Origin of the sequence: Streptacidiphilus sp. MAP12-16 (genome assembly GCF_041262165.1) — a bacterium.
Classification (GTDB): Bacteria; Actinomycetota; Actinomycetes; order Streptomycetales; family Streptomycetaceae; genus Streptacidiphilus.
In genome coordinates, this window is record NZ_JBGCBY010000045.1 from 1 (window position 1) to 46,686 (window position 46,686).

Annotated in this window: 39 protein-coding genes and 1 pseudogene; 10 read left to right on the top strand and 30 right to left on the bottom strand. The window is 71.2% G+C overall.

The genetic code is table 11. The features are described 5' to 3' along the window. Positions 1 to 90: 90 nt before the first annotated feature. The 8 genes from ABIA33_RS36030 to ABIA33_RS36065 all read right to left on the bottom strand — a co-directional run bounded on the left by ABIA33_RS36030 (position 91) and on the right by ABIA33_RS36065 (position 9,495). Positions 91 to 762, bottom strand: coding sequence for a 1-hydroxy-2-methyl-2-butenyl 4-diphosphate reductase (locus ABIA33_RS36030; RefSeq protein ID WP_370088042.1), 672 nt, complete (start codon positions 760 to 762; stop codon positions 91 to 93). A 7-nt stretch (positions 763 to 769) separates the two neighbouring features. Beyond that, positions 770 to 2,965 (bottom strand): squalene--hopene cyclase, encoded by a 2,196-nt coding sequence (gene shc / locus ABIA33_RS36035; RefSeq protein ID WP_370088044.1) that lies wholly within the window; start codon positions 2,963 to 2,965, stop codon positions 770 to 772. 4 nt (positions 2,966 to 2,969) lie between these two features. Next, complete coding sequence (locus tag ABIA33_RS36040) at positions 2,970 to 4,106, bottom strand: polyprenyl synthetase family protein (RefSeq protein WP_370088046.1); 1,137 nt, start codon at positions 4,104 to 4,106, stop codon at positions 2,970 to 2,972. A gap of 27 nt (positions 4,107 to 4,133) precedes the next feature. After that, positions 4,134 to 5,504 (bottom strand): hydroxysqualene dehydroxylase HpnE, encoded by a 1,371-nt coding sequence (hpnE, locus tag ABIA33_RS36045; protein ID WP_370088048.1) that lies wholly within the window; start codon positions 5,502 to 5,504, stop codon positions 4,134 to 4,136. A 119-nt stretch (positions 5,505 to 5,623) separates the two neighbouring features. Beyond that, positions 5,624 to 6,514 carry a presqualene diphosphate synthase HpnD gene (gene hpnD / locus ABIA33_RS36050; protein ID WP_370088050.1) on the bottom strand — a complete coding sequence of 297 codons (891 nt, stop codon included), beginning with the start codon at positions 6,512 to 6,514 and terminating at the stop codon, positions 5,624 to 5,626. An 8-nt stretch (positions 6,515 to 6,522) separates the two neighbouring features. Further along, entirely contained in the window at positions 6,523 to 7,491 is a 969-nt protein-coding gene (hpnC, locus tag ABIA33_RS36055) for a squalene synthase HpnC (protein WP_370088052.1), read from the bottom strand. 239 nt (positions 7,492 to 7,730) lie between these two features. Next, a complete protein-coding gene (locus tag ABIA33_RS36060; RefSeq protein ID WP_370088054.1) occupies positions 7,731 to 8,591 on the bottom strand; it encodes an ABC transporter ATP-binding protein in 861 nt (286 codons plus the stop codon). After that, on the bottom strand, positions 8,584 to 9,495 hold the full coding sequence (locus tag ABIA33_RS36065; protein WP_370088115.1) for an ABC transporter permease: 912 nt from the start codon (positions 9,493 to 9,495) through the stop codon (positions 8,584 to 8,586). The genes ABIA33_RS36060 and ABIA33_RS36065 overlap by 8 nt, the downstream gene beginning before the upstream one ends. A gap of 133 nt (positions 9,496 to 9,628) precedes the next feature. On the opposite strand from ABIA33_RS36065, the gene ABIA33_RS36070 reads away from it, so the two are divergent. From ABIA33_RS36070 to ABIA33_RS36080, 3 genes and pseudogenes are all read left to right on the top strand, one after another. Continuing rightward, positions 9,629 to 10,273 (top strand): TetR/AcrR family transcriptional regulator, encoded by a 645-nt coding sequence (locus ABIA33_RS36070; RefSeq protein ID WP_370088056.1) that lies wholly within the window; start codon positions 9,629 to 9,631, stop codon positions 10,271 to 10,273. A 141-nt stretch (positions 10,274 to 10,414) separates the two neighbouring features. Then, positions 10,415 to 11,164 carry a pyridoxal 5'-phosphate synthase gene (locus tag ABIA33_RS36075; protein WP_370088058.1) on the top strand — a complete coding sequence of 250 codons (750 nt, stop codon included), beginning with the start codon at positions 10,415 to 10,417 and terminating at the stop codon, positions 11,162 to 11,164. 63 nt (positions 11,165 to 11,227) lie between these two features. Further along, positions 11,228 to 11,456, top strand: a pseudogene (locus ABIA33_RS36080) (CocE/NonD family hydrolase C-terminal non-catalytic domain-containing protein); the annotation flags it as partial. Positions 11,457 to 11,468: 12 nt separating this feature from the next. Here the strand turns inward: ABIA33_RS36080 and ABIA33_RS36085 are convergent. The 13 genes from ABIA33_RS36085 to ABIA33_RS36145 all read right to left on the bottom strand — a co-directional run bounded on the left by ABIA33_RS36085 (position 11,469) and on the right by ABIA33_RS36145 (position 28,016). Further along, positions 11,469 to 12,878, bottom strand: coding sequence for a glutamate decarboxylase (locus ABIA33_RS36085; RefSeq protein ID WP_370088060.1), 1,410 nt, complete (start codon positions 12,876 to 12,878; stop codon positions 11,469 to 11,471). A 70-nt stretch (positions 12,879 to 12,948) separates the two neighbouring features. Further along, positions 12,949 to 13,461: a hypothetical protein gene (locus ABIA33_RS36090; RefSeq protein WP_370088062.1), complete on the bottom strand. Its 513-nt coding sequence runs from the start codon at positions 13,459 to 13,461 to the stop codon at positions 12,949 to 12,951. 125 nt (positions 13,462 to 13,586) lie between these two features. After that, on the bottom strand, positions 13,587 to 14,813 hold the full coding sequence (glgC, locus tag ABIA33_RS36095) for a glucose-1-phosphate adenylyltransferase (RefSeq protein WP_370088064.1): 1,227 nt from the start codon (positions 14,811 to 14,813) through the stop codon (positions 13,587 to 13,589). Between the two features lie 84 nt (positions 14,814 to 14,897). Beyond that, a complete protein-coding gene (gene glgA / locus ABIA33_RS36100; RefSeq protein WP_370088066.1) occupies positions 14,898 to 16,094 on the bottom strand; it encodes a glycogen synthase in 1,197 nt (398 codons plus the stop codon). Between the two features lie 237 nt (positions 16,095 to 16,331). Further along, on the bottom strand, positions 16,332 to 16,604 hold the full coding sequence (locus tag ABIA33_RS36105; RefSeq protein WP_370088068.1) for a hypothetical protein: 273 nt from the start codon (positions 16,602 to 16,604) through the stop codon (positions 16,332 to 16,334). Between the two features lie 288 nt (positions 16,605 to 16,892). After that, positions 16,893 to 18,110, bottom strand: a complete 1,218-nt coding sequence (locus tag ABIA33_RS36110; RefSeq protein ID WP_370088070.1) for a DNA glycosylase AlkZ-like family protein — start codon at positions 18,108 to 18,110, stop codon at positions 16,893 to 16,895. Between the two features lie 76 nt (positions 18,111 to 18,186). Continuing rightward, complete coding sequence (locus ABIA33_RS36115; protein ID WP_370088073.1) at positions 18,187 to 20,520, bottom strand: molybdopterin-dependent oxidoreductase; 2,334 nt, start codon at positions 20,518 to 20,520, stop codon at positions 18,187 to 18,189. A 403-nt stretch (positions 20,521 to 20,923) separates the two neighbouring features. After that, the gene (locus ABIA33_RS36120) at positions 20,924 to 21,757 is read right to left on the bottom strand and encodes an ABC transporter ATP-binding protein (RefSeq protein WP_370088075.1); all 834 of its coding nucleotides are present in this window, start codon (positions 21,755 to 21,757) and stop codon (positions 20,924 to 20,926) included. Then, positions 21,754 to 22,770 (bottom strand): ABC transporter ATP-binding protein, encoded by a 1,017-nt coding sequence (locus ABIA33_RS36125; RefSeq protein ID WP_370088077.1) that lies wholly within the window; start codon positions 22,768 to 22,770, stop codon positions 21,754 to 21,756. The genes ABIA33_RS36120 and ABIA33_RS36125 overlap by 4 nt, the downstream gene beginning before the upstream one ends. Next, on the bottom strand, positions 22,767 to 23,714 hold the full coding sequence (locus ABIA33_RS36130) for an ABC transporter permease (protein ID WP_370088079.1): 948 nt from the start codon (positions 23,712 to 23,714) through the stop codon (positions 22,767 to 22,769). The genes ABIA33_RS36125 and ABIA33_RS36130 overlap by 4 nt, the downstream gene beginning before the upstream one ends. Then, positions 23,711 to 24,658, bottom strand: coding sequence for an ABC transporter permease (locus ABIA33_RS36135; protein WP_370088081.1), 948 nt, complete (start codon positions 24,656 to 24,658; stop codon positions 23,711 to 23,713). Before ABIA33_RS36135 ends, ABIA33_RS36130 begins: the two co-directional genes overlap by 4 nt. Continuing rightward, positions 24,658 to 26,322, bottom strand: a complete 1,665-nt coding sequence (locus ABIA33_RS36140; RefSeq protein ID WP_370088083.1) for an ABC transporter substrate-binding protein — start codon at positions 26,320 to 26,322, stop codon at positions 24,658 to 24,660. The genes ABIA33_RS36135 and ABIA33_RS36140 overlap by 1 nt, the downstream gene beginning before the upstream one ends. Positions 26,323 to 26,348: 26 nt before the next feature. Beyond that, a complete protein-coding gene (locus tag ABIA33_RS36145; protein WP_370088085.1) occupies positions 26,349 to 28,016 on the bottom strand; it encodes an amidohydrolase in 1,668 nt (555 codons plus the stop codon). A 227-nt stretch (positions 28,017 to 28,243) separates the two neighbouring features. Between ABIA33_RS36145 and ABIA33_RS36150 the strand changes: the two genes are divergently transcribed. Then, positions 28,244 to 28,951: a TetR/AcrR family transcriptional regulator gene (locus tag ABIA33_RS36150; protein WP_370088087.1), complete on the top strand. Its 708-nt coding sequence runs from the start codon at positions 28,244 to 28,246 to the stop codon at positions 28,949 to 28,951. A gap of 7 nt (positions 28,952 to 28,958) precedes the next feature. On the opposite strand, the gene ABIA33_RS36155 is transcribed toward ABIA33_RS36150, so the two are convergent. Then, entirely contained in the window at positions 28,959 to 29,678 is a 720-nt protein-coding gene (locus tag ABIA33_RS36155; protein ID WP_370088089.1) for a cytochrome b/b6 domain-containing protein, read from the bottom strand. Next, positions 29,620 to 30,342, bottom strand: coding sequence for a molybdopterin-dependent oxidoreductase (locus ABIA33_RS36160; RefSeq protein WP_370088091.1), 723 nt, complete (start codon positions 30,340 to 30,342; stop codon positions 29,620 to 29,622). Before ABIA33_RS36160 ends, ABIA33_RS36155 begins: the two co-directional genes overlap by 59 nt. A 134-nt stretch (positions 30,343 to 30,476) precedes the next feature. On the opposite strand from ABIA33_RS36160, the gene ABIA33_RS36165 reads away from it, so the two are divergent. Then, positions 30,477 to 31,259 carry an SDR family oxidoreductase gene (locus ABIA33_RS36165; RefSeq protein WP_370088093.1) on the top strand — a complete coding sequence of 261 codons (783 nt, stop codon included), beginning with the start codon at positions 30,477 to 30,479 and terminating at the stop codon, positions 31,257 to 31,259. A gap of 73 nt (positions 31,260 to 31,332) precedes the next feature. Here the strand turns inward: ABIA33_RS36165 and ABIA33_RS36170 are convergent, their stop codons facing one another. Further along, positions 31,333 to 33,165, bottom strand: a complete 1,833-nt coding sequence (locus tag ABIA33_RS36170; protein WP_370088095.1) for a bifunctional UDP-sugar hydrolase/5'-nucleotidase — start codon at positions 33,163 to 33,165, stop codon at positions 31,333 to 31,335. A gap of 308 nt (positions 33,166 to 33,473) precedes the next feature. Between ABIA33_RS36170 and ABIA33_RS36175 the strand changes: the two genes are divergently transcribed. Beyond that, positions 33,474 to 35,987 (top strand): DEAD/DEAH box helicase, encoded by a 2,514-nt coding sequence (locus tag ABIA33_RS36175; RefSeq protein WP_370088097.1) that lies wholly within the window; start codon positions 33,474 to 33,476, stop codon positions 35,985 to 35,987. Positions 35,988 to 36,058: 71 nt separating this feature from the next. Here ABIA33_RS36175 and ABIA33_RS36180 read toward each other — a convergent pair whose 3' ends face one another. After that, complete coding sequence (locus ABIA33_RS36180) at positions 36,059 to 38,110, bottom strand: beta-galactosidase (RefSeq protein WP_370088099.1); 2,052 nt, start codon at positions 38,108 to 38,110, stop codon at positions 36,059 to 36,061. A 285-nt stretch (positions 38,111 to 38,395) separates the two neighbouring features. Between ABIA33_RS36180 and ABIA33_RS36185 the strand changes: the two genes are divergently transcribed. Together ABIA33_RS36185 and ABIA33_RS36190 are read left to right on the top strand one after the other, a co-directional pair. Further along, entirely contained in the window at positions 38,396 to 39,073 is a 678-nt protein-coding gene (locus ABIA33_RS36185) for a response regulator (RefSeq protein ID WP_370088102.1), read from the top strand. Beyond that, entirely contained in the window at positions 39,070 to 40,314 is a 1,245-nt protein-coding gene (locus ABIA33_RS36190; protein WP_370088104.1) for a sensor histidine kinase, read from the top strand. Before ABIA33_RS36185 ends, ABIA33_RS36190 begins: the two co-directional genes overlap by 4 nt. Positions 40,315 to 40,380: 66 nt before the next feature. On the opposite strand, the gene ABIA33_RS36195 is transcribed toward ABIA33_RS36190, so the two are convergent. Then, positions 40,381 to 42,153 (bottom strand): phosphatidylglycerol lysyltransferase domain-containing protein, encoded by a 1,773-nt coding sequence (locus ABIA33_RS36195; RefSeq protein WP_370088106.1) that lies wholly within the window; start codon positions 42,151 to 42,153, stop codon positions 40,381 to 40,383. A 301-nt stretch (positions 42,154 to 42,454) separates the two neighbouring features. Between ABIA33_RS36195 and ABIA33_RS36200 the strand changes: the two genes are divergently transcribed. Then, the gene (locus ABIA33_RS36200; RefSeq protein ID WP_370088108.1) at positions 42,455 to 43,045 is read left to right on the top strand and encodes a hypothetical protein; all 591 of its coding nucleotides are present in this window, start codon (positions 42,455 to 42,457) and stop codon (positions 43,043 to 43,045) included. 55 nt (positions 43,046 to 43,100) lie between these two features. On the opposite strand, the gene ABIA33_RS36205 is transcribed toward ABIA33_RS36200, so the two are convergent. After that, positions 43,101 to 44,402 carry a hypothetical protein gene (locus tag ABIA33_RS36205; RefSeq protein ID WP_370088117.1) on the bottom strand — a complete coding sequence of 434 codons (1,302 nt, stop codon included), beginning with the start codon at positions 44,400 to 44,402 and terminating at the stop codon, positions 43,101 to 43,103. Positions 44,403 to 44,716: 314 nt separating this feature from the next. Between ABIA33_RS36205 and ABIA33_RS36210 the strand changes: the two genes are divergently transcribed. Next, positions 44,717 to 45,355 (top strand): hypothetical protein, encoded by a 639-nt coding sequence (locus ABIA33_RS36210; protein WP_370088110.1) that lies wholly within the window; start codon positions 44,717 to 44,719, stop codon positions 45,353 to 45,355. A gap of 28 nt (positions 45,356 to 45,383) precedes the next feature. On the opposite strand, the gene ABIA33_RS36215 is transcribed toward ABIA33_RS36210, so the two are convergent. From ABIA33_RS36215 to ABIA33_RS36225, 3 genes are all read right to left on the bottom strand, one after another. Further along, positions 45,384 to 45,764, bottom strand: a complete 381-nt coding sequence (locus tag ABIA33_RS36215; RefSeq protein WP_370088112.1) for a hypothetical protein — start codon at positions 45,762 to 45,764, stop codon at positions 45,384 to 45,386. Further along, positions 45,761 to 45,979: a toxin-antitoxin system HicB family antitoxin gene (locus ABIA33_RS36220; protein ID WP_123494149.1), complete on the bottom strand. Its 219-nt coding sequence runs from the start codon at positions 45,977 to 45,979 to the stop codon at positions 45,761 to 45,763. Before ABIA33_RS36220 ends, ABIA33_RS36215 begins: the two co-directional genes overlap by 4 nt. Positions 45,980 to 46,081: 102 nt before the next feature. After that, positions 46,082 to 46,441: a tetratricopeptide repeat protein gene (locus ABIA33_RS36225; RefSeq protein ID WP_370088119.1), complete on the bottom strand. Its 360-nt coding sequence runs from the start codon at positions 46,439 to 46,441 to the stop codon at positions 46,082 to 46,084. Positions 46,442 to 46,686: the final 245 nt, after the last annotated feature.

Genomic DNA, 46,686 nt, shown 5'->3' on the forward strand with positions numbered 1-46,686 from the left:
CCGCCACACTGCCGACCATGATCTGACGACTCTTCCGCCGCACAGCAAGCGGCTTCAACGGCGTGGACGGCATTCCGAGCGAGATCGCGGTCATCGTGGATACCGGGCCTTTCTGGAGTACGGCGTACTACTGGGCGGGTTGTCGCCGGTCCTGGACGGCTGCCAGGCGGCGAGGACGGGGGCGGTCGCCCGCAGGACGCGCCAGGCGCGCAGCCCGTGGACGAGGGTGCCGGGGCGGAGCAGTTCCTGGTCGGGGGTGTCGACGACGACCCGGACCGCGCCGGCCGGAAGCCCGGCGGGCAGGGCGCGCAGTGCGGCGGCGGTCTCCATGTCGACGCCGAGGACGCCCGCGGCGTGCAGTTCGGCGCGCTGGGCACCGCGTACCACCCGGTCGGCGCTGAACAGCGGCCCGGTGTGAACGGTCAGTCCCGCTCGGCGCAGTGACTCCGCGAGACCGCCGGCCAGTGGCAGCCCCGTCGACCCTCCCTCGACATCGCGCACCTCAGTCGCAACCAGCACATCCCCGGGACATATTCCTGGTCCCACGGCGGCACCGAAGCCCGCGAAGAGGAACGCGCCGGGCGCGCGCTCCCCTTGCGCCAGCGCACTGCTGACGGAACGCCCGGCCCGTTGCCCGCCCATACCTGTAAGAAGCAGCCGCGCCCCTGGTCGGTTCCCGCGCAGCGCCCACAGCTCGGCGCGCAGGGCGCAGGCGAGGAGGGTCACCCCAGCCGCCTGCGGTCCCTGCGTCGCCGAGCTCATCGCAGCCTCATCTCAGCCGCCTCCCGGTCAGGGAGGGCAGCAGCCTTCCGGACACGGGGGTGGGAGCGGGTGGGGGGAACCCGGCGGCGATCCGGGTGGTGAACGACTTCGCGGAGCCCGCGGGTTGCGCGCCCAGCTCGGGGGTGCCGTGGAGGTAGCGGCCGAGGGCCGTGACCGGGAAGACCAGCCGGTAGAGGTTGTAGTTGATGGAGAAGTCCCAGGGGAAGCCCGTGCCGGTGAACTCCGGCTCGTCCCAGGTCCCTTCGGGCAGTTGGGTGGCGGCCAGCCAGCGCACGCCCCGGTCGGTGACCGAGCCACTCTCCCCGGCGGCGAGCAGCGCCATCAGGGCCCAGGCGGTCTGCGAGGCGGTCGAGGTACCGCGCCCGGCCCAGCTGCGGTCGCTGTAGGAGCGCATGTCCTCACCCCAGCCACCGTCCGCGTTCTGGTGCTCCTCCAGCCACCGGACGGCGCGGCGCACCGAGCTGTGCGAGGCCGGGATCCCGGCGGCGACCAGCGCGGGCACGACCGAACCCACCCCGTAGATGTAGTTGGTGCCCCAGCGGCCGAACCAGGACCCGTCCTCCTCCTGCTCGCGCAGCAGCCAGTCGATGCCGCGGCGGACCCTGTGGTCCGCCGCCTGCCCGTTGGCGGCGAGCATCTCCACCACATGGGCGGTGACATCGGCGGAGGGCGGGTCGACCACCTCGCCGAAGTCGCAGAACGGCAGCTTGTTGGGCAGGGTGCTGGTGTTGTCGACGTCGAAGGCGGCCCAGGCGCCGTTCTTGGACTGCATGCCCAGGGTCCACTCGACCCCGCGCTCGACGGCGGCGTCGATCCGTGCCGGATCGGGGTGTACGACCCGGCGCAGGGCGAGCACGACCTCGGCCGTGTCGTCGATGTCGGGGTAGTTGTCGTTTTCGAACTCGAAGGCCCAGCCGCCCGGCTGGAGCTGCGGACGCTGCACGGACCAGTCGCCGCGCCGGGTGATCTCCTCGCTCAGCATCCAGTCGACGGCGGTGACCAGTGCCGGGTGGTCCTTGGGCAGTCCGGCGTCGGAGAGCGCGACGACGGCCAGGCAGGTGTCCCAGACCGGCGACTGGCAGGCCTCGATCCAGCGGTGGCCCTCGTCGGTGTGCACGGTGAACCGGTCGAAGGCGGCGAGTCCCGCCTCCATCACCGGGTGGTCCAGCGGGTAGCCGAGGAGGTGCAGGGCGATCAGCGAGTACACCGCGGGGGGCTGGATCCCGCCCCAGCAACCGTCGGCCTCCTGACGGTCCACGATCCAGCGGGCGGCGTGCTGCAGGGCGAGCCGCCGCACCGGCTTCACCGGCATCCGGTGGTAGAGGTGCAGCACCCGGTCCAGCCGCTCGAAGAAGCCGTCCCAGGTGTTCGGGGCGGCGAACGGCCGGACCGGGTACGGGTCGGCCGGGTCGGTGTGCAGCTCGTCCAGAGCGAACGGGGCCTCGCGGACCGGGCGGTGCGCGGAGACCACGGTCAGCGGGACGATGGTCTGCCGGGCCCAGCAGCCGAACGAGTAGATGTTCAGCGGGAAGCTCCGCGGCAGGAAGATGACCTCGGGCGGAAGCTCCGGCAGCCGCTCCCAGGGCCACCAGCCGAACAGGGCCAGCCAGATTCGGGTGAACACCCGGGCCGCGGCGATGCCCCCCCGCTCACGGACGTACGCGGACGCCCGGCGCATGTGCGGGGCCTCGGGGTCGTCGCCGGCGAGCTTGAGGGCGACGTAGGCCTCGATGGTGGTGGACAGCTCGGCGGGGCCCCCGTAGAAGGTCGCCCAGGTGCCGTCCGGCTGCTGCTGGGAGCGGATCCAGTCCGCGGTGGCGTGGGTCTGCTCCTCGGTCCTGATGCCCAGGAACTGGCGCAGCAGCAGATCCTCGGCGTCCATGGTGACGTTGGTCTCCAGGTTGCCCTTCCACCAGCCGGCCTGGTCCTGCAGGCCGAGCAGGTGGGCGGTGGCACGCTCCAGGGTCTCGGCCGCCAGCGTGCGAACGTCAGGGGCCGGCATGTCCGCTGCCGCCACCTCCTGGGCCGGCACTTCCTGGGCCGGCACCTCCCGGGCTGAGGCGGGGGTGTCGGACTCGTCCCCCGTTCCGCTGTCCGATGCTGCTGCCTCTGTGCTGGCGCTCTCCGCGACCGGCTCTGCTTCGTACTGTGGGTCGAGCCGGCCGTCCGCGGTTGCTGTCATAACGTCACCTCTCCCTGACCACGACGAATTCGGCGAGCGAGGCGAACTGCTCGCGAACGTTGGCGGGCATGGACACCTCGTCGAGGGCCGCGAGGGCGGTCAGGTGTTGCCTGCGCGCCTCGTCGGCGGTCCACGCGCGACCGCCCGCCTCCTCGATCAAAGCCGCGCGGACCGCGAGTTGTTCCTCGTCCTCGTGTCCGCGTCCCTCCGGATCGGCGAGCAGCTCGGCCAGCCGGACCGACGCGGGGCCGCCCTCGGCCAGTGCGGCGGACACCGGAAGGGACTTCTTGCGCTGGCGCAGGTCGCCGAAGTTGGGCTTCCCGGTGACCTCGGTGGCTCCCCAGATCCCCAACAGGTCGTCCACGGCTTGGAAGGCAAGTCCGAGATGGTAGCCGTAGCGCTCCAGGGCGTCGGCGGCCTTGTCGTCGATCCCGGCGAGGACCGCGCCGACGGAGGCGGACGCGGCGAGCAGCGCGCCGGTCTTGTTGCCCTCCATCTCCAGGCACTCGGCGACGCTGACCCGGTCGCGGTGCTCGAAGGACAGGTCCTGGGCCTGACCGTCGATCAGCTTGCGGGTGGCCAGAGTGAGCCGCTGCACCGCGCGCCCCGCGTCGACGCCGGTGGCGCCGCCCCTGTCGGCCGCCTCCAGCAGCACCTCGTTGGCGAGGGCGAACATGGCGTCGCCGACCAGGATGGCCTGGGCCGGGCCGAAGACGGTCCAGACCGTGGCGCGGTGGCGGCGCTGCTCGTCGCCGTCCATCAGGTCGTCGTGCAGCAGCGAGAAATTGTGCACCAGTTCGACAGCGACGCCACCGGGGATGCCGACCTCGGCGGGGACGCCCGCCGCCTGCGCCGAGAGCAGGGCGAGGGCCGGGCGGACCGCCTTGCCGCCGTCCCCCTCGGTGGGGCGGCCCTCGGCATCGGTCCAACCGAAGTGGTAGGCGGAGACCCGGTCCATGGGCGGTGCCAGTCGTCCGATGGCCTCCCGCAGCACGGGAGTGCACAGGGTTCTGCCTCGTTCGAGCAGGGACTGCACATCCACCGGTCGCGCCGGGCGAGTCTCTTCATGGCTCGAAACCACTCTTGGTCCCTCTCCGTTCTCGTGCTGACTGTTCGCTTGCCGGGCTGCTGTCGCTGTCATAACCAACCTGTCTGCGCGTCCGTCACGTCATGAGCCGGCCACCGGGACGGTGGCCAGGGCCGCCCTCGCGGCGGCGGTGCCGCTGCGGACGGCGCCCTCCATGGTCGCGGGCCACCCGGTGGCGGTCCACGCCCCGGCCAGGTAGACGCCCGGGGTGAGCGTGCGGGCAGGCGGCCGCAGGCGCGCGGAGCCCGGAGCGGGCGCGAAGGTCGCGGTGCGCTCCCTGGTCACGAAGAACTCCGTGACCTGGGCCCCCTTCGCGGCCGGAAGCAGCCGCTCCAGCTCCGGCAGGTAGCGCCGTCTCAACTCGGCCACCGGCAGCTCGATCTCGGCCTGCGCCGCCGACTGCGACAGCGCCAGGTACTGCCCGGGACCGCGCAGCCCCGAGTGCGAGGTGCGGTCGAAGACCCACTGCACCGGAGAGCCCAGCGCGGCCAGGAAGGGCCGGTCCAGGACCTTGCGGTCGTAGACCACATGGATGTTGAGGATCGGGGCGTACTCCAGCTCCAGCAGGCGCTGGGGCTCCTTCAGGCTGCCGGGCGGCAGGAGTTCGTGTGCGACGTCCTGCGGGACCGCCAGGACCAGCGAGTCCACTCCGTGGATCCGCTCGGCACCGCCGTCGATCCGCTCGCCCTCCAGCAGGACGCTGTGCCGACCCGGCTCTTCCGCCGGCTTGACGTCGGTGACGCGCGCCCGCAGGAGCACCCGCACACCGGCGCGTTCCAGCGCCGCACGCGCCGCGTCGTCGTGCAGCGCGCCCAGCGGGACCTTGGCAAAGCCGATGTCGGACGCGCCGGGGTCGCTGAGCAGTCCGGTCTTGAACACCATCGCCGCGAGCGCCAGCGAGGACTGCTCGGCCGTGGCGTTGAGCGTGGCCACCCCGACCAGGTCCCACAGTGCCTCCACGGCCCGGTCCGACTGGCCGTGCCGACGCAGCCACTCGCCGAAGGACTCCTGGTCCAGCGCCGGGTCGTCCAGGTCGAGGCCGCGCAGGGCCAGCGCGGCCCGTCCGGTGGCCAGCCGCTCGCCCGTGCTCATGTGCGGGTACAGCGCCAGGCTCTTGGCCAGGTGCAGCGGCACGGGCAGCCCGGCCCGGCGCAGCGACCCGGTCCGCCCGGTGGCGACGTCGTGCACCGGGACGTCCAGACGCTGCTGGATCTCGACCTGGTCGGTCACGCCGAGGCGCTGCAGCAGCCCTCGGTAGGCGACGCAGCAGCGCAGGAACACATGCTGGCCGTTGTCGACCCACAGGTCCCCGCGCCGGAACGAGAAAGCCAGGCCGCCCAGCCGTGGGCGCGCCTCGACCAGGGTGACCGCTGACCCCGCGTCAGCCAGGCGCAGCGCGGCAGTGATTCCCGCAAGCCCCCCGCCGACGACCACCGCCGTCCGCCCGTTCATGTTCCTCTCCCTGATCGTGCCCGCAGTGCCTGCCTGTACAGGGAACAGACCCTCAGTGGTTCCCCGGCGACTCTGCGTGACAAACGTGAGACGCGAGGCCGCCCCTGGCGGACGGGCCCTCAAGAAGCACGCCCTCCGGCCAGCCCGGACACCGCCACGTACGCCTTCTCCCATGCGGGCAGGGAGACGCGGCCGCGCAGCACGGCCTCCGGTTCGCGAATGATGCGCTCCAGCAGCCGGTGGTAGATCCCGGACATCGCAGCGACGCAGGCGCGGCTGCGCCGGTCGAGCATCGGCAGCAGCAGCAGCCCCTCGTCGAAGTACGCCTGGGCCCGCTGGGCCTCGAAGCGCACCAGTCCGGTGAAGTCCGCGCCGACGACGGGACGAACCGCGAAGCCCTGCTCGCAGCCGAAGCGGGCGAGGTCCTCGGAAGGGAGGTAGGTACGGCCGTTGACGGCGTCCTCGCGGACGTCGCGGAGGATGTTGGTGAGCTGGAGTCCGAGGCCCAGGGTGTCGGCGAACTCCGCGCCGCGCTTGGGGTCGGTGCAGCCGAAGACGCCCAGCGAGAGGCGGCCGATGGTGCCCGCGACGCAGCGGCAGTACACCCGCAGCTGCTCGAACGTCTGGTACTCGGCGCCGCGGACGTCCATCTCCACGCCGTCGATGAGCTCGTCGAAGGCATCCAGCGGGATCGGGAAGCGGGCGGCGGCGTCGGCGAGGGCGACCTTGACCGGATCGGTGTCCTCGGGCTCGACCGAGCCCTCGCGGATCTCGTCGAGCAGCTCCCTGGTCCGGGCCAGGTGCACCGCCTTGCGCTCGTCGGACCAGTCGCCGTCACCGATGTCGTCGATCCGGCGGGCCAGGGCGTAGATCGCGGACATGGCCTGTCGCTTGGACGCGGGCAGCAGCCTGATGCCGTAGGAGAAGTTGCGGGCCTGAGCCCCCGTCACCGCCTCGCAGTATCGATACGCCGCGATGACCTGTGGGGATACCTGTGGAGACCCCTCCATTCGCCGACTCACCTTCCTCTCACCAGCGTCACCGCCACCTCGCGCAGGAGGCGGGCCTTCCGGGGCTTGGGCGCCCCGGCGAGCACATCGTTGTCAGCCGCCGCGACGGCCTCGAGCGCGGCGTAGCCGCCGGCGGCGAAGCCGGCCAGCAGCAGGCGCAGCCGGCCGGCGACGCTGCCGACGAGTGGAGCGCCCTCGTCCAGCAGATCCCGTGCGAACGCGGCCTCGTGGGCGACCAGGGCCCGCAGGGCCGGGCTCGCATGGGGGGCGTCGAGGTCGGTCTCGGCGACGCCGAAGCGGGCGAGGTCCTCGGTGGGGAGGTAGATCCGGCCACGGGCCCGGTCCTCGGCGACGTCCTGGAGGTGCTCGACGATCTGCAGGGCGCTGCAGATCGCGTCGGAGCGCCGGATCCGCTCGGGCGTGGCGAGCCCGGCGAGCTGCAGCACGAGCAGTCCGACCGGATTGGCGGAGAGCTCGCAGTAACCCATCAGGTCGTCGATGGTGGCGTAGCGGGTGGTGACCTGGTCGACCCGGTTGGCCTGGATCAGGGCGCGGAACGGTTCGGGCGTCAGACCGTGGGCGTCGACCACCGGGCAGAGCGCGGCCATCAGCGGATGGCGCGGAGGCTCGGCGCCCGGCGAGGAGAGAACGGTCTCGAAGACCCGGTCGAGGTCCGCCTCGAGCGCGTCCAGCAGCGCCAGCCGGAACCCGGTCTCCTGGTCCGTCCCCTTGCCGACCTCGAATGCCCCGTCGCCGACCTCGGACGGAAGCGCGGCACCGGGCAGGCCGAGGAGCTCCGCGGTGGCCTGCGGGTCCTCCAGATCGCCGTCCCCGGCGTCGTCGATGAGCCGGGCGAAGCCGTAGACGGCCATCAACCCGCTCCGCATCGCGGGGGGCATGAAGAAGGGGGCGACGGGGAAGTTCTCCCGGTCCGCCTTGTCCAGTACAGCGCTGGGCTCCTGCCGACGCACTGTCATGACCGCCACCCCCCCGTTCTACACCGATCTTCACGGCCTGCCCACAGCGGACACGCCCGGGCGACGCCAGCCTCCCAAGCGAGATCCCAGCGAGATCCCAGCGAGATCTCAGGGACAGCCCGCGGATCTTGCTCCTAGCTTAGGACTCGGGTGTGACAACCCGTCGCCGGGGGTGGCGGCAACGAGCTGTCACGGCGTCACGCGCGGTTCCCCGCAGCGACTCTCCGTATCCACTCGGGCTACTTGCGGCCCTTCATGTAGTCCTCGTACATCTTGACGATCTCGTCGGTCGGGCCGTCCGCGTTGATCACTCCGGACTCCAGCCAGATGGTGCGGTCGCAGGTGTCGCGGATCGAGTTGTTGTTGTGCGAGACCAGGAACACCGTCCCGGCCTCCTTGCGCAACTCCCGGATCCGGTCCTCACTGCGCTTCTGGAACGCGGTGTCCCCGGTCGCCAGTGCCTCGTCGATCAACAGCACGTCATGCGTCTTGGCCGCCGCGATCGAGAACCGCAACCGCGCCGCCATACCCGAGGAATACGTCCGCATCGGCAACGAGATGAAGTCCCCCCGCTCGTTGATCCCCGAGAAGTCCACAATGCCCTGGTACTTCTCCCGCACCTCCGCATGCGACATGCCCATCGCCAGACACCCCAGCACCACGTTCCGCTCACCGGTCAGATCGTTCATCATCGCCGCGTTCACCCCCAGCAACGACGGCTGCCCATCGGTGTAGATCGACCCCGACGCCGTCGGCAGCAACCCCGCCACCGCAGACAACGTCGTCGACTTACCCGACCCGTTCGAGCCGATCAACCCGATCGCCTCACCCTTGTACGCGGTGAAACTGATCCCCTTGACCGCATGCACCTCCGACAACGCCGGAGACGCCTTGCGCTTCACGATCCGCGACAACGCCGACGTCGCCGAACCCCGCCCCGCACCCGCCCCATAAATCTTGTAGATGATATGGACATCGTCCACGATCACCGTCGGAACCCGCCCGGGGCGCCCCGCCGACGCACCGGACGGCTTCGCTGCCGGCTCCGCGGTCGCAGGCGCGGCCGCCACGTTCACATCACTCGTCGAGGTGTCAGCCACGGCCGTACTCCTCCTCCGCCTTCCAGAAGAACATGTATCCGCCGGCGCCGATGACCACGGCCCAGGCCAGCGTGACCAGCCAGACGTGGTGGGGCAGGCTGCTCGCCGGCACCGAGGTCATCAGCGAGTACCGCATCAGGTCGTTGAAGATCAGCGCGGGGTTGTTCTCGAGGATCAACGCGACCCAGTGCGGAGCCTTGTGGGTGAAGGTGTTGACGCTCCAGAACACGCCCGAGGTGTACATCCAGGTGCGGATGATGAAGGGCATCAGCTGCGCCATGTCGGTGGTCTTCGCCCCGATCCTGGCCATGAACATCGCCAGACCCGCGTTGAACATCGACTGCAGCAGCAGAATCGGCACCAGCAGCAGCCAGCGCAGCGTCACCGGCTCCCCAGTGACCAGGATGATCACACCCAGCACGCCCATCGAGAACATCAGCTGCTGCAGCTGGATCACTGTGAACGCGATCGGCAGGCACGCCCGCGGGAAGTGCAGCGCCCGGATCAGCCCCAGGTTGTCCGCGATCGACCGCGTCCCTGACAGCACCGCCGACTGCGTGAACTGAAACACGAACACGCCGACACAGAGATAGGAAACGAAGTTGGGGATCCCGTTCCTGGTCCCCAGCAGCACACCGAAGATCAGGTAGTAGACGGCCGCGTTCAGCAGCGGCGTCATCACCTGCCAGATCTGCCCCAGCTTCGCTGCCGTGTACATCGCGGTCAACCGCGCGGTAGCGTACGCCACGATAAAGTGCCGCCGCGACCACAACTGCCGGGTGTATGCCCCCAGCGACGGCCGCTTTCCGCTGACCGAGAGTCCGTACTTGGCCGCCAAATCGGCGGGGCTCAGCCCCGCGTCCTGATCCAGTAGGGCGGCACCTGCCACCCGCTGCTCGTACACCGTGGACACGCTACTCCCAAGCCTTCGCCCCCGACCGACACGACGGAACGGTATCGTCTCGTCGTAGTAATGGTGAAACTAGGGGGTGCGACGTGAGAACGCAACCGTTTCGTCGTGACGCTACAATCCTCACATGCTGACAGGGGACTCAAGGAGAGCAGCGAGGCCGGACACCTTCAGGCGCGCCCCCGCGGGAGCTGCCGTTCTGCGCGACGACGTGACCGAGGCGATCCGCGGCGCGGTGTTCGAGGAGCTGGCCGCGACCGGCTACGGCAGGCTCTCGATCGAGGCCGTCGCCCGCCGCGCCGGAGTCGGCAAGACCGCCGTCTACCGCCGCTGGCGCTCCAAACTCCCCATGGTCATCGAGGTCGTCTCCGAAGTCGCCGCCCTCGGACTTGTCCTCCCCGACACCGGATCGCTCCGGAACGACCTGCGGATGTTCGTGCACGTCGTCGCCCGGGTCCTGCGCCACCCGCTGGCCGCACAGATCGTCCCCGACCTGCTGGCCGAGGCCGCCCGCAACCCCGAGATCGCCGAGACCCTGGCCGTGGCCCTGCGCGAGGCCCAGCGGCAGAGCAGTGCGGCGCTGGTCCGCAAGGCCGTCGGACGCGGCGAGTTGCCCGCGGACACCGACCCCGACCTCGCCCTGGACCTCATCGCGGGCCCGCTGTACTGGCGCCTCGCCGTGGTGCGAACCCCCCTCCCACAGGACTACCTCGACCGGCTGGCGAGCTCGATCGCCGCCGCGCTCGGCGCGAACGGCGCGCACGCCGGCTGACTGCCCGCCACTGACCGCCCGTCACTCGAAGGACCGTTACGATGTCCGCCTGTCCCGGGCAGGAACCCTTCGCGACGCGCCGGCGCGACGAACCACGCGACGACCACGCGACGACCACGCGACGAACCAGAGGGAGCAGCGATGGACCGGAGTGACCCAGGGCTCTCGAAGGTTCGCGAGCTGCTCTTCGGTGTCCCCATGCTCAGCGGACCGCTCCCCGGATTCGAGCCGCAGCAGGCCCCTGAGGAACCGTTTCCGCTGTTCCTCGCCTGGCTGGCGCAGGCCGTCGCCGACGGCGTGAGCGAACCCCACGCGATGACCCTCGCCACCGTCGACGACGCGGGGTGCCCGGACCTGCGCGTCGTCGCCCTGCGTGACGCGGGGCCCGACGGCTGGAGCTTCGCCACCTGCGCGGACAGCCCGAAGTCCCGCCAGCTGGCGGCTCGGCCGCAGGCCGCGCTCGGCTTCCACTGGCGCGAGCAGGGACGGCAGATCCGGCTGCGCGGTCCCGTCGTCCGCGCCGGCGCGGAGGTGGCCGCCGCCGACTTCCTGTCCCGGCTGCCGGGCTCCCGGGCGGCCACGCTCGTAGGGCGGCAGAGCCGGCCGCTGGCCGACCCGGCCCTGCTTTCGCGCGCCTTCGCCGAAGCCCACGCGCGCATCGCCGCCGACCCGGGACTCGTCGACCCCGGACACGCGCTGTTCATGCTGCGCCCCACCGCCGTCGAGTTCTGGCAGGGCGACCCGGCCCGCGGCCACATCCGGCTCCGCTACCGGCTCGACGCCCCGGCCGCGGCGGTATCGGATCCGACATCGGACCTGGCCTCGGAGCTGGCGTCGGCATCGGCGTCGGACCCGCACCCGAGCTGGACACGCGAGCTACTCTGGCCCTGAGCGCGGGCACCGCCCGATTCGTCCCGCTGACAAGGCATCACATCGACCGCCGCCAGAGGCAGCATCGGCAGGCTGGTCACCCAGGCCCCCTACGGTTTCGAGGGCCAGAGCCGCCGTCAGCGCCGACTTCCGGCTGCAGGCGACGGCCTACGACGTCCCCCCGGGCCATCATCTGACCCTGCTGGTGAGCGCCGTCGACCCCCTGTACATCAGCCACAACCCGAGCGGCGCGCGGCTCACCTTCGGCTCCCCGGCCGGTGACCCCTCCTCTGTCACCGTGCCGGTGGACTAGTGACCGTCGAGTTCAGTGGTGGAAGCCGGTCGAGGCCTCGGGTCGGTGCAACGGGCCCGGCTGCGCCTGGAGTTCGGGGAGCAGCCGGGTCAGGTCGGCGATCAGCAGGTCGGCCAGGTCCTCGGAGAACCCGTTGCGGCAGACGATACGCAGCGCGGCCAGGTCCCTGAGGTGGTCGGGGAAGGTGTAGGCGGGGACGAGCCAGCCGCGCTCCCGCAGCCGGCGCGACACGTCGAAGACGTTGAAGGCGGTGACCTCGTCCTTGGTGGTGAAGGCGAACACCGGTAGCTCGTCGCCCTTGCTCAGCAGCCGGAACGGACCGAGGTCCGCGATCCGCCGGGCCAGCGACATGGCGACGTCGCGGCTGGCCTGTTGGACGGCGCGGTAGCCCTCCCGGCCGAGCCGGAGGAAGGTGTAGTACTGGGCGATGACCTCAGCGCCGGGGCGGGAGAAGTTCAGCGCGAAGGTCGGCATCTCGCCGCCCAGGTAGTTGACCCGGAACACCAGTTCCTCGGGCAGTGCCTCCCGGTCGCGCCACAGGGCCCAGCCGACGCCCGGGTACACGAGGCCGTACTTGTGACCCGAGGTGTTGATGGAGGCCACCCGGGGCTGACGGAAGTCCCAGCTCAGCTCGGCGTCGAGGAAGGGCGCGACCATGGCGCCCGACGCTCCGTCGACATGCACCGGGATGTCGAGGCCAGTGCGCTCCTGGAACTCGTCGAGGGCGGCGCAGATGTCCCACACCGGCTCGTAGGAGCCGTCGAAGGTCGAGCCGAGGATGGCGACGATACCTATGGTGTCCTCGTCGCAGAGCGCGACGGCGGAGGCGGCGTCCAGGTGGTAGCGCTCGCCTTCCATGGGGACGGTTCGCGGCTCCACCTCCCAGAAGTTGCAGAACTTGTCCCAGCAGACCTGGACGTTGACGCCCATCACCAGGTTCGGCCGGTGGCCGGCGGCGTAGCGCTCGGGGTTGCGGCGCATCCAGCGGCGCTTGAGGGCCATGCCGGCGAGCATGCACGCCTCGCTGGAGCCGGTGGTGGAGCAGCCGATCGCGTTTTCGGGGTCGGGGGCGTGCCACAGGTCGGCGAGCATGGCGACGCAGCGGCGCTCCAGCTCGGCGGTCTGCGGGTACTCGTCCTTGTCGATCATGTTCTTGTCGACGGACTCGGCCATCAACGCGATGGCGTGGGGTTCCATCCAGGTGGTGACGAAGGTCGCCAGGTTGAGCCGGGCGTTGCCGTCGAGCATCAGCTCGTCGTGCACGACCTGGTACGCCGTGTCCGCTGCCATCGGCCCGTCCGGCAACCGGTTCTTGGGCGGCGCGAAGTCCATGCCCGGTACGGGGTTGGCCGCTCCCAGGAACGGGTTCACCGCAACCAGGTTCTCGCCCTTGTCGTCCTGCTGACCGCTGTGCAGTGCCATCGGCTTCGCTCTCCTCGGCTCGGTCCTCGTACCCGCCGGTCCGTCGCCTTCCCTGGGAACGCAGTCGGGACTACTTCTTGGTCCAGCGGTCCCGGCCGTCCGAACCGGCCTTGCACACGAGGGCGGTGTTGCTGCTTCCCGTCGCACTGGAGCCGACCGTAGCGCAGAAGGCTCCGGCGTTGGCGTTGGTGCCGGAAACGGCGACGGACTTCCAACGGTTCTTCCCACTGCTGTCCGCGGTACAGGTCACCGCCAGGCCCTGACCGGTCTCCCCGGCGGCTCCGGCGGCGGAGCAGAACGCGCCGACGGTGACGCTCTTCGCGACGGCGGTGGACACCGCGGTCGGGATCGCGGTCGAGGTCGCGGATGCCGTCGCCGAGACCAGAGCCGAGGCGGAGGCCTTGATTCCGGAGGCGGCGCTCGACACCTTGTCCTTGGCGGCGGAGGCGGCCACACCGGCCGCGCTGCTGACCGCACTGGCGGCCTTGCTCTTGGCGCTGCTGGAGCAGCCGGCGGTGGTGGTCAGAGCGAGCGCCGCGAGCCCAGCGGCGGCGACGGCAAGGGACCGGCGCGTGGTGCTCATGGGTGACGCCCTCTCATGACGGGGATGCCCGTTGTGCGGGCGGAACCATCACGAACGTATGGCCGCCCCCGCATCCCCGCCCGGCGCACTACTCCAGGCCGGTGAACCGATCCCAGGTCCGGGGCTCAGCGCACCCGCCGCCCCTTGCCGAGCGCGACCACTCCGCCGGCCGAGATCGTGTAGAGCTCGCGATCACGCACGGGGTCGACGCCGATGACGGCGCCCGGCGGCACGGTCACGTTCTTGTCGAGGATCGCCTTGCGCACCACCGCGCCGCGACCCACCCGCACCCCGTCCATCAGCACCGACTCCTGGACCACGGCGCCCGACTCGACGACCACGCCAGGGCCCAGCACGGATCCGGTGACCTGGCCGCTGATGATGCACCCGGTGCTCACCATCGACTCGGCGGCCATCCCGCCCGCGACGAACTTCGCCGGCGGCCGCTGCGCGGGATGCGTGAAGATCGGCCAGAGCCGGTTGTAGAGGTTGAACACCGGCTGGACCGAGATCAGATCGGTGTGCGCGTCGTAGTACGCGTCCAGGGTGCCCACGTCGCGCCAGTAGCCGTGGTCGCGCTCGGTCTCGCCGGGGACCCGGTTGTCGTCGAAGTCGTACACCTCGGCCTGACCGTTCTCGGTGAGCATCGGGAGGATGCTGCCGCCCATGTCGTGGACCGAGCCCTCGTCCTCGGCGTCCCGCTGCAGCGCGTCCAGCAGCACCTTGGTGGTGAAGATGTAGTTGCCCATGGAGGCGAAGATCCGGTCGGGGTCGCCGGGCAGTCCCGGCGGCGACGCGGGCTTCTCCAGGAAGCCCTCGACGCGGCGGCCGTCGCCCGCCGTGGTGATGACGCCGAACTCGGACGCCTGGCTGCGCGGGACCTTGATCCCGGCGACCGTCACCCCCGCGCCCGACTCGATGTGGCGCTCCAGCATCTGCTGCGGGTCCATCCGGTACACGTGGTCCGCGCCGAAGACCACGATGTAGTCCGGCTGCTCGTCGTGGACCAGGTTCAGCGACTGGTAGATGGCGTCGGCGCTGCCGAGGTACCAGCGCGGGCCGAGCCGCTGCTGCGCGGGGACCGGGGTGACGTAGTCGCCGCGGATGCCGGTCATCCGCCAGGTCTGCGTGATGTGCCGGTCCAGGCTGTGGCTCTTGTACTGGGTGAGTACGCAGATCCGGTGGATGCCGCCGTTCACCAGGTTGGACAGCACGAAGTCGATCAGGCGGTAGGCCCCGCCGAAGGGAACCGCCGGCTTGGCCCGGTCGGCGGTCAGCGGCATCAGCCGCTTGCCCTCCCCGCCTGCGAGGACGATGCCCAGTACCGACGGCCCACCTGATATCACAACCATGGACACTCCCCTGCGACCCTCGACGCCTGCTGTGGACTTGCCCTGCTGTCCTGCGGTTCCGACATCGCCCTGGCCCAGCGGGCGTCAATGCTTCCGGTCCAGCGCGGCCCGGTAGACCTCGACGGTTCGCTGGGCGATGGCGTCCCAGCCGAACTCGGCCACGGCACGGGCCCTCCCGGCCGCCCCGAAGCGCGCCGCGCGCTCGGGGTCGAGGGCGAGACCGTTGACGGCTTCGGCGAACGCCTTCTCGAACTGCTCCGGCTGCTGCTCGTCGTAGGGGACCAGCAGACCGGTGTGCCCGTCAGCGACGACCTCGGGGATGCCGCCGACGGCCGAAGCGACGACGGCGGTGCCACAGGCCATGGCTTCGAGGTTGACGATGCCCAGTGGCTCGTAGACCGAGGGGCAGACGAACACGTCGGCGTGCGAGAGCAGTTGCACCACCTCGGGGCGGGGCAGCATCTCCGGGATCCAGTGGACGTGCTCCCGGGACGCGCCCAACTCCGCGAAGAGGGACCGGAACTCGCGGTCCACCTGCTCGGTGTCGGGAGCGCCGGCGCACAGCACCAGCTGGATCGACGGGTCGAACTGCCGTGCCGCACGCAGCAGATGCGGCACGCCTTTCTGCCGGGTGATCCGTCCGACGAAGACCGCGGTGGGCCTGGACGGGTCGATGCCGTGCCGCCGCAGCGCCTCCGTCCCCGGATCGGGGCGGTAGAGCGCGGTGTCGATCCCGTTGTGGACCACGTGCACGCGCTCCGGGCTAAGGGCCGGGTAGCAGGCGAGCAGGTCGCGGCGCATCCCGGCGGAAACGGCGATCACCGCGTCGGCCGCCTCCGCCGCGGTGCGCTCGATCCAGCTGGACACGGCGTAGCCACCGCCCAACTGCTCGGCCTTCCACGGGCGCAGGGGCTCCAGGGAGTGGGCGGTCAGCACATGCGGGATGCCGTAGAGGAGCTTGGCGAGATGCCCGGCCAGGTTCGCGTACCAGGTGTGGGAGTGGACCAGGTCGCGGTCCGCGACGGCGGCCGCAACGGCCAGATCGACGGAGAGGGTGCGCAGCGCGGGGTTGGCGTCCTCCAGCCCGGGCGCCGCCGGATGCCGCCGCACCCCCGCCCCCTCTGCCGCCCCCGCCGCCTCGCCGGGCAGCCCCGGGCCGGCCCAGCTGTGCACGGCCAGATCGACCAGACCGGTCAACTCCCGCGCCAGGAACTCCGCATGGACCCCGGCCCCACCGTAGACGTCCGGCGGGAACTCCCGCGTGACGAGCCCTACCTTCACGTGCACCTCCGCCAGCTCGTACACACTCTTGGAGGTAACCCTTCCCGCCCGACGAGTGTTCGACCCTGAAAGCCCCGATGATCCATAACTACCGGCTACCGGCCGGTAGATCGTGGCTGTTCACATGCCTTTCATTCGCGCGACTCACGGCGCTTATGCAGGCCGATCATGGAGATCGGAACGAGAGCACGCCAAACCCGGCCGTGACCATGGAGTCACGACCGGGCTGGCGGCGACCTACTTGCGGCCGCCGAAGAGCGAGCGGGTGAGGCGCTTGAGCGGTGCGAGCAGCACCATACGGGCGCCCCGATTGGGGCGAGCCGCCGGAGAGCTGACCCCACGGGGCGTCAGCTCCCTTATCAGGCCGACCGCTTCCGCCACGTCCACCTGCGGGAGCGCAGGTGCGCCGAGCACGGCGAGGTGACGGTCGAGCCGCCGGCTCGCCGTACCTGTGCCGCACTGGACCGCGGGAACCCGCGGCCTGCTGCGCACATGCTGCATTTGATTCATTTCCCACCCCTTGGAAGGCACCAGGGCCGTGGAGCGAAGACTATCCGCCTGGAGAGGTCGGTGTGCAACTGTCCGTCCAGGAGGACACCGTACTCCGCCGGACCGGCACCCGTACGAGCAGGTCCCCACACCACGGTTCTTGACCTCGGCGACGACCTGGAAACCTTCCCTGGTGGGAGCGTGGGAGGCGATGAGGGGCGCGCGCTCGACTGCTCCGCACCTCCGTAGGTCACGCCGGACGCGTTTGCGTCCCGGTGGCTCGCGACCACGGACCAGGCAGGCTGCTGCCTACCCCGCGCGCATCGCGGCGATCTTCGGGGCGCGGCTCTTCGGCGAGTCCAGACTGAACCCGCGCGCATCACCGAGCTGGTCCCTGACGAACGCCTCGGTGCGCGCGATGGCGTGCTTCAGTGCGGCGTCCTGGGGGACGAACAGCTGGCGGACGATCTCCTGCTGTTCGGTGTCGTACTCCCAGAAGCCGACGATCCGGCCCCGGTCGACGACGAGATGGCAGGGTGAGTCAGTCTCTCCCCCGAGCACCCGCCCCGCCTTCGCACCGGGGACGGGACGCCCCGCGTCGGCGGGGTCGATCAGCCGGGACAGGTCGCGGTGCAGCAGGTGCAGCCCGTCGATCCCGGCGAGCAGCGCGTACGCGGGCTCGGCCGGGCGGCGGTAGCCGGTGAAGGCGTCGGCCAGTCCGGGCGGCATCAGCAGGTCGGTGCCGGCGACCGGCAGCAGGCCGATCGGCTCCACCGCCGCCCTGGCCGAGGCAGCGGTGAAGCCCGAGAGCCACCGAAAGTGCGCCAGCGACGCGGGCGCGGCCCAGTCGAAGTAGCGCCGGGCGAGGTCCTGCCTGGCCTGCTGGTCCGTCAGTACGGTGGTGCCGAGCGGAGCGGGTTCCCAGCGGACGTATGCGTAGCGCTGCTGGTCGAGCCTGCCGTTCACCGGGACGCGCCGGATCAGACCACGCGCCTGGAGCAGCCCCAGGGCGAGCGGCAGCGTCGTGGACAGCCCTCGCTTCTTCCCAGCGTCACCGAGGCTCCTGGCGGCGTCGCCGACGGCTGCGCGGATCGCTGCCGGGTCCAGCGGCCGTTCCGATCCCGCCAGGGCCTCGACGACCGCCGCGCTCAGGGCCGCGATCTCCGCGTCGGTCACGCCGAGGTGCTTCTCGGCGGCGGCCAGCTCGCCTGCGGGAGCGCCCGCGCCGACGGTCAGCCCCAGGGCGAAGTCGGCGCGGGGCAGCACATAGGTGCAGCCACGGGCCGAGGGCAGCTCGTGCACGTCGAGCCGGGCCACGGCGGCGTCCACCGCCTCGCGGTCGAGCCCGGCCCGGGCGAAAAGCCCGAGGTAGGGACCGGAGCCGCCGACCGAGCGGGCCCATCCCGCCCGGACCAGGACCCTCTCCGCGGAGCCCCCCGCCAGCGCGCCGTCGAGCCCCTGCCGGTGCGCCCACCAGGCGCGGAGCCGCTCGGCGGAGAGGTCGGCGCTGACCTCGCGAGGTGTCATGGGAGCAGTATCCGCCTCGGCACCGACCGGAGACGGTCGGGCCGGGCCAGCCGGGTGACGCATCGGGCCGGCCGCCTCAGGCGGGAACCGGAACGACCGGCAGCACCGGCCGGACCTCGACCGGAATCCCGTTGAGGACAGCCGTACCTGACAGTGGGTCAAGCGGAGCCTCGTCCGTCAGCACGTTGCTGTTCACACCCGGTTCACGCGCCGCCAGTAGGGTCCGTGCCGCCGGGTCGTCGTGTCCCCAGCCGTGCGGCAGGCTGACCACTCCCGGCATCACGCCCTCCGTCACCTCGGCGTCGGCCTCCAGTTCGCCCACCCGTGAACGGACCGTCACCCGCTGCCCGTCCACGATCTCCAGGCGCTCGGCGTCCGCCGGGTGCAGCTGCAGGGTGCAGCGGTTGCTGCCGCCCGCGAGCAGCGGGACGTTGTGCATCCAGGAGTTGTTGGAGCGCAGCTGGCGGCGGCCGATCAGCAGCAGGCCGCCGTCGGGCGACCCGGTCAGCTCGGCGAGGTGCTCGGCCAGGCGCCGGGCTTCGGCGACCAGCTGCGGTGGCGCGAGCTCGACCATGCCGCTGGGGGTGCGCAGCACGCCGGGCAGGCGCGGTTGCAGCGGTCCCAGGTCCAGGCCGTGCGGGGCGGCCTCCAGGGCGTCCAGGCTGAGGCCCTCGGGCTTGGCACCGAAGCCGTCACCGTAGGGGCCGCCGCGCAGCATCAGGTCGAGCAGGCGCTCCTGGCGGGTTCGGTGGGCGACGGCGGCGAGGAGCTCCAAGGGGTCGCGGCCGAAGGCCGGAGACGAGGGGTCGGCGCAGAGGCGCCGGGCGGTGTCGGCGGCGGTGAGATCGTCGAGCTCGTCCGCGCTGAGACCTCCGCCGAGCGCGGCGGACGCGAGCCGAAGCAGCACCTCGGACTCGTCCAGCTCGCCCGGCCCGCGCGGCACGCTGGCCGGCGAGTAGTCGGCGACGTTGCGGATCGAGAAGGAGCTGAACACCAGGTCGTAGTGGCTGCGGGCGAGCGGCGAGACGGCGGGCAGCACCACGTGGGCGTGCCGGGTCGTCTCGTTGAGGTAGGCGTCGACGCTGACCATGGCGTCGAGCGAGGCGAGCGCCGCGCCGAGGCGGGCGCTGTTGGGCGTGGAGAGGACGGGGTTGCCGGCGATGGTGACCAGGCCGCGCAGGCGTGTCCCGCCCGCCGCAGCGGTGTTGACCTCCGGGCCGTCGACCTCCGGGGTGTCGATCTCCTCGGCGAGCGCGCCCGCCGGGAACTCGCCGAAGACGCTGGGAAGCTGCCGGACCCGGGTGCGCCGTGACCCGGGAACGCGAACACCGCGTCCGCGTCCTGGCTCGCCGGTCGTGGTGGGCGAGCCGGCCGCCGGTTCGGGCCACAGCACGCCGCCGGGCCGGTCCAGGTTGCCGGTCAGGGTGTTGACGACGTCGACGAGCCAGCTGGCAGCGGTGCCGAAGGCGGTCGTCGTGGTGCCGATCCGGCCGTAGACGGCGGCGCTGGGGGCGGCGGCGAGCTCGCGGGCGAGGCGGCGGACGGTGTCGGCGGGCACCTGCGTGGCGACCGCGACCGCGTCGGGGGTGAACGGCCGCAGCACGTCCTCGAGTTCGGCCAGTCCGTTCAGATGCGGGGTGGCCTGGCCGGGATCGGCGAGGCCCTCTTCCAGCAGGGCGTGGGCGATTCCGGCGAGGAGCAGCGCGTCGGTTCCGGGCCGGATCGTGAGGTGCTCGTCGGCGATCTCGGCGGTGCGGGTGCGACGCGGGTCGACGACGACCAGCCGACCGCCGCGCCGGCGCAGGGCGCGCAGCCGTCCGGGCAGGTCGGGGGCGGTGAGCAGGCTGCCGTTGGACACCATCGGGTTGGCGCCGAGGACCAGCAGGTAGTCGGTGCGGTCGATGTCGGGGATGGCGATGGACAGCTCGGTCCCGTACATGAGGCCGGAGGCGACCTGCTTGGGCATCTGGTCGACGGTGCTGGCACTGAAGCGGTAGCCGGTGCCGAGGGCCTGGACGAGCACCCGGCTGTAGAGGCTGAGCGCGTGGTTGTGCACGACCGGGTTGCCGAGGTAGACGGCGACGCTGTCCCGCCCGTGCTCCCGGATCAGCGGCGCGAGCAGCCGCCCGGCCTCGGCGAACGCCTCGTCCCAGCCGACCTCGGTCCAGCTGGTGCCGCGCCGGATCAGCGGGGCGCGCAGCCGGTCGGGGTCGGCGTGGAGCTGCCCAAGGGCGACGCCCTTGGGACAGATGTAGCCGCGGCTGAACGGGTCGTTCTCGTCCCCTCGCACGGCTATGTCACCCGGGCCGGGCCCGATCGTGACGGTCAGCCCGCAGGTCGCCTCGCAGAGCGGGCAGGTGCGGTGGGTGGTGGCGGTGGCGTCCGCCTTACCGGTCGGTAGCGCGGTCATGCCCGCGAGCGTAGCCCGACGCGCGCCGTAGCCGGAAGCCCCCGGTTCCGGTTGCCGAGGACGGCCGCCTCCCGGCCACCCGCCGACCGTCTGCCCCGGCGACCGGCCCGACCGCCTGCCCTGGCGACCTGCCCGATCCGGAGGCCCCGGACGAAGACCCGAACCGTAAGCCCCAACCGTAGGCCCGGACCGGCGGCGCAGACCGGAGGCCCGGAACGGCGGCTCAGACCGAAGGCCCCAACCGGAGGCCTCGGCCGCAGGGCCGGACCGTAAGCCCCACCCGTAGGCCCCGACCGAAGGCCCCAACCGAAGACCCGGACCAAAGGCCCCGCCCGGAGACCTCGGCCGCCCCCCGGGCCGGCGGCCCCGGCCGCCGGCCCGGGGGGCGCAGGCTCGAAGCCGTTCAGCCGACGGCGGGGGCGTGGCCGGGCTGCCAGCCGGGCACCGGCACCGCGGCCCGCAGCGCCCGGGTGTAATCCGCGGCGGGTGCGTCGAGCACCCGATCGCAGGGCCCCTGCTCGACCACCCGGCCGCGCCGCAGCACCAGGACGGTGTCGCAGAGCTGCCGCACCACAGCCAGGTCGTGCGAGATCAGCAGGTAGGCGATGCCGGTAGCAGCGCGGATGTCCGCGAGCAGGTTGAGGATCTGCGCCTGGATGGACACGTCCAGCGCGGAGACGGCCTCGTCCAGGATCAGCACCCCGGGCTCGGCGGCGAGCGCGCGGGCGATGGCGACGCGCTGGCGCTGGCCACCGGACAGGTCGCGCGGGCGCGCGTTTGCCTGACGCTCCGTCAGGCCGACCTGGTCCATCAGCTCGGACAGTCGCGCGGAGCGCTGCTCGCCGGTCGTCCTGCCGTGGTGCCGCAGCACCTCGTCGACGGCGGAGCGGGCGCTCTGGCTGGGATCGAGCGAGGTGTAGGGGTCCTGGAAGACGATCTGCAGCTCCCGCGCCCGGCGGTCGCGTTCGGCGGAGCGCCGGGCGGGCGCGGTACGGTCCCGGCCGAGGATCGCGATGCTGCCACTGCTGGGGCGTTCCAGGCCGACCAGCATCCGGGCGATGGTGGTCTTCCCCGAGCCCGACTCCCCGACGATGCCCAGGGAGCCCCCGGCTGCGACGGTGAAGCCGACGTCGTCGACGGCGGTGTGGCGGGTGTGGCCGCCCTTGCCGTCCGGAACGCGGAAGACCTTGCCGAGGGCGGCGACCGACACCGCGGCCGGGGCTGCGTCGTGGTTCATGCCGTGGCCTCCTGAAGGCTGATCTCGGCGACCCGGTGGCAGCGCACCAGTCCGCCCCGGAAGGGTTCGAGCTCGGGGCGCACCTCCCGGCAGACCGCCTGGGCGTGGGCGCAGCGGGCCGCGAAGGCGCAGCCAGGACCGGCCTCGAAGGCCGAGACCGGTCGTCCGGGGATGGCGTTCAACCGCTCGGCCCGGGCGTCGATGGAGGGGCGCGAGCCGAGCAGACCCAGCGTGTAGGGGTGGGCCGCGCGCTGGTGCAGTTCCTCGGCCGCGCGGATCTCCACGATCCTGCCCGCGTACATCACGGCCACCCGGCGGCAGACCGCGAGGGCGAGGTCCAGGTCGTGGGTGATGAAGGCCATGCCCATGCCGCGTTCGCGGCGCAGCCGGTCGAGGATGCCGACCACCTCGGCCTGGATGGTGACGTCCAGGGCGGTGGTGGGTTCGTCGGCGAGGACCAGCCGAGGCTCGGCGAGCAGCACCGAGGCGATCATGACGCGTTGCAGCATGCCGCCGGACAGCTCGTGCGGGTACTGCCGGAGCCGACGGACCGGGTCGTCGATGCCGACCTCGGCGAGCACCGCGGCGGCGCGGTCCTCGGCCTCCCGGCGGGAGAGTCCCCGGTTGCGGGTGAGCGCCTCGGTGAGGAACGCGCCGACGCGCCGGGTCGGGTTGATGTGAGCCCGTGGGTCCTGGAAGATCATCCCGACCCCGTGGTCGCGGTAGCCGCGCAGCTCGGCGGCGTCCATCGCGGCCACGTCCCGGCCTTCGAAGCGGATGCTCCCTGCGAAGGCGGCGCCCTGCGGCAGCAGCCGGGTGACGGCCCGTACGGTCATGGACTTGCCCGAGCCGGACTCGCCGACCAGACCGAGGGCCTCGCCGGGGGCGAGGGTGAGGTCGACGCCGTCGAGCACCGGTCTGGAGTCGCCGCCCACGCCGAGGCGGACGGTGAGCCCGGAGATCTCCAGCAGGGGCTGGGACTGGGACGGGGGAGGCGTTTCGGGCGTCGTCATGAGCTGGCTCCAGTACGGCGGCTGCCGCGTAGGCGCAGGTAGGGCTGCGGGCGCTCGCCGCTGATGCGCGCGCCGAGGACGGTCAGCGACAGCACGCAGAGCACGATCAGCACGCCGGGTGCGATCACCGGTAGCCAGTAGCCCTTCATCAGAGCGTCGCTGTCACTGACCATGACGCCCCAGTCCGACGTGGGCGCCTGCACGGCGAGTCCCAGGTAGGACAGCGAGGCGAGGTCCAGCAGGGCGTAGCCGAAGGCGATGGCGGCCTGCCCCAGCACCACGGGTGCGATGTTGCGCAGGATGTGACGCACCGTGATCCGGACCACGCCGAAGCCCTGGACCGCGAGCGCATCGACATAGGGACTCGTTCGCTGCTGCCGGGCGGCCACCCGCACGATCCGGGCCAGGAAGGGCACGTAGGCGATGGACAGGGCCGCGACCGCCGGGGTGAGTCCCGGGCCGAACAGGGCCACGGCGAGCACCGCGAGGAGCAGCCCCGGCAGCGCGTACACCAGATCGAAGATGCGGGCGACCAGGGCGTCGACGGCGCCGCCGTACCAGGCGGCGAGCAGCGCCAGCGGAATGCCGACAAGGAGGGAGATCGACACGACCAGAGCCGGGCCGAGCAGGCTGGTCCGACTGCCGAACATGAGCCGGGAGAGGATGTCCCGCCCGATGCCGTCCGCGCCGAGCAGGTGCGAGCCGGAGGATCCGGCGTAGGAGTCCAGCAGCGCTTGGGCGTTGGGGTCGTACGGCGCGAGCAGCGGAGCGGCGAGCGCCAGCACGAGCACCAGCAGCAGGAAGGCGGCGGCAGCTACGCCGGAGGGGCCCAGCGCGGTCCGCACCCGGGCGAACACGCCGATGCGCGAGGCTGGAGACACCCCGGCGGTGGCGGGCGCGGTCGGCTGGTCGGTGGTCGTTTCGGTGGTCGTCTCGGTCCTCATGTCGTCCTCCCCACGATGCGCAGCCGCGGGTCGATCAGCGCCTGGACCAGGTCGCTGACGGCGTTGCAGACCACGAACGCGGCGACCAGCAGCAGGGCCACGGCCTGAACCACCGGGAAGTCCTTCTGGGCGACCGACTGGATGGTGAGCTGGCCGATGCCGGGCACGGCGAAGGCCGACTCGACGACCAGCGTCGAGGCGAACAGTCCCGAGGTGAGCAGGCCGATGGCGGTGATGATCGGCGGCAGCGCGTTGCGGAACACGTGGTCGCGCAGCACCACCCGCCGGGGCAGTCCGCGTACCTGCGCGGTCTGCACGTGCTCGCGGTCGAGCTGCTCGCGCAGCGCGTTGCGGGTGACCCGGGCCAGGAATCCGCAGGAGACCACGGCCAGCGCGCAGGCCGGCAGCACCAGGCCGCGCAGTTGTCCGAGCAGGCCGGATTGCACCCCCGAGGCGGGAAACCAGCCCAGCTTCACCGCGAACACGGAGATCAGCAGGGTGGAGGCGACGAACGGCGGCACGGTCACCGAGAGCGAGGTGAGCGCGTTGGCCGTGGCGTCGACCCGGCCCGGGCGCAGCGCGGCGGCCGTGCCCAGGCCGAGGCCGAGGATGACGACCAGGGAGATGCTGAGGGCGACCAGCAGCAGCGTGCTGCCGAGGCCGGCGCCGACCCGTCCGGCGACGCTCTGGCCGGTGACCATGGAGCGTCCGAGGTCGCCGTGCAGCACCGCGGTGAGCCAGTCCCAGTAGCGGACCGGCAGGGGCTGGTCCAGGTGGAGCTGGTGCCGGACGGCGGCGCGGGCGGCGGCCGACGGCGCGCGGTTGCCGAAGAGGACGTTCTCGGGGCTGCCCGGGGCGAGGTAGAGGCTGCCGAAGATCACCACGCTGGACAGCAGCAGGGTGGTGACCAGACCGCCGAGGCGGTGCAGCAGGAGACGTCCCATCAGGGCGCGCCGACGGCGGCGACCCAGGGACCGGCCATGTAGGAGAAGGTGAGCGGCGCCCCGGTGACGGCGCTGTTCTGGAACAGCAGGGCACGCGGCTGCACGATCGGGATCCACGGGAGGTCGCGGTCGAGGACGGTCTGGGCCTGCAGCACGTACATCGCGCGCTGCCTCGGGTCCGCGCTGCCCTGGGCCTTGAGCAGGGAAGCCTCGACGCCGGGGTCGGTGTAGCCGTTGAAGTTCTGCGAGCCGGCCTTGGTGGCGTAGCTGGAGTACATGGTGGCGGCCTCGGGGTACTCCAGGTAATTGATGGTGAGGAAGGAGTCGTACGCCGCACGGGCCTTGGGATCGATGAACAGTGATCCGTACTGCTGGTCGGGCAAGCCGATGATCTTCACCTTGAGGCCGATGGCGTCGCCGGTCTGCTGCAGCACCTGGGCGAGCTGGACCTCGGTGGGGACGCCCGCCGCGTAGCCGATGCTGATCTGCTGTCCGGTCGCGCCCGCGGCCTTGACCAGCTGGCTCGCGTTGGCGAGGTCGGGCTGCACCTGCAGGGCGCTGTACGCCGCGGCGTAGTCGCTCCTGGCGGGACTGTTCTCCCAGAAGCCGGGCCCGGCCACCGCGTAGAGGGGGTCGGCCGCGCCGCTGAACAGCGTCTGCGCGATGCCCTTGCGGTCGATGGCCATGGACAGGGCCTGGCGGACGCGGGCGTCGGCGAGGCCGCCGGTGAACCTGGCGACGATCAGGTCGATGTTCTGGGTGGTCGAGCCCTCCCCGCCGATGTAGAGCTTGCCGTTGGTGGCCTTCTGGAGCTGACCGATCGTGGAGCTCGGCAGGTCGAAGCCGCCCTGGAGGCTGCCGGAGCTGAGCGCGTTGGCGAGTGCGGAGGGGTCGGCGAGGAACTTGAAGGTGACGGTCTCCGCCTTGCCCGCCTTCGCGGGGTCCCAGAAACGGGGGTTGCGCTTGAGCACCATCGCGTTGGTCCCGTCGAACGAGGCGACCGTGTACGGCCCCGAACAGACCACGCCGGTACCGGCGTTGCCGAAGTTCTGGCCCGACCCGACCGCGAACGCCTTCTCCACGACGGATCCGCCGAGGGTGCCCAGCGTGCGGAGGAAGAGGTAGTCGTCCCTGTTGAAGGTCACCGTGACCTGACCGGCGCCGGTGGCTCTGACCGAGCTGACGTCGTGGTAGGCGTCGGCGTAGTTGCTGGCGACGGTCGGGTCCTGGTTGCGCAGCAGGCTGTAGACCACGTCGTCGGCGGTGACCGGGTGTCCGTCACTGAACACCGCGCGCGGGTCCAGGTCGAGGACCAGGTGCCGGGCGTCGGGCTGCTTCCACGCCTTGGCCACGGCCGGGTCGAGGGTGTAGTCGGGCCCGGTCTGCAGCACGCCCTGGCAGACGTTGCCGAGGATGGTCTCCTCGGGGTAGTCCGCGGTCTTCAGCGGGTCTTCCGAGTAGGGGGCGCGGTAGTCGCCGGACCAGGTGAGCGACGACAGGGCCCTGCCGGGTGCGGTCGTGACCTGCGCGGTGTTGAAGTTGCTGCTGGGCGCGGCCTTCGCGGCGTTGCCGCCGGAGCTGCCGCAGGCCGTCACGGCGGTACCGGCGAGCAGGGCGAGGGCCGCGAGGGGCAGTGCGGCGCGCGGGGTTCTTCCGTGCATCATGGAGCCTCTCCTCTGATCGGTCGGAACTACTGGGCGGCGTGGACGAGTCGGCCCTCGACGTAGGTGCGCAGCACCCGCGTCCCGCCGATCGCAGCGGCGGGCCCGGCGAACGGGTCGCGGTCGAGGACGACCAGGTCGGCGTACTTGCCGGACTCGACCGAACCGGTGTCGGCGTCGAGGTGGTTCACCCGCGCCGTACCGGCCGTGTACGCGGCGAGGGCGGTGCCGAGGTCCAGGCGCTGCTCGGGGCCGAGGACCCGGTCGGGGGTCTCCGGGGCGCAGCGGTTGACGGCGACGTGGACGCCGAGCATCACGTCGGGGGTGCTGACGGACCAGTCGCTGCCCGCCGCGAGCATCGCGCCGGAGCGGGCCAGCGACCCGAACGGGTACTGCCAGCCGGAGCGGCGCTCGCCGAGGAAGGGGATGGTGAGCTCGTCCATCTGCGGCTCGTGCATGGCCCACAGCGGCTGGATGTTGGCGGTCGCACCCAGCGCCCGGAAGCGGGGGATGTCGTCGGGGTGGACGACCTGGAGGTGCGCCAGGTGGTGCCGGTTGCCGCGCTCGCCGTTGCGGCGCACGGCCTCCTCGACGGCGTCGAGGGCGCTGCGCACGGCGCGGTCGCCGAGGGCGTGGAAGTGGACCTGGAATCCGGCCGCGTCGAGCTCGCTGACGAATCCGCCGAGCTTCTCGGGGTCGATGAAGTCGAGCCCCGACGCGCCGCTGGAGCAGCCGCAGCCGTCGAGATAGGGCTCCAGCATGGCGGCGGTGTGGTTCTCCGCGACCCCGTCGAGCATCATCTTGACGCTGCCGACCCGGAACCGGCCGGCCCCGTCACGCAGAGCCTCGGCCTCCTCGCGGCGGGCGAGGAAGTGCGGCAACTGCTCGATGCCGCCCTCGCGGTCCCACCACTGCGCGCCGCGCACCCGTGCGGTGAGGGTGCCGTCCCCGGCGGCGGCCAGGTAGGCACCGTAGACGTCGCCGGGGCCGAAGGCCGCGCCGACGGCGGCGTCCTGCCAGCCGGTGATGCCGAAGCCGTGCAGGTGGCGCTGACCTTCGAGCAGGCCCTGGTAGAGCTCCTGCTCGGTGGCAGGCGGTATGTGGCGGGTCACCAGCTCGGCGGCGCCCTCCTGGAGCATCCCGGTGGGCGTGCCGTCGGCGTCCCGCTCGATCCGGCCGTCGGCCGGGTCGGGGGTGCCGGCGGTGATCCCGGCGATCTCCAGGGCGCGGCTGTTGGCCCAGAGGCCGTGGCCGTCGCGGTTGGGCAGGGCGACCGGGCGGTCGGGGACCACCGCGTCGAGCAGGGAGCGGTGCGGGGTGCCGCCGGGGAACGCCTCCATGCTCCAGCCGCCACCGGTGATCCACTCGCGCCGGGGGTTGGCGGCGGCGTAGGCGGCGACGGTGGCGACGTAGTCCTGGGCCGTCTCGAGATGGTGCAGGTCGCAGCTGCGCAGGGTGGTCCCGGCGAGGACGGGGTGGACGTGGGCGTCCTGGAAGCCGGGCAGCAGCAGCTTCCCGGCCAGGTCGACGACGTCGGTGTCCGCGCCGATGAGGTGGCGGACGTCGTGGTCCTGGCCGACGACGACGATGCGTCCGTCGCGGACCGCGACGGCGGTGGCCCAGGAGCGGGCGGGGTCGACGGTGTAGACGGGTCCGCCGGTGAAGACGAGGTCGGCGAAGTGGTTGTCGCGGGGCACGTGCCCTCCGTACTGGGAGCTGAGCGGACCGGGAGCTGAGCTGTTCGGTAGCCGAAGCCGTTCGGGGGTGAGCTGTTTCGACGCCCGGCGGTTCGGAACCGGGCCGGATGAGTGAGCATCACACTCGATGACAGTGCTGCTGTCAATGCCATTGACAGCAGCTCCCCGTTACGATCGGATCAACTCGGCTGGAGGACTGCTCTCAGCCGTGGACGGGAGGAGCCGCAGTGGCGGAGCAGGGCACGAGGACGGCCAAACGCCGGGTCGCACTGACCCGGGAGGCCATCATGGAAGCGGCGTTCCGCCTCTGCTCGCCAGAGGGCGGCGGGGTGCTGACCTTCAGTCGGCTCGGCAAGGAGTTGGGCGCCGACCCCACCGCCGTCTACCGCCACTTCCGCGACAAGGACGAGCTGATCCTCGCCCTGGTCGACGTGATGATCGAGGAGGCGGTGGAACTGGCCGCCGTCCCGGCGCTCGGCCCCGACCGCTGGCGGGAGTCCCTCACCGCCACGGCCCGCGCCGTGCGCGCCGTCTACCTGAAACGGCCGGTGCTCGCCGTCCTGGCGGCGTCGCGGACCACCGCCAGCCCGGCCGAGACGACGAGCGTCGAGCAGGTCATCGGGGTGCTGCACCGCGCCGGACTGCCCGTGATCGAGGCCGCCGAGTGCTACCGGATGCTGCTCGACCTCACACTGGCGATGACCCAGTCGACCGCGTCCTTCCTGGTGCTCGACGAGGAGTCGCAGGCCAAGGACGACGCCGCCTGGTCCGTCAAATACGGGCTGCTACCGGCGGACCGCTTCCCGCTGCTGCACCAGAGCGCACCCCGGCTCACCGAACTCTTCCGCGACGACGCCCAGGTGTTCGAGCTGGTGCTCGCCACCTTCCTGGACGGCGTCGCGCTGAAGATCGAGCGGGCCCGGCGCGCCGGCTGACGCCGGTTCAGCGGTCCTTGGGGGCCGGGTCCTCCTCCCAGAGCGGGTGCTCGCGCCGCGCCCAGGCCCGGGACACCCGCCCGGTGCGCATCCCGTAACGGGACTCCGGGTCCTTCACGGCCATCCGGATGTGGCCGATCACCAGCACGCCGATCACCAGCGCGAGCCAGTCGTGCACAAAGGTCGAGCCGGTGCGCCAGTTGAGCGAGACCAGGTCGGGGAACCACATCAGCAGCCCGGTCCCGATCATGACCAGCGTCGCCCCCGCGATCATCGCCGCGTAGAGCTTCTGCCCCGCGTTGAACTTCCCGGCCGGCCCGGCAGCCCTGCTGCCCCGCCGCATCGCGCGCCACACCCAGCCGCGGTCCTGCGGGCCGAAGCGGTTGAGCCGGCGCAGGTCGGCGCGCATCGACTTGAAGAGGAGTCCGGCCGCGAGCGGCAGCGGCAGCAGCACGCCCGACCACTCGTGGACGATGACCAGCAGCCTGCGGCGGCCGACGAGCTCCGCCAGGAAGGGCAGGTAGAGAAAGGCGGCGGTGACGATGGCGGTCATCATCAGCGTGGACGTGGTCCGGTGGACCCAGCGCTCGGCGACGGTGAAGCGGGCGAGTTCTGCGGACGGCGATCCGGTGGACGGCGATCCCACGGAAGACGCCTCGGGGCCGGGCTCAGGAGGTCGGGGCATCATTGCGCCCGTTGGACTTTCCGACCCATGCTTCGACGTCATAGCCGTAGTGCTCCCAGTAGCCGGGCATGACCCGGTCGGTGACAGTGATCCCGGACAGCCACTTTGCGGATTTGTAGAAGTACATGGGCGCGGCGTAGAGCCGCACCGGGCCGCCGTGGGCCGCGGTGACCGGAGAGCCGTTCATCTCGTGCGCCACCATCATGTCGGGGCGGCGGGCCTCGTCCAGGGTCAGGCTCTCGCTGTAGACGCCGTCGAAGCAGGTGAAGCGCAGCGCCTTGCCCTCCGGCTTCACGCCGGCCGCGTCCAGCAGCTGCGACAGCAGCACGCCGCCGAACTCGGTGTTGGGCACGCGCCAGCCCGTCACGCACTGCACGTCCTTGACCAGCTTGGTCTGCGGCAGCGCCTTCAGCTGGTCCAGCGTGTACGTGCCGGGGCGATCCACCAGGCCGTCGACGGTCAGCCGGTAGGTCTGGGCGTTGCGGTGCGGGATGGAGTCGGCGACGGAGTAGAAGCGGAAGCCCCCGCCACCGGGCAGCAGCCCGGTGAGCCCGGTCGGATCCTTGCTGTTGACCGTCGCCAGGACGCCGTCAAGACCACTCTGGATCTTCGCCCCGAAGGTCACCCCCACCGCCCCGAGCGCGGCGACGCCCAGCACGACCCGCCTCCCGACCGGCTTGCCTGCCGCCGTCCCGTCCTTGTCCATATATCGATTGGAACACTCCAAAGGGGCGATGAACAGCAAAAACGGGCTTCTGACAGGCTTCCGTAACCTGCGCCGACCCGCCTGGCGAGCCATCGGTCTGGACTTCTGCCGCCGAATCAGCCACACCTGTGTCCATGCCTGGAGCTGGAACAAGCGCGATCGTCACCGGTGGGTCCCGTGGGATCGGCCTCGCCGTGGCTCGGGGGCTGCTCGCGCGCGGGGTCGACGTCCTGCTCACCGCCCGCGGCACGGAGGGCGTCGAGGCGGCCGTGGCCGCGCTGCGGCAGGAGGCCGGTCCCGGCTGGGGCCGGGTCGAGGGGCGGACCGGTTCGGTTGGCGACCCCTCGGCGGCCGCCGGGTGGGTCGCGGACTGCCTGGACCTGTTCGGCTCGGTCGACCACCTGGTCAACAACGCCGGCGCCAACCAGCCCTTCGGCCCGGCCGTGGACGGCGACCCGGCAGCCTGGCTCGACACCTTCGCCGTCAACGTCCACGGCCCGCTCGCGCTGGTCCGCGCGGCCTGGCAGCACTGGATGCGGGACCACGGCGGGGCCGTGGTCAACGTGGTGACCGAGGGCGTCCACGGGGTCGGGCCCGGCCTGGCCGCCTACGAGACCAGCAAGGCCGCGCTGCTGCAGCTAACCCGGCATCTCGCCGCCGAACTCGCCCCTGGCGTCCGGGTGAACGCCGTCTCCCCCGGCCTGGTCCGCACCGAACTCGCCCGCTCCTACTGGGAACGCGAGGAGCCCAAGGTCACGTCCGAGACCCCGCTGGCGCGCCTCGGCGAACCGGAGGACATCGCCCGGGCCGTGCTCTGGCTGCTCTCCCCGGAAGCGTCCTGGGTCACCGGAACGGACCTCCTCGTCGACGGCGGCCGCCGCGTCCGCGCGGGCCGCGCAGACCGCGCCTCCTGGTAGCGGCGGGCGACCTCCCCGCTCGTCCCGCGTCGGAGCGACGCGGGACGTGCGGGGAGCCCGTGGTGACGAGCTGTCAGAACAGCGGGACGCCGTTGCGGACCAGCCGCCAGCCGGGGGCGGCCGCGAAGTCGGCCGGGTTGATGCTGCCCTTGGCCTTGACCCAGGCGATGATCGTGTTGCGGATCTCGTCCGAGCTGCTCCAGATCTGCTGGGCCGTGGCCACATGCGGGAAGTTGCCGCCGCCGCTGGCACGGTAGTTGTTGACGGCCAGCGCGAACTGCTGGGCAGGGTCGATCGGAGCACCGTTGTAGTTGAGGTTGAGGATGCGGGAGCCGACCGCGTGCGAGACGTCGATGTCGTAGGAGACCCCGTACACCTCGTCGTAGTTGTAGTCGGGCAGTCCGTTGGCATTGGTGAGGGTCGACTTGTCGATGGGTGCGCCCACCGGCAGCGTGTTGTAGTACTCGGCCGAGAACTCCAGGTAGTCCTTGATCTGAGCGCCCGTCAGGATCACGGCGGCGAGCGTGTTCTCGTAGATGTAGAGGCCCGCCGCGTCGCGCAGCCGTACCTGGCCTGCGGGGATGTCGGCGGTGCGGTTGAACGGCGCAGCCTGGGCCAGTACGGGCAGGTTGGCATAGGCCGTGCCCGCGAGTCCGGCCTTCACCGTGTCCTGCTGGACCCGGCCGATGAGGTCGATGATCGGCACGTTCTGGAACGGGGCCTCGGCGATCGACAGTTCGGCGGTGCAGCTGCCGATGACCTGGTTGACGTAGGCGATCACCGCCGCGTGCTCCTTGGCGAGGATTTTGGTGACCTCCGGGTCCTCGGCCACGGTGTTGGAGTTCAGCACCGTCGAGCTGACCGAGTTCACCTTCCAGGCGCCGTGCACCAGCTCCATCACGAAGTCGAAGCGGGTGAGCCGCATCCCCCACTTCAGTGGCTCGGACAGGACCACGGTCCGGCCCGTCGCCGTGTTGGTGATGAGCCGCTGGTCCACCTCCTTGTGGGTGTGGCCGACGAGCACCGCGTCGATGCCGGGCACGTTCGCGGCCATCTCGCCCGAGGCGTCCTCGGGCCAGGGCAACTGGTCGCCGTAGGAGGTGGGCTCGTCGATTCCGGAGTGGGCGGACACCACGACGACGTCCGCCCCCGCGCTGCGCAGCCGGGGCACGTACACCGCCGCCTGCTCGGCGATGCCGGGGAAGGTCATCTGCCCGGCGACGTTCGCCTTGTCCCAGATCGCGATGCCCGGGTTGGTCAGGCCCAGGATGCCGACCTTGATGTCGGGCGCGCCGTGCACCTCGATCCGCTTGATGATGTACGGGCGGAATGCGGGCTTGGAGGTCCTGCTGTCAATGGCGTTGGCGGCCAGCAGCGGGAAGTCGCACTGCTTCTCGAAGGCCCGCAGAGTGGGGATGCCGTAGTTGAACTCGTGGTTGCCCAGTGCGGCCGCGTCGTAGCGGATGTGGTTCATGGCGAGGGCCATGGGGTGCTTGGGGGCCTTGTGGCCTCCCACGGTGATCGGCGCGACCCGGGCGAAGTAGTAGCTGAGCTGGGTGCCCTGGATCATGTCGCCGGCGTCGATGAGCAGGGTGCGATCGTGGCCGATCTCCGCGCGGAGCTGCTTGACCAGGGTGGAGATCTTGGCCAGGCCGACGTCGTTCTGTGCGGCGTCCTCGTACTCGGCGTTCTTGAAGTAGTCCCAGTTGACGCAGTTGCCGTGGACATCGGTGGTGCCGAGGACCGAGAAGGAGTACGTCCTCGGCGGCCGGTGGCTGTGGTCGCTGCCGAGGTCGTTCTGCGGAGTCGCGGCTTCGGCAGCGGCGCCGGACGCTCCGGCGGCGACAGCCGTCCCGGCGGCGACAGCAGCGGTACGGGCGACGAAGTCACGGCGGTTCAGGGGCACAGGGTCTCCATGCGGGCAGGTGGGGACACCGCGGGCGCGGGGTCCACGACGACAGGGGGAACCGGGCGCGCAGCGGTGCCGCAACGCGCGTAGACAGACGCGCGTAGAAGTCTGCACCGCAGCCACCGCCCTGCGATAGACCCTGGAGGTTTCCAGGAGGTTGCCGATCGGTGCCGCGGCCGCCCCAGGCTCCGCCCGCACCGGCGCCGGTCCCCGGCAGGGCTCGGGCCGGGCCCACGCGGGGCGCTCACGGGCCCGCGGCTGGCCCGGTTGACCACGCTTGCCGCCGAACCAGGCAAGATGGTGGAGTGACCCTGACTGATCTCATCCCCGCCGACCCACAGCCCGACGACCTGTTCACCGCGTTCGCGGGCTGGGCGGAGGAGCGGGGCATCACCCTCTACCCCGCGCAGGAGGAGGCGCTGATCGAGATCGTCTCCGGTTCCAACGTCATCCTGAACACCCCCACCGGGTCCGGAAAGAGCCTGGTCGCCGCCGGCGCGCACTTCGCCGCCCTGGCGCGGGGCGAACGCACCTTCTACACCGCCCCGATCAAGGCCCTGGTGTCGGAGAAGTTCTTCGACCTGGTGAAGATGTTCGGCACCGGCAACGTGGGCATGATGACCGGCGACGCCAGCGTGAACCCCACCGCACCGATCATCTGCTGCACCGCCGAGGTGCTGGCCAGCATGGCGCTGCGGGACGGACCGCAGGCCGACATCGGCCAGGTCGTCATGGACGAGTTCCACTTCTACGCCGAACCCGACCGGGGCTGGGCCTGGCAGGTCCCGCTGATCGAGCTCCCCCGGGCGCAGTTCCTGCTGATGTCGGCGACCCTCGGCGACGTCCGCCGCTTCGAGGCCGACCTCAAGCGCCGCACCGGCCGCGTCACCACGACCGTCTCGTCGGTGACCCGCCCGGTGCCCCTGTTCTACGAGTACCAGCGCACCCCCATCCACGACACTCTGGAGCAGTTGCTCTCCACCGGGCAGGCCCCGGTCTACGTCGTGCACTTCACCCAGGCCGCGGCCGTCGAGCGGGCCCAGGCGCTGATGAGCATCAACATGTGCTCCAAGGCCGAGAAGGACGCCATCGCGTCCCTGATCGGCAACTTCCGCTTCACCACCAAGTTCGGCCGCAACCTGTCGCGCTTTGTGCGCCACGGCATCGGCGTGCACCACGCCGGCATGCTGCCCAAGTACCGCCGCCTGGTCGAGCGCCTCGCCCAGGCCGGGCTGCTCAAGGTGATCTGCGGCACGGACACCCTCGGCGTGGGGGTCAACGTCCCCATCCGCACGGTGCTCTTCACCGCGCTGGCGAAGTACGACGGACAGCGCGTCCGCCTGCTCCGCGCCCGCGAGTTCCACCAGATCGCCGGACGCGCCGGGCGCGCGGGATTCGACACCGTGGGCACCGTCGTCGCCCAGGCCCCCGAGCACGTCGTGGAGAACGAGAAGGCCCTGTCCAAGGCCGGCGACGACCCGAAGAAGCGGCGCAAGGTCGTCCGCAAGAAGGCCCCGGACGGATTCATCTCCTGGGGCGAGGAGACCTTCACCAAGCTCATCGACGCCCAGCCGGAGCCCCTGGTCTCCAAGTTCCGGGTCAGCCACCTGATGCTGCTGTCCGTCATCAACCGTCCCGGCAACGCCTTCGAAGCGATGCGCCACCTGCTCACCGACAACGACGACGACGCCAGGTCACGCCGCCGCCACATCAGCCAGGCCATCGCCATCTACCGCTCGCTGCTCGCGGGCGGCGTCGTCGAGCGCCTGGACACGCCGGACGAGACCGGACGCATCGTCCGCCTCACGGTCGACCTGCAGTCCGACTTCTCGCTCACCCAGCCGCTGTCGACCTTCGCCCTGGCCGCCTTCGAACTCCTCGACGTCGAGTCCCCCTCCTACGCCCTGGACGTGCTCAGCGTCGTCGAGGCGACCCTCGACGACCCGCGCCAGATCCTCGCCGCCCAGGAGAACAAGGCGCGCGGCGAGGCCATCGGCGAGATGAAACGCAACGGCGTCGAGTACGAGGAGCGGATGGAGCGGCTGCAGGAGATCACCTACCCCAAGCCGCTGGAGGAACTGCTCAACCACGCCTACGAGGTCTACCGGCGGGTCCACCCATGGATCGGCGACCACCCGCTGCGGCCCAAGAGCGTCGCCCGCGACCTCTACGAGCGCGCGATGACCTTCACCGACTACGTGGGCTTCTACGAGCTGGCCCGCACCGAGGGCCTGGTGCTGCGCTACCTGGCCGGCGCCTACAAGGCGCTGGAGCACACCGTCCCGGACGACCTGAAGTCCGAGGACCTGCGCGACCTCATCTCCTGGCTGGGCGAGCTGGTCCGCCAGGTCGACTCCAGCCTCCTGGACGAGTGGGAGCAACTGGCCAACCCCACCGACGAGATCGAGACCGCCGACGCCCTGGACGAGAAGACCACCCCGGTCACCGCCAACGTCCGCGCGTTCCGGGTGCTGGTCCGCAACGCGATGTTCCGCCGGGTCGAACTGGCGGCGCTGGAGCGCTACTTCGACCTGGGTGAGCTGGACGCCGAGGACGGAGGCTGGGACAAGGACCGCTGGGCCGACGCCATGGACGCCTACTGGGACGAGCACGACGACCTGGGTGCGGGTCCGAACGCGCGCGGGCCGAAGATGCTGCTCATCGACGAGGACTCGGTCCAGGGGGCCTGGCTGGTCCGCCAGATCTTCGACGACCCGGCCGGTGACCACGACTGGGGCATCAGCGCCGAGGTCGACCTCACCGCCTCCGACGAGGAGGGCCGCGCGGTGCTGCGGGTGACCGCCGTCGACCGGCTGTGACCCGTTCGACGTGAGGTGGTTCGAGGGGCCTGGACGGGGCCGCCGGTCGACCGGCGGCCCCGTGCGGTGTGTCAGAGCCCGCCGACGGCCAGAACCCGTACTCCGCCTGCCGGAACGGTGAGTTCGCTGTCCACCGGGGTGCCTCCGGCCAGCAGGTCGCGGCCTGTGCCGGAGAGGACGAAGTCGGTGCCGGTGTGGTTGATCACCACCTCGTAGACGGTGCCGTCGGCTCCCCGCCGCTGGACCCGCTCGACACCGTCGGGCAGTCCCGACGGCGGCTGGACGCCCGCGTCGGCGCAGGCGGCGCGGAGGATCGCGTCGAGGGTGCCGGGATCGGGCGCCGTCGCGACATACCAGGCGGTGCCCTCGCCGAACGTGTGCCGGGTGACGGCCGGCTTGCCCGCCGCCGGGCCGTCCTCGTGCCGCAGCACCGCTGCCGCGCCGTCGAGCGCCAGGTCCTCGGCCCAGCGAGTGGCTGAACCGGTGGCGGCCTGGACGGCAGCGGACTCGGCTGCCAGGGTCGTCTGCTGCCCCTTGAGCAGTGGCAGGAACTCCTCCACCCGCACGCCCAGGACGTCCCGCAGCGCGCCGGGGTAGCCGCCGAGGTGCACGGCGTCGTTCTCGTCGACGATGCCGGTGTAGTACGAGGCGAGCAGCGTGCCGCCGTCGCGCACGTAGGCGCGCAGGCTCTCGGCCCAGGCGGTGCGGGCGACGTACATGGAGGGGGCGACGACCAGCTTGTAGCCGCCGAGGTCCGCGCCGGGGTGGACGAAGTCGACGGTCACCCCGGCCCGCCAGAGCCGCTCGTAGTAGGCGTCGATCCGCTCCCGGAAGTCCAGGTCCACGGACGGCTTGAAGCCGAGCTCCATGCCCCAGCGGGATTCCCAGTCCCAGACGATCGCCACCTCGGCGGGCACGATGCTGCCACGCACCTCGCGCAGTGCGGCGAGGTCCGCGCCGAGCGCGGTGACCTCGCGCCAGAGCCGGGTGTCGGTACCGGCGTGGGGCAGCATCGCCGAGTGGTACTTCTCCGCGCCGGCGCGCGAGGCGCGCCACTGGAAGAAGAGGATGCCGTCCGCGCCGCGGGCGAAGTGGGCCAGGCTGTTGCGGGCCATCTCGCCGGGGCGCTTGGCGACGTTGCGGGGCTGCCAGTTGACGGCGGAGGTGGAGTGCTCCATCAGCAGCCACGGCTGCCCACCCGCGAGCGAGCGGGTCAGGTCGGCGGACAGGGACAGGCCGATGTGGTTGTCCGGTGCGGCTGCGGTCAGGTAGTGGTCGGTCGAGACGACGTCCACCTCGCGGGCCCAGCGCCACAGGTCGACGTTGTCCGACAGGCCTGCCATGAAGTTGGTGGTGACGGGGACGTCCGGGTCGAGGGCGCGGACGATGTCGCGCTCGCGGGTGTAGAGGCGCAGCAGCGCGTCGGAACTGAAGCGGCGGAAGTCGAGCTCCTGCGCCGGGTTCACCCCGGTGGGGGCCAGCCGCGGCGCGTCGATCTCGTCGAAGCTGCTGTAGAGCTGGCCCCAGAACGCGGAGCCCCAGGCAGAGTTGAGGGTGTCGACGGTCTTGTAGCGCTCGGCCAGCCACTCCCGAAAGGCGAGCACGGACTGCTCGCAGTAGCAGCGCGAGACATGGCAGCCGTACTCGTTGTGGATGTGCCAGAGCACGACCGCCGGGTGGCCCGCATAGCGGCGGGCGAGCTCGCTGGTGATCCGGGCGGCGGCCTCGGCGTACTCGGGCGAGCTGGGGCAGTAGGTCTGACGGGCGCCGTAGCCGAGGACCGTGCCGTCCGCTGTGACCGGGCGGACGTGCGGGTTGGCGGCCAGGAACCAGGCGGGCGCAGCGGCGGTGGGGGTGGCCAGGTCGATGCGGATTCCGGCCTCGTGCAGCAGGCCGATGACGCGGTCCAGCCAGCCGAAGTCGAACTCGCCCGGGCGCGGCTCAAGGCGTGCCCAGGAGAAGATGCCGAGGCTGACCAGGTTGACCCCGGCCTCGCGCATCAGCGCGACATCCTCCTCCCAGACCTCCTCGGGCCACTGCTCGGGGTTGTAGTCACCGCCGTACGCGATCGCGTCGAGGTTGATCCTGCGGGCGGCACGGCCTTCCGGGGACTCCACGGCCATGGACGGCTCCTTGACTTGATCCTGCTACCGGAACGAGATGAATATTCGGTTCTGTTGGCTTCTGGTGAAATCTGGTCGCATCGCGACAAGAGCAGCCTCTCTCGTCCGAGGAGGGTTCGGCAAGCCCGGGACGGCGTGACGGCAAGCCCGGCGTGGCTCGGTTGACGTCCTCTCGTACCCTCATAGGGGCACGGCCCGGTTCCACTTCCGCCCCGCCACCGTCCCACCACTCGTCCCACCACCCCGCCTCCGCGCCGGGTCCACCGAGAAGAAGAGGTCACCGCGTTGATCCGTGTGGTCATCGTCGACGACGAGACACTCGTCCGGTCAGGTCTGAGCCTGATCGTCGGCTCGGCCCCCGACATCGAGGTCGTGGCCACCTGCTCCGGCGGCGAGGCCGTGGAGACCATCGGCGAGCATGCACCCGAAGTGGTGCTCCTCGACATCCGGATGCCGGACGTGGACGGGCTCACGGTGCTGCGCTCGCTGCACGCTCTGAGTCGTCCGCCGGCGGTGGCGATGCTCACGACCTTCGACACCGACGAGTACATCGGGACGGCGCTGCGCGGCGGTGCCGCCGGGTTCCTGCTCAAGGACACCGATCCGGAACACCTCATGCACGCGGTGCGGGTGCTGGCGGCAGGCGGTCGCGTGCTGTCCCCCGCCGTCACGGACACCGTGATCGCCGGCTACCTCGACTCGGGACCCAACCGGGAGACCGCAGACCGGCTGCGCAGTATGACGACCCGTGAGCTGGACGTCCTTGCCCTGCTCGGCGAGGGCCTGTCCAACGCCGAGATCGCGGCCCGGCTGTTCCTCAGCACCGGCACCGTCAAGGACCACATCAGCGCGATCCTCGCGAAGCTGGGAACGTCGAACCGGGTTCAGGCCGCCGTCTTCGCCCACCAGGCGGGCCTGCTCGACAGCGGCGCCGACGACGGCCGTCCAGGGCCCCGCGCGTGAGCGGGCCCGCCACGTCCCGCTCCACCTCCACCCTCGGTTCCACCCCCTTACCAGCCGTCCCGGCCGTCCTCGGCACGCCCAGGCCCCGCTGGTACCTGCACCCCTGGCTGACCACGCTGACGCCCGTGGTGCTGGCCATGGCGGACGCCCTGCTCGCCAACGACCTCGACTCGGCCACGCAGATGTCGACGTCCATGCTGGCCGCCGCCGCGCTGCTGTTCCGAACCCGCTGGCCGATCCCGGTCCTGCTGCTCACCCTGCCGGGCATGCAGCTCAGCTTCATCTGGCTCGCACCGATGCTGGCCCTCTACACCGTCGCGACGATGTACCGCAGTCGCCTGCTGGTGGCCGGTTGCGCGCTGCTCGTCGCCGTCGCCCAGTTCGTGCCGTGGCCGATCCTCGACGTTCCGCTCGGCTGGGACCGGACGACGGCGCTGTCGGCGATGTACTCGCTTCTCACCGCGGCGGCCCCGGTCGCCCTGGGACTGCTGGTGCAGACCCGTCGCGAGCTGGCGGTGCGGCTGGACGAACTGACCCGGGGACAGGAACGCGAGCAGCGGCTCCTGGCGCAGAGTGTGCTCTCCACGGAACGGGCCAGGCTGGCCAGGGAGATGCACGACGTGGTCTCGCACCAGGTCAGCCTGATCTCCATCCAGGCGGGTGCGCTGCAGATCCGCTCGGACGACCCGGCGGCCACCGCTGAGGGCGCCCGGACGATCCGTCAGCTGTCGGTGAAGACCCTGGAGGAGCTGCGGCAGATGGTCGGGGTGCTGCGTGCCGCCGGCGGCGACGGGCGGGAGCTCTCGCCCCAGCCGACGCTGGCGGATCTGCCCCGGCTGGTGGCCGCGAGCGGCCTGGCGGCGGCCCTGGACGCCGATCTCGGTGCGGACCTCGGCATCGACCTCGGCTCCGACCTCGCCGCGGGCCCACGCTGGCCCGAACCGGTGGAGCGGGCGGCGTACCGGACGGTGCAGGAGGCTCTGACCAACATCCGCAAGCACGCGCCGGGCTCCTCGGTGACCGTCCGGCTCCGAGCCCGCAGCGGGCAGCTGCACGTCGAGGTCCGCAACGGCCCGGCCGCGCCGGGGGCAGAGGCCCTGCTGCTCCCCAGCGGCGGCCACGGCCTGGTCGGCCTCCGCGAGCGCGCCCAGCAGCTCGGCGGCACGCTGGAGTCCAGTCCGACCCCGGACGGGGGCTACGTCGTCCGGGCCGCCCTACCGCTCGCCTCAGCCTCGGGCTGAAGGCCGGGCAGGCCGAGCCTCACAAAGGCTCCGCCAAGCCACGCCGCCCCCATGTGCCGGTCGGTCTCAGGCCACGCGCTGCAGCTCCGGAGTCTGCGCCGGCACCGCCGCGCCGCGACGGCGTCGGCCGAACAGCGAGGGCAGCCGCGGTGCGGCGATGAAGCCCTCGGCGCAGGCGTTGACCAGAGCGATCCTGGGCAGGTCCCGGCTGCGCTCGAACAGCAGGTAGCGGGGCTCCCAGTTGGGCCGGTACTTGGCGTTGGCCCGGTACAGCGATTCGATCTGCCACCAGCGCGAGAAGAACATCAGCACCGAGCGCCACGCGCGCAGGAACGGCCCAGCCCCCAGCTTGGAGCCGCGCTCGAAGACAGCACGGAACACCGCGAAGTTCAGTGACACCCGCTTGATCCCGAGCTGCTCCGCGCCCTGCAGGAGTTCGATGACCATGAACTCCAGCAGACCGTTGTCGGACTCGCGGTCGCGCCGCATCAGGTCGAGCGACAGCCCCTGCTCGCCCCAGGGGACGAAGCTCAGCAGCGCTCGCAGCTCGCCGTCGCCGTCCCGGCACTCCAACATCACGCACTGCCCGTCGGCCGGATCGCCGAGGCGGCCGAGCGCCATCGAGAAGCCCCGCTCGGTCTGCCCGTCGCGCCACAGGTCGGCCCGGCGCACCAGGGTCTCCATCTCGGCGTCGCCGATGTCGGAGTGGCGGCGCAGCATGACGTTGTAGCCGGCCCGGCGCACCTTGTTGTGAGCTTGTCGCACGCCACGCATGGCCCGGCCCTCCAGAGTGAACTCGGAGACCTCGACGATCGCCTCGTCGCCCAGCTCCAGGGCGTCCAGCCCGTGCCGGGCGTAGACGATGCCGCCGTCCTCGCTGGCACCGGTGACCGCGGGAACCCAGGCGTGCTGCCGAGCCTGCTCCAGCCAGCACTCGATCGCACCCGGCCAGGCTTCGATGTCGCCGATCGGATCGCCGGAGGCCAGCGACACACCGCCGAGGACCCGGTAGGTGACCGCGGCCTTACCGGAGGGGGAGAAGATCACCGACTTGTCGCGGCGCAGGGCGAAGTAGCCGAGCGAGTCCCGCTCCCCGTGCCGTTCCAGCAGCGCCCGCAACCGCGACTCGTCCTCGGAGCACAGGTACTCCTTGCCCTTGGGCGAGCGGAACAGCGCGTAGAGGACCAGCAGCATCACACCGACGCTGAGGACGTTGACGGAGACGTCGACCCAGCGGGGGACGTCGACGTACAGGTTCTCGGAGCTGTCGAAGCCCAGGGTGACGGCGCGCAGAAGCACGTAGTGGACCCGGTCGACAAGGGTCGCACCCGACTCGACGTTGGTCGCACCCACCAGGAGCGTGCCCGCCACCAGGCTGAACGCGCCGCCGCCCGCGAACACGCCGAGCGCGAGCCGGGGGTTCGCCGCGTCGCCCTTGGCTCGGAACTCGCGGCGGCCGAGCAGCAGAGCTACCACGACAAGCAGGTTGACCGCCATGGTGACCCAGTTGAAGGCGTGCTCCCGCGTGTGCGCGTGCCTGACCAGGGCAGCCGCCAGGTCGGCCAGGAGCAGGCCGCTCAGCACCAGGTTGGCAATCCACGCCGCGCGCTTGTGACGGTTCATCATCACGGCCATCAGCAGCGCGAAGGCACAGGAGGTGAAGCCCGCAGTGAGCAGGTAGGGAGTGTAGAAGTCGCCGGTGTTGTGGTGGCGCACCTGGTTCCTGAACGAGACCGAGACGCCCGCGAGGAGGTTGAGACAGCCCACCGCCCGCAGATACCAGACGACGGTTCGGGCACTGGCGCGCTGCACACGCGGCGCTACTACGGCTTGAGACATCTGCTACGGCTCCGTGACGGACACGACGGGGGTTCTGGAACTCCGGGTCTCGCGCGGGTGAGCGCTCGCCTGGCCAGAATCAGCATGACGGGACGGCCACGCTCCCAGCGTCACCCCAGGGTCGTGACTGCCCCCCGCCGATCGGCGGGTAGTGGGTTGTTAGAACATGTCCTGGGAGTGGCGAGGGAACCAGATGACGCTCAGTTTCGTCACACTGTCACTTCATAGAATCGGAAAACTGGTGAACACAGGGGGAAGCGTGGAAGGCCGACCGACCGGTTCGAGAGCCCGGGCTCTGGGCATGGCATCACTCACTCTCCTGCTCCTCGCGGCCACGGGCGCCTGTGCCTCCGCGCCCAGGGTGCAACCGGTGGGCAAGGTCAGCGCGCCAACCCAGACCCCCTCGCACGGGACCACGCATCCAGCCTCCCCCGCACCATCCGCGAGCCCCAGGTTGTCCGCACCGCCGGCCCAGGCGGCGCTGGATCCGGTCGTCCAGCGCCTCGCACCCTACCTGCAGCGGCACTTCGGCAACAGCTACTCGTCGGTCCTGGTCGACAGCCCCAACAACCAGCTCGTCGTCTACCGGATCCCCGACACCCGCCTGGACTCGGCCGCGCGCGCCGTGGCCGGACCGGTCCACCTGTCGTTCGTGAACTCCCGCTACTCGTACGCACGCCAGCAGCAGCTGCTCAACCGCATCCTGGCCGACCGCGGCTACTGGGGACGGCACGGCGTCACGGTCAACAGCGTCGGCACGAGCAACGGCGTGCACTGCGCCGCGCTGGTCGACGTCAGCGAACACCCAGCGAGCGCGCAGCGGGCGTTCGACGCCCGCTACGGCGCGGGCGCCGTCAGGGTCAGCCAGCGCGGCCCGCTCAAGGCGGCCTAGCGGGCCTGCACCGATTTTCTGGAGCCCGGGGACCCGCCCCGGGCCGGATGGCGTGCTACGCGGGCGTCGAGGCGGTCCCGGCGGGCACGCTCGCCGCGCCGCCGGTGTACTCGCGCCAGTCGGCCGGCTTCTTCCCCACACCCAGCGTGCGGAGCTTCGCCAGCACTGCCGGATCCTGCGCCTCGAGCCACTGCACCAGCTGACGGAACGACACCAGCCGCACCCCTGGCTTCGCCGCGATGTCACGCAGCGCCCTCTCGACGGACTTCATGTAGATCCCGCCGTTCCAGCTCTCGAAGTGGTTGCCGATGAAGTACGGGGCGCGGTTGGTGCTGTACGCGCGCTCGAAGCCCGCCATGTACGCGCCGTACGACTGCTGCTGCCACAGCGGACGCTGCGCGGGGTCCCCGTTGATGTTGGCGTTGGACTGGTTGGCGAGCATGTTGTAGTCCATCGACAGCACCTGGAAGCTGTGCCCGGGGAACGGGATCGACTGCAGTGGGAACTCCCACAGCCCGCCCCGCCTCCCCGGCCAGACCTGGTTGCCGCCGGGCGAGCTCGCGTCGTACTTCCAGCCGAGGGCCCTGGCGGTGGGCAGCAGGTTGTCGCGTCCCATCAGGCACGGCGTTCGGCTGCCGATCAGCTCCTTGCGGTAGTCGAACGGCAGAGCCGGCAGATCGGTGAAGCCGGTATTGGTTCGCCAGTTGGTGACAAAGCTCACTGCCTGGTCGATCTCGCTGCGCCACTGCGCGGGGGTCCACGTGCCGACGCCGCTACCGGGACTGCAGAAGTGGCCGTTGAAGTGCGTGCCGATCTCGTGGCCCTCCAGCCAGGCCGCGCCGACCTGCTGCAGAGTCGCCTTGATGTGGTCGTCGGCCAGGTAGCCGATGTCCGAGGCACCGGGCTTGTGGCCCGGCGGCAGGTAGAGGTGCTTCTTGCTCTCCGGGAGCGTGTAGATGCCGGAGAGGAAGAAGGTCATCGTGGCCTTGGTCTCCTGGGCGACCTGCCGGAAGTGCGAGAACAGCTGCTTCCTGTCCTCGCCCGCCCCGTCCCAGGAGAACACCACGAACTGCGGCGGCTGCTCACCCGGCTGCAGCTTCGCCGCGACAGGCTGATTCGGCTGCGGCCCGGTGTCCGACGTCGAACCGTCGCCGATGAGCCGGCCCCCGGATGTCGTGGGGCTTGCCGAGACGGAGCCCGAGCCCGCACCGGGGTGCTGGGAGCCCGACCTTCCACCGGTGCGGCTGTCGCCTGAGGTCGACTTACTGGAGGCATCCGCGCAGGCGGTCGCTCCCAGGGCCGTGGCCGCCGCGACGGCACCTCCGGCCAAGACGTTCCTGCGGGACAGTGCGCCCATGGGGGGTGTCACCCGACCTTCTTGCTAGTACGGCTGTCTTGCTAGTACGACTGTGTGTTTGCTGAGACGAGGAACCAGCATGAATGGTTCGGGCCAAACAGTACGCATTCGGGCGCGCCACCCCCAGCATCCCGCATCCTCCCGCGATCCCCGCGTCGTCGCGGACACGCCGCGCCGCGATCCTTGCGACACGCCGGACCGCAGACGTGTCATAACGCATCGTCAGCAGTACGATGACCCGCCCATATGCGGGCGGGTCATCCCCTACGCTCACACCATGGTCCTCATACGATCCTCGGTGGCGGAGGTCGGCCATGGCTGACTGGGCGACAATTTCCAGCCTCGCCACCGCAGCCGGAACCCTGGTCCTCGCTGTGGCGACTTTCTCGTCCGTACGCTCGGCCAATCGATCCGCTCGGGCCGCCGAGCGGTCGGTCCAGGCCTCACTGCGTCCGCTGCTGATCTCCTCCCGGCTCGAGGCGCCCGACCAGAAGCTCATCTGGCAGGACGGCCACTGGGCACATCTACCGGGCAGCGCCGGCTATCTGCACGTCCAGGAGGGCTGCCTCTACCTCGCCGCGTCGATCCGCAACGTCGGCCCCGGCCTGGGCGTGATCCACGGCTGGCGCCTCGCCGAACGCCCCCAGTACGCGGAGAACGTCCACCCACCGGTCGACTCGTTCCGCCGCCAGGGCCGTGACCTCTACGTCGCACCGGGCGACACCAGTTTCTGGCACTCCGCGATCCGCGAGACCGCCGACCCCGACCACGCCACGCTGCTGCAACAGTTGAAGGAGCGCGACCGCGTCAACATCGACCTGCTCTACGGCGACCACGAAGGAGGGCAGCGCACGATCAGCCGCTTCTCCTTCATCGCGAGGCGCGACAGCGACACCGCGTGGTTCTGCCAGGTGGTCCGCCACTGGAGCGTCGACCGCCCCGATCCGCGCTAGGGGGGGTGCTGTCCGGCCCTGGTCCGTCCTAGACCACGTCTGTCAGCTGACGCAGCGCCTCAGCGGTGGCGAAGACGTCCGCGCGACGCTCCTTGGCGTGCTCGACCAGATCGGCCAGCGCGAAGCTGTTGGGAAGCTGCTTGATCCCCGCCATCGCCAGGTACGAACGCGTCAGGGTCGCGGCGTAGAACTCGTTCATGGGACTGTCCAGGGGTGGACACACCGCAAGGGTGTGCAGCAGTGCGGCAGCACGCCAGCAGATGTCGCGCGGCTCCTCGTCGGCCACCAGCACGATGTCGCTCGCGTGCCGCGCTATGGCAGCACTGATACCCGAAGGGTCCCAGACCGTCGGATCGGAGGGAAGGTGGTGGGCCAGTACGTTCCAGGCCCACGCCTCGTCAGCCTTCACGCGCTCTTCCGCCCGAAGCGCTCCTGGAAGTAGGCCCAGTTCTCTTCGGTGTTGAACTCCGCGGCGGCGTCCAGGGACCGTTGCCGGTCGGCGTCGAGCTCGCGCTTGGCGACCTCGGTCACCAACGCTGTGATCGTCGTCCCCTCGGCCGCCGCCCGCGCCGCCAGACGGGCGTGGAACTCCTCGTCCACCCGAATGGTGATGTGCTTCGACATGTCGACAGCGTACAGCGGACGCGCTGTACAAGCGACGCCCTCGCCTCGGCGCGTGACGGCAGACCCCGGTGCGGACCGGCTGAAGGGACGGTCACGCCCTGATCAGGACGTTGCGCCGCTGACTACAGGCTCGTCGAATTCACCCGAAAGAGCGGCGGCCATCCTCAGCCAGGGCTTGGCCTCCTCCGCCCGCCCCTGCCGCTGGAGCGTCCGCCCCAGCATGAGGTACGCGTAGTCCTCGACCGGGTCCCGACCGATGACCTCGCGCAGCTGCTCCTCGGCCCGCCAGAGCTGAGCCGAGTGGTAGTACGAACGCGCGAGCAGCATCCGCGCATCGATCTGCTCGGGCACCTCCTCAACCACGCCCTGCAGGATGCGCGCAGCTTCGGCGAAGTCCTTGGCCTCGAAGAACAGCCCGGCACGACGCCACTTCTCCGCGATGGACTCTTCCAGGAACTGCATCGACACGACCCTCTCTCCTATCGCTCGGGGCATGTGATCACTCACGCCTGCCCATAGGAGCGTAGGTGAAGCTTCAACTATTCCCGCGGTCGTGCGGGTCCCAGGCGGGCGACAGCGAGCGGGCGCGGCCCGCGCCGCCCCGGGGCGGCTGGAACGCAGTTAAGCCCCCTGACCGGTGGTCAGGGGGCTTACTGTCAATGGTTGTTCGGCGGCGTCCTACTCTCCCACAGGGTCCCCCCTGCAGT

Bases quoted from the DNA above. Each gene is read 5' to 3' on its own strand.
- ABIA33_RS36135 (WP_370088081.1), bottom strand. From the start codon at position 24,658: ATGGGACGTCTCCTGCTGCACCGCCTCGGCGGTCTGGTCACCACCCTG.
- hpnD (WP_370088050.1), bottom strand. From the start codon at position 6,514: ATGGAGGGGTCTCCACAGGTATCCCCACAGGTCATCGCGGCGTATCGA.
- ABIA33_RS36220 (WP_123494149.1), bottom strand. From the start codon at position 45,979: ATGTCGAAGCACATCACCATTCGGGTGGACGAGGAGTTCCACGCCCGT.
- ABIA33_RS36205 (WP_370088117.1), bottom strand. From the start codon at position 44,402: ATGGGCGCACTGTCCCGCAGGAACGTCTTGGCCGGAGGTGCCGTCGCG.
- ABIA33_RS36090 (WP_370088062.1), bottom strand. From the start codon at position 13,461: ATGAGCACCACGCGCCGGTCCCTTGCCGTCGCCGCCGCTGGGCTCGCG.
- ABIA33_RS36105 (WP_370088068.1), bottom strand. From the start codon at position 16,604: ATGAATCAAATGCAGCATGTGCGCAGCAGGCCGCGGGTTCCCGCGGTC.
- ABIA33_RS36110 (WP_370088070.1), bottom strand. From the start codon at position 18,110: ATGACACCTCGCGAGGTCAGCGCCGACCTCTCCGCCGAGCGGCTCCGC.
- ABIA33_RS36140 (WP_370088083.1), bottom strand. From the start codon at position 26,322: ATGATGCACGGAAGAACCCCGCGCGCCGCACTGCCCCTCGCGGCCCTC.
- ABIA33_RS36125 (WP_370088077.1), bottom strand. From the start codon at position 22,770: ATGACGACGCCCGAAACGCCTCCCCCGTCCCAGTCCCAGCCCCTGCTG.
- ABIA33_RS36115 (WP_370088073.1), bottom strand. From the start codon at position 20,520: ATGACCGCGCTACCGACCGGTAAGGCGGACGCCACCGCCACCACCCAC.
- ABIA33_RS36120 (WP_370088075.1), bottom strand. From the start codon at position 21,757: ATGAACCACGACGCAGCCCCGGCCGCGGTGTCGGTCGCCGCCCTCGGC.
- ABIA33_RS36210 (WP_370088110.1), top strand. From the start codon at position 44,717: ATGGCTGACTGGGCGACAATTTCCAGCCTCGCCACCGCAGCCGGAACC.
- hpnE (WP_370088048.1), bottom strand. From the start codon at position 5,504: ATGAACGGGCGGACGGCGGTGGTCGTCGGCGGGGGGCTTGCGGGAATC.
- ABIA33_RS36085 (WP_370088060.1), bottom strand. From the start codon at position 12,878: ATGGCACTGCACAGCGGTCAGCAGGACGACAAGGGCGAGAACCTGGTT.
- ABIA33_RS36165 (WP_370088093.1), top strand. From the start codon at position 30,477: ATGCCTGGAGCTGGAACAAGCGCGATCGTCACCGGTGGGTCCCGTGGG.
- ABIA33_RS36130 (WP_370088079.1), bottom strand. From the start codon at position 23,714: ATGAGGACCGAGACGACCACCGAAACGACCACCGACCAGCCGACCGCG.
- ABIA33_RS36155 (WP_370088089.1), bottom strand. From the start codon at position 29,678: ATGACGTCGAAGCATGGGTCGGAAAGTCCAACGGGCGCAATGATGCCC.
- ABIA33_RS36195 (WP_370088106.1), bottom strand. From the start codon at position 42,153: ATGTCTCAAGCCGTAGTAGCGCCGCGTGTGCAGCGCGCCAGTGCCCGA.
- ABIA33_RS36160 (WP_370088091.1), bottom strand. From the start codon at position 30,342: ATGGACAAGGACGGGACGGCGGCAGGCAAGCCGGTCGGGAGGCGGGTC.
- ABIA33_RS36070 (WP_370088056.1), top strand. From the start codon at position 9,629: ATGCTGACAGGGGACTCAAGGAGAGCAGCGAGGCCGGACACCTTCAGG.
- ABIA33_RS36075 (WP_370088058.1), top strand. From the start codon at position 10,415: ATGGACCGGAGTGACCCAGGGCTCTCGAAGGTTCGCGAGCTGCTCTTC.
- glgC (WP_370088064.1), bottom strand. From the start codon at position 14,813: ATGGTTGTGATATCAGGTGGGCCGTCGGTACTGGGCATCGTCCTCGCA.
- ABIA33_RS36040 (WP_370088046.1), bottom strand. From the start codon at position 4,106: ATGACAGCGACAGCAGCCCGGCAAGCGAACAGTCAGCACGAGAACGGA.
- ABIA33_RS36225 (WP_370088119.1), bottom strand. From the start codon at position 46,441: ATGCAGTTCCTGGAAGAGTCCATCGCGGAGAAGTGGCGTCGTGCCGGG.
- hpnC (WP_370088052.1), bottom strand. From the start codon at position 7,491: ATGACAGTGCGTCGGCAGGAGCCCAGCGCTGTACTGGACAAGGCGGAC.
- shc (WP_370088044.1), bottom strand. From the start codon at position 2,965: ATGACAGCAACCGCGGACGGCCGGCTCGACCCACAGTACGAAGCAGAG.
- ABIA33_RS36030 (WP_370088042.1), bottom strand. From the start codon at position 762: ATGAGCTCGGCGACGCAGGGACCGCAGGCGGCTGGGGTGACCCTCCTC.
- ABIA33_RS36200 (WP_370088108.1), top strand. From the start codon at position 42,455: ATGGCATCACTCACTCTCCTGCTCCTCGCGGCCACGGGCGCCTGTGCC.
- ABIA33_RS36180 (WP_370088099.1), bottom strand. From the start codon at position 38,110: ATGGCCGTGGAGTCCCCGGAAGGCCGTGCCGCCCGCAGGATCAACCTC.